We start from the raw sequence: 55,146 nt of genomic DNA on the forward strand, positions 1-55,146 counted from the left end.
GGATGTGCACCCCGGCTTCATGACCGACTGGCAGCAGCCGCTCGTCGTCGCACTGACCCAGGCGCACGGCCGCTCCGTCGTGCACGAGACGGTCTACGAGAACCGCATGGGCTTCACCGACGCGCTCGTGAAGATGGGTGCCGACATCGTCGTGCATCCCCGGGGTCTGCAGGACGGACCGCGCCGCGTGCCGCGTCGCGACCTCGAACAGGCCGCCGTCATCACCGGCCCCACACCGCTGCACGGTGCTGACATCGTGGTCCCCGACCTTCGCGGGGGATACAGCCACGTGATCGCAGCCCTGACGGCCACGGGCGAATCGAAGGTGTCGGGTGTCGACATCCTGAGCCGGGGGTATGAGAAGTTCCTCGCCAAGCTCGACGCGCTCGGCGCCGACTTCGACGTCATCCGGTGACCGCCGTGACGTCCCGTTCATCGGAGACGAAGCGTCCGAGCATCTTCTGGCCGCTCGCGGCGCTCGTCATCCCCCCGGTGTCGCTGATCGCGAAGATCCGGATCCGCGGGGCCGAGAAGCTGCCGCAGCAGGGTTCCTACATCCTGGCGCCCAACCACTACTCGGAGTTCGATCCGCTGATCGTCGCGGTCGCCGTGTGGCGTGCCGGTCGTGCGCCGCGGTTCATGGCCAAGGAGAGCTTGTTCAAGGTTCCCGTGCTCGGCTGGTTCCTGCACCGCACGGGCATGATCCCCGTCGCCCGGACGTCTTCTGCGGCGTCCGCGCGTCAGACGATGAAACAGTCGGAAGAGCTCGTGGAGCACGGCCGCGGCGTGATCGTCTATCCGGAAGGCACGCTGACGCGGGATCCCGACCTGTGGCCGATGCGCGGCAAGTCGGGCGCGGTGCGACTGGCACTCGCCGACGGCATCCCGCTGATCCCGATGGCACAGTGGGGCACGCAGGAGATCATGGGGCGCTACCAGAAGGGTCTGAGCCTCTGGCCGCTGCGCAAGCCCGTGACGGTGCTCATCGGCGACCCGGTCGACGTGTCCGATCTGCGAGGGCGCGCCGGGGAGCCGGCAGCCCTCAACGAAGCGACCACTCGGCTCATGAACGCGATCACGGCGCTCCTCGAGGAGATCCGCGACGAGAAGGCACCGGCCGAACGTTGGAATCCCGCAACCCACGGCCAGAAGGAGACGGGACGCCTTGACTCCTAAGAGAACCGCGCCGGTCGGTCCACGAGTCGCCGTGATCGGCGCGGGCAGCTGGGGCACGACCTTCGGGAAGATCCTCGCCGACGGCGGCGCGCAGGTGACGATGTGGGCGCGCCGAGCCGAGCTCGCGCAGGAGATCAACGAGGGCAAGCGGAACTCCCGCTACCTGCCAGGGATCAACCTTCCGCGCACCATGGCTGCGACGCATGAGCTCGCGACCGCGCTCGACGGCGTCGACCAGGTCTACCTTTCCGTGCCGAGCCAGTCGTTGCGGGAGAACCTGAAGGCGCTGCGGCCGCTGATCGCCGACAGCGACACGAAGATCATCAGCCTCATGAAGGGTGTCGAGCGCGGCACCGGGCTGCGGATGAGTCAGGTCATCCAGCAGGAGCTGCGCTGCGACCCCGATCGCGTGGCCGTGGCGTCCGGGCCGAACCTCGCGCTCGAGATCGCCCGTGAGCAGCCGACCGCAGCCGTCATCTCCTCGCGGAGCCAGGAGACGGCGGAGATCGTCGCACGCGCAGCACGGAACAGCTACTTCCGCACCTTCGTGAACACCGACGTGATCGGGACCGAGTTCGGCGGCGTCCTGAAGAACCTGATCGCGGTCGCGATCGGGATCGTCGACGGCGTGGGCTATGGCGAGAACACCAAGGCGTCGATCATCACCCGCGGACTGGTGGAGATGACCGACTTCGCCGTGGCGAACGGCGCGCATCCGGAGACTCTCCAGGGTCTCGCGGGTCTCGGCGATCTCATCGCCACATGCCAGTCCCCGTTGAGTCGCAACAACACCGCCGGGCGTCTGCTCGGACAGGGGTACAGCTTCCAGGACGTGGTGAAGCAGATGCAGCAGACCGCAGAGGGGCTCGCGTCCGTCGCGCCGATCCTCCAGCTGGCGCGCGAGGCGGAGATCGACATGCCCATCGTCGAGCAGGTGAAGATGGTGCTCGACGGCAAGATGGATCCGCGGGACATCGCACCCCACCTGACGACGGACGACGACACCCCGCAGGGTGAGAGGACCAACCATGGACAAGCAGACGGTGGTGGTGCTCTTCGGCGGGCGCTCCAGCGAGCATTCGATCAGTTCCGCAACGGCGGGGGGCGTTCTGGGGGCGATTGATCGCGACCGATACGACGTGATCCCCGTCGGGATCACTCGCGAGGGCGCTTTCGTGCTCGAGGACGACGACCCGGCGAAGTTCCCGCTGGACGCGGAGCACCTCCCGGAGGTCGTCGACAACGGCACGCGTGTCCTGTGGCCAGAGCCGGGAGGCGATCGCACACTCCGTGTGGTGCAGACCGACGGCTCCGTCGCGGGCCTCGGTGAGATCGATGTCGTGCTCCCGATCCTGCACGGACCGCACGGCGAGGACGGGACGATCCAGGGATACTTCGACACGCTCGAGGTTCCCTACGCCGGTGGTGGCGTGCTCGATTCCGCACTGTGCATGGACAAGCACTTCATGAAGATCGCCCTGGAGGCGGCCGGGATCCCGGTCGCGCCCTGGGTGACGGTGCGGCGAAAGGACTGGGACCGTGACGCCTCCGACGTGCGCACGCGGGCCGCGGGCCTCGGTCTTCCTGTGTTCGTGAAGCCCGCGCGGGCGGGCTCGAGTGTCGGCGTCTCCAAGGTCGAGAATGCCGACGAGCTCGATGCGGCGCTGGCCGTGGCGTTCGCCGAGGACGACAAGGTGCTGATCGAGACCGGCGTGAGCGGACGCGAGATCGAGGTCGCCGTGCTCGAGGGCGTCGACGGCGTCCGTGCATCGCTCCCCGGGGAGATCGTGCTGACGTCGCGGGGTTTCTACGACTTCGAGGGCAAGTACCTCGGTGGGGACGGTGTGGACGTCGTGTGTCCTGCGGACCTCACTGAGGAGGAGCGGACCGCCATCCAGGAGATCGGCGTCCAGGCCTTCGAGGCGGTGGACGGGCGCGGGCTCGCGCGTGTCGACATGTTCTTGACACCCTCCGGCGAACTCGTGGTGAACGAGCTCAACACGATGCCGGGGTTCACGCCCATCTCGATGTTCCCCAAGTGCTGGGTCGCGTCGGGTCTGAGCTACGGCGATCTCATCACCGAGCTCGTCGAAGCCGGCCTTCGCCGCTGAGCGTCCGGTTCCCCGGGGGATCAGCCCGCGGGGAACTCGACGCGATCAGTGCACTGCCCGGTGGCAGGCTGAAGCCCCGACTGGATGCTGGCCGAGATCTTGTCGACGATGGTCTGGAAGTCGATCTGCTCGCCGCGCTTGATCGTGACCTCCACCGCAGGGTCGCGCCCGAACGTGACGAGGCGCTGACGCTCCTCCTCCTGCTCGAGGACCAGCCAGTCGACTCCGCCGATGGTCGTGCACACCAGCGCGGACGGAGCAGGGGGTTCTACGCCGCAGCGCAGAACGACCGTGGGGTCTCCCCACGCACCCGTCGCCTGCGCGTCGGTGAAGACGCGATCAAGACCGCCGACGCTCTCCGGGAGCAGTACAGACACGTTCGCGCATGCGGGGTTGTTCGCATCCGCTGCGGGCTCGAGATGCACGGTGGTCGCACAGCCGGCGAGCACAGCGCTGAGTACCGCTGCTCCGGCGAGGGCAGCGAGGCGACGGGAACGGGGCATGCTTCCAGGCTACCTTTGACAGCATGCCCTCCCGACCCGACGCCGACGATCCACGCCTGGGAGATGTGCCCGAAGGGCGCATTCTCCGCGCGATACTGTCACGCACACCGGCAGCCTCGCACGCGCTCATCGGGCCGGGCGATGACGCCGCGGTGATAGCGACCCCGTCGGGCTCCGTGGTGGCGACGACCGACACGCTGGTGCACGGCCCCGACTTCCGCCTCGCCTGGTCCAGCGGATACGACCTCGGCTGGAAGTCCGCGGCGGTGAATCTCGCGGACGTCGCAGCCATGGGTGCGCGCCCGACGGCGCTCCTGGTCGCACTCGCGGTGCCGCGTGAAATGCGGCTCTCCTTCGTCGAGCGACTCGCCGACGGCTTCCGGGATGCCTGTGCCGCGCTCGCGCCGGGCTGCGCGGTCGTCGGCGGCGATCTCACGGTCTCTGACACGTTGACCGTCGCCGTCACGGCCCTGGGTGACCTGGAAGGACGCGCAGCGGTGTCGCGGAGCGGCGCACGTCCCGGTGACGTGGTCGCCGTCGCCGGGGAGCTCGGTCATGCGGCACGCGGTCTCGCCGTTCTGTTCGGGAGGTTCCGGGACGGGGAGGTGCCGGTTCCCGTCGATCCTGCCGCTCTCGCTGCGGGCGAGCGCGAAGCCGTGAACGCACAGTTGCGCCCGTCGCCGCCGATCGGTCTCGGCGCGGTGGCGGCGACGGCCGGCGCGACCGCCATGATGGACATCTCCGACGGGCTGGCACTCGATGCGCGACGGATGGCTGCCGCGTCCGGCGTGACGATCGCCCTCGACAGTGCGCTCCTCGGCGCCGATCCGGCGCGAGCTCTCGCCGGGGGAGAGGATCACGCGCTGCTCGCCACCTTTCCCGAGGCGCTCCTGCCGCCGGCGTTCCGAGCCATCGGCAGGGTGCGCGCCGCCGGCGATGAGGACCTGCTGTGCGATGAGCAGCCGGTCGACCTCAGCGGTTGGGATCCCTATCGGGACTGGGACTCGGCCGCGGGCTGACCCACGGGGCCAGGGTCCTCGTCCTCCGTCGCTGGCTCGGCCCACCACAGGGTGGTGTCGCCGTACGACTTCTCGCGGAACTGCTCCAGGTTCGCGGCGCCGAAGTCCGGAGGCGTGGACCGACGAGCTCGTTCCACCACCACCACCGCGTCCGAGGACAGCAGCGGTGCGAGCGCGACGAGGTCGGCCGTCATGGCCGCGTCGTCGAGGTCGTAGGGCGGATCGCTGAACACGAGGTCGTAGGGTCCGACGGCGCGATGCAGGAAGGCATGCGCCGTGCTCTCGTGAACGCGTCCGAGCGGGAGGCTCCCCGCCTTCGCGACGACTTCCGCGTTGCGTCGGACGATGGCTGCGGCCTGGCGACCGCGTTCCACGAATTCGACGCTCGCTGCTCCACGGCTGAGCGACTCGAGTCCGAGGGCACCCGAGCCGGCGTACAGGTCGAGGACCCGTGCACCGGCGATGGCGCTCAGGGACTCCAGTGCGCCGAACAGTGATTCGCGTACACGGTCGCTCGTGGGTCGGGTTCCCGAGCCCGGAACCTCGAGTCGGGCCCCTCTCGCGCTGCCTGCGATGATCCTCGTCACCCGTTCACGATACGACAGCTCGCGTGCCCGCCGTGTCCGTCGTGTTCCCTAGACTCGGAGCATGTCGCTCACGCTCGATTCCTCGTTGGAGGACGCCATCGGTGCGGCGTCGTCCAAGACGCTCGGTCGGGCCTTCGGCATGAAGAGCGTCGGCGACCTCCTGTCCCACTACCCTCGCCGCTACGCCGATCCGGGGGAGCTGACGCCCATCCGTGACCTCCCGCTCGGCGAGACAGTCACCATCGTGGCCGAGGTGCTCTCCTCGAGCTTCCGACGGATGCGGAACCGTCCCGGTGCGATGGTCGACGTCGTGATCGGCGACGGCATCGGACGCATGTCCCTCACGTTCTTCGCGAAGAACGTCGGCGCGGCGGAGTGGCGCTCGAAGGACCTCGCAGTCGGTCGTCGCGGCGTGTTCTCCGGCAAGGTGGGGGAGTTCAACGGCGTGACGCAGTTCGCCCACCCCGAGTACGAGCTGTTCGATGACGAGGACGCCGCCCGTCGCAGCGCCGACGCGCGCGCCACCGTGCCGATCCCCATCTACCCCGCCACGTCCGCGATCCAGACATGGCAGATCGCCCGACTCGTCGGTCGGGTTCTCGACGACCTGGCAGACGCGCCCGATCCCCTGACCGCGGAGATCAGGGAGCGCGAAGAACTGCTCACCGCGCGCGAGGCCCTGGAGCTCGTGCATCGACCGCGGACACGGAACGACATCGATCCCGCCGTGCGGACGCTGCGGATGCATGAGGCCCTCACCCTGCAGACGGCGCTCCTGCAGCAGCGCGACGCGATCCGGGCGCTGGCCGCCACGTCTCGCCCCTCGATGCCCGGCGGGTTGCTCGAACGTTTCGATGCAAGCCTCCCGTACACGCTCACCGCCGACCAGGAGACGGTGGGACGACAGATCGCCGCGGACCTCGTGGGCGCCTGGCCCATGAACCGTCTGGTCCAGGGAGAAGTCGGCTCCGGCAAGACCCTGGTCGCTCTGCGGGCGATGCTGCAGGTGGCGGAGAGCGGCGGCCAGGCCGCCTTGATCGCGCCGACGGAGGTGCTCGCGGGGCAGCACCTTCGCTCGATCACCAAGATGCTCGGTCCCGATCTCGCGCCGCTGTTGATGCCGACACTCCTGACCGGTCAGATGCCGGCGGCCGATCGCCGCAAGGCAGCCCTGCGGGTCGCCTCGGGTCAGGCACTGATCGTCGTGGGTACTCATGCGCTGCTGGGTGAGAAGACCACCTTCGCCGATCTCGGTCTGGTCGTCGTCGACGAACAGCATCGGTTCGGCGTCGAGCAGCGCGAGGCGCTGCGCGCGAAGGGATCGAGTCCGCACGCGCTGGTGCTGACCGCGACTCCGATCCCGAGGACGGTCGCGATGACCGTCTTCGGCGATCTCGACACCTCCGTGATCCGCACCATGCCGGCCGGGCGTGCCGGCATCGAGTCCTTCGTCGCCCCGCTCGCAGAGCACCCGGGGTGGTTCAACCGTGTGTGGGAGCGCGCCGCCGAGGAGATCGCCCAGGGACGGCAGGTCTTCGCGGTGTGCGCCGCGATCGACACGGCCAAGAAGACGACAGAGGCGGGGGAGCAGCAGGCACTCGCTCCGGAGGGAGCGTCAGGGCCGCGCTGGGGCGTGGTGCAGCTCGATGAGGCGTTGGCGACCCATCCGACGCTGGGCGGACTGCGGCGTGCCGTGCTCCACGGTCGTATGCCAGCGGATGAGAAGGATGCCGTGATGCAGTCGTTCGCACGCGGTGACATCGATCTGCTCCTGGCCACGACCGTGATCGAGGTGGGCGTCGACGTGCCGAACGCGTCGACGATGATCGTCCTCGACGCGGACCGGTTCGGGGTCTCTCAACTGCATCAGCTCCGCGGCCGGGTCGGTCGAGGCGGCGTGCCAGGGCTCTGCCTGCTCGTGACCGAGGCCGAGGCGGGCACGCTGGCCCGTGAGCGCGTCGATGCGGTGGCGGCGACTCTCGACGGGTTCGCCCTGGCGGAGGTCGATCTCGAGCTGCGCGGCGAAGGCGACGTGCTGGGCGCCGCCCAGGCGGGCGTTCGCTCCTCTCTGAAGCTGCTCAGGGTGGTGAAGGACGCAGGGCTGATCACCCGTGCACGCGAGGTCGCGGAAGGTATCCTCGCCGCCGACCCGCAGCTGGCTGATCACCCGGGTCTCCGCGAGGCCATCGGGCGTCGGGTGAGCGACGAGGATCGGGCGGCGCTGGCGAAGAACTGACGGGGAACCGGCGTGCCCTAGGCTGGAACCATGAGCAGCCGGATCGCCGTCGTCCCGGGTTCCTTCGATCCGCCTACGCTGGGTCACCTCGATGTGATCCGGCGCGCCGCGGCCCTCTACGACGAGCTGCACGTGCTGGTCGTGCACAATCCGGGCAAAGAGGCGATGCTCCCCATCGCGCAGCGGCTCTCGTTGCTGGAGAGGTCGATCGCCGACGACGGCATGCAGGGCGAGATCGTGATCGGTTCGTGGAGCATGGGGCTCTTGGTCGACTACGCCCGTGACGTCAACGCGGGAGTGCTCGTGAAGGGCATCCGCTCGCAGATCGATGTCGCGTATGAGTCACCGATGGCGATCGTCAACAGACACCTCGCCGGCATCGAGACGGTTTTCCTCCTTCCCGACCCCTCGCACGCCATGGTCTCGAGTTCCCTCGTCCGCCAGGTCGCGTCTCTCGGTGGCGATGTGAGTCCCTTCGTTCCGCCCGCGGTCGCTGCATTCCTGGACACGGGATCCCGAGGGATCTGAACCTCTCGCCTGGACGCGGATTCAGGACGACAGCGTGCAGCGGCCGGTAGCATGGGAGTGTGCGCTCTCGAATGAACGGCCCTTTCGTGCTCCCCGTCCGTGACATCGTCCGGCGTCCGGGGGAGATGCGGGAACACGAGTTCACCGTCGCCCTCGCCGAGTCATGGGGTGAGGGGATCGTGTCGTACGAGGCCGGCTCCGAGCTCGATCTCGATGTCCGCCTCGAGTCGGTGCACGAGGGCATCCTCGTGTCGGGAATCGCCGAGGCCGAGTACGCCGGCGTGTGCGGAAGATGCCTGATGGACATCACTCGGCCCGTCGAAGTCGAGTTCCAGGAGCTTTTCGCGTATCCTGGTGAGGAAGAAACTGACTTCGAGGTTCAAGACGACCACGTGGATCTTGAAACTCTCGTCAGGGATGCGGCCGTACTGGCACTTCCTTTTCAGCCGGTGTGTCAGCCGGATTGCCCGGGTCTCGACCCGAAAACGGGTGAACGACTGACCGTGAGCACCGGAACGGAGCAGGCCGCTCCCATCGATCCTCGGTGGAGTGCGCTCCAGAACATCACAGACCAAGACGGCACGGAAGAATCTCGTGCCGCCGAGAAAGAAGAGAGCTAGTCATGGCTGGTAACCCCCCGAAGCGCAAGGTATCCCGTTCGAACACCCGCTCGCGTCGCGCGCAGTGGAAGGCGGCGCCCGTCGCGCTCGTCAAGACCATCGAGAACGGCCAGGTCGTCTACAGCCGTCCTCACCAGGCCAAGGTCGTCACCGACTCGCAGGGCACCGAGCTCTTCCTGGAGTACAAGGGCCGCAAGGTCGCCGACGTCTGAGTCGCGTACCGTGACGGAGGTCCCCGGGGGGACGAGACCTCTCCCAGAAAAGCTCCGCGTCGATATCGACGCGGAGCTTCTGGAGTTGGCCCTCACCCACCGCTCCTACGCGTACGAGCACGGCGGCATCCCGCACAACGAGCGGCTCGAGTTCCTCGGTGACTCGGTGCTCGGGCAGGCGGTGACCGTCATGCTCTTCACCACGCATCCTGATCTCGACGAGGGCGAGCTGGCGAAGCGACGAGCCAGCGTCGTGTCGACCGTCGCCCTCGCCGAGGTGGCTCGGGGCATCGACCTCGGCAGCCATCTGCTGCTCGGCCGTGGCGAGGAGCAGACCGGCGGTCGGGACAAGGACTCCATCCTGGCCGACACCATGGAAGCCGTCATCGGCGCGACCTACCTCTCGGCAGGTCCTGACGCTGCCACGGAACTGGTGCTCCGACTGACGGAGCCCCTGCTGGCTGACCCGGAGCGCTACGGTGCGGCCATGGATCCGAAGACCAGCCTGCAGGAGCTCGCCGCCCGGCTCGGCGCCACCCCGCCTCGCTACTCGGTCGAGGCGAGCGGACCAGACCACGACCGTCGTTTCCTGGCCACGGTCAGCGTGGGCGACGTGAGCATGACGGGTGTCGGCAGCAGCAAGAAGACCGCCGAGATGGCAGCAGCCCTCAGCGTGTGGCGTACCCTCAGCGAGCGTGCCTGAACTTCCCGAAGTCGAGGTCGTCCGCGCAGGCCTCGCACCGGCCGTGATCGGATCGACCATCACCGCGGTGAGCGTGTTCGATGAGCGCGCCCTCACTCGTCACGTGGCCGGTGCCGCTGACTTCGTCGCTCGCCTCGAGGGACGCATGTTCACCGACGCATCGCGCCGCGGGAAGTTCCTGTGGCTGCCGCTCGATGACGAGGATTCTGCGCTGATCGGGCATCTCGGAATGAGCGGTCAGATGCTGTTGCGCGCGCCCGACGCGGGGGCCGAACGACATGAGCGGGTGCGGATCGGAATCGAGCATCCCCGGCACGGCGAGCTCGCGATCGTCTTCGCCGATCAGCGGACCTTCGGATCCCTCGCCGTCGACGCGCTGATCGACGACGGCGGATCGCGGATCCCGACTCAGGTGGCGCACATCGCTCGTGACCCCCTGGATCCGGCATTCGACGACCGTGGCTTTCGAGCAGCTCTGGGGCGACGGGGGAGTGCGATCAAGCGTGTTCTCCTCGATCAGGGTGTCGTGAGCGGGATCGGCAACATCTACGCAGACGAGTCGCTGTGGGCAGCGCGGATACACCCCGAAACGCCGGCCGATCGTCTGTCGACGCAGGCCGTCCGCAGGCTGCTCGCCGAGGTCCGGCTCGTGCTCGCGAAAGCCCTCGCCGAGGGCGGAACCAGCTTCGATGCGCAGTACGTCAACGTCAACGGCCAAGCCGGCTATTTCGCGCACTCGCTCAACGCCTACGGGCAGCAGGGCAAGCCCTGCCCGCGGTGCGGAACGCCCATCGTGCGCGAGAGCTTCATGAACCGCGGCTCTCACTTCTGCCCGCGCTGCCAGCGGCTGCCGAGATAGCGCGGATCGAGAGGCTCATCAGGAATAGCAGCTGAGTGGCGTGATCACAGAATCGTTATCAGCGCCCATGAGCGGGGCGCCTGCCCAAAGCGGCTCGCCCGCATGGGCGACCTGGACGTCGCGGAACTCCCAGAAGGTGTCCGGGACCCACACGAGAGTCGTCGGATCGTCCACGTTCACCGGTATGGGTGACTCGCGTTCTCCGTAGTTCGCCGAGGCCTGATCCACCATGCCCACCACTCCGTGATCCACGACGCCGCCCCGTGACGATGTCGAGTACAGCCCGCCTGAAGGGGCGATGATGTACGTGTAGGCGTCGACGAACTCGGGCCAGTCCCAGCTCTTCCGTGGTTCGACCCAGGTGAGCTCCCGGATCGGCTCGGGCCATCGCGTGACTTCGGCGACCGGTACGGAGACGCTGCTGCAGGCCGGAATCCCCTCCAGGTCGAAGCGAATCGCATCGAACCGATCCCAACCCTCGGTGCTTCCCACGAGCCAGGTCGTCGTGGACATGATCGCGCTGCGGGACCGGTTCTCCAGGACGAACATGCCTTCCTCGACCGACACCGTCACAGCACCGACCGTCGCCCAATCGGATGTGCGCTGAAGCGCTTGAGTCTGTGCTTGGGCTGACTCTGCCTGAGCGTAGAGGGGGGCGAGCTGAGCCATTGAGAAGAACAGCGTTCCTAGAGCAGCGAGGGCGCTGCCGATCGCGGTCACGCCGCCGACCCACACCCATGTACGCGACCTCTTGATGCTCGAGACTTCCGCGACCAGGCCAGCTACTTGTTGCTGCAGCGCGTGGTTCTTGCCTGCTTCGTGCTTCATGGCCGACGCAAGAGTCGCTACTTTCTGTTCGAATCTCGCTTGTGCTCGGCGTCGACCTCTGAACGTCATCCCCCACGGATATCACAGCCCGCGGCGACAGTTCTCGCCACACCCCGGCATGCTCACCGAAACCCCATAGAGGCGGCACGGTGTTCACGTAGCCACGAAGGAGCGCTGCAGGAGTGGACGGGTCGCCCACGTCGTCGCCCAGACGACACCGATCCCGACCGACACCACGAGCGCGATGGTCAGCAGCGACTCGGGCGCCGTGATCAGCGCGATTCCGACCAACGGGAACACGAGGATCGCGGCCACGAGCGCGGAGCCGATCGCGGTCACCAGCAGCGGTGACATGATCGCCCGCCGTCGCGCCCTGTCCACGGTCTCGAGAGGCATACCGAGGTGATGCAGACTGCGGTGCAGCTCGCGCTGGTCGAGGACGTCTGAGGCCTGGTTGACCCCGACCGATGCCGCGACCATCAGGAAGGAGCCGATGAGCGTGATGATGAGACCGGTCCGGATGTCATCGGCGAGCGCGATGTCGGCGGCAGCGGCATCGGAGGTGCTCATCATGCTCAAGAGCGCGACTCCTGTACCGGCGAAGACGGCCATGAAGCTCGCCATGGCGATACCACCGACCTGCCGCCAGGCCGCTTTCGGCGAGTCCAGCACGATGCGGGCTGCGAGCAGTCGCTCCGGTCGCTCGGCTCGACGGAGCTGCCCTGAGGCGACCACCTTGAGCACCCACGGCCCGACGAGGTTCAGCACTGCCAGCACGGCGCCGAAGAGGCCGGCGAGTACGACGATCGTGAGGACGAGTCCGCCCACGGAAGGGAAGACCTTGATCAGCACGAACGCGACGGCGATCGCACAGACGGCGAACACCGCCCGGATCCAGTGCACCTTGGGAACATCGGTGCGTGTGCGCACGCCGAGCGGTGAGATGACGACACGACGCAGACCGATGATCGCACTCGTCGACGCGAGGGCGAGCACGGCCGCCACCACGAGGGCCGTCTGCGCCGGCGGGAGGACGACGGCACCGAATCCGAGGGCTTCGCCGCGGAACGGGATGAGTCCGATGAGGGGGCTGAGGGCGACGTGCGCGACGACACCGACCAGGGCACCGGCCGCGGCGACGAGCACGGATTCCGCCACGGTGGCGACGGTCACGCCCGCCGGCGACACACCGAGCAGACGGAGCGTGGAGAGTCGTTCGTCGCGTCGACGCGCGGAGAGTCGTGCTGCCGCTCCGCCGACGGACATCAGCGGGACGACCAGCAGCACGAGGGCGATGGCCGCAAGGGCTTGATACAGAGGAGCGAACTCGTCGGTCCATCCCCAGAACGACTGCGCCCCGCCGATGACGGTGAGAACCAGCGTCGTGACCACGGCGAAGGCGACGACCGGCAGAGCGATAACGCTGCCCTGACCGGGAGCGGGGCGAAGCAGGAGGGCGAGCACATTGCGGTTCATGCGGTCACCGCCGACGAGATGATCCGTCCGTCGCGCACTGCGATCGTTCGCGTGCACCGAGCGGCGACCTCGGCGTCATGGGTGACGACGACGAGGGTGCGGCCCTGTCCGGTCGTGGACCACAGGAGCGCGTCCATGACCTCCGAGGACGTGGTGGAGTCCAGCGCTCCGGTGGGCTCGTCCGCGAAGACGACCTCCGCGCCGGTGGCTTGGGCGCGTGCGATGGCGACGCGCTGTGCCTGCCCACCCGACAGCTCGCCGATCCGGCGGTCCTCCATCCCGGCGAGTCCGAGAGCCGCCAGCCAGGATGCCGCGTGCTGCACGGCGTCCTGACGTCGGATGCCGTTGATCATCGAGGCGAGGGCCACGTTCTCCACCGCGGTCAGCTCGGGGATGAGAAGGCCCTGCTGAAAGACGAACCCGAACTTCTCGCGTCGCAGTCGTGAACGCGCTGACTCTCCGAGCGCGGTGACCTCGATAGCGGATCCCTCGGCGGGGCGGAAGACGACTCCGCCCGCGTCAGGTGCGGTGATCCCCGCCAAGACGTGGAGGAGAGTGGTCTTCCCGGAACCGGAGGCTCCCATGATGGCGACGGACTCACCGCGATGGATGGCGAGGTCGACGCCGGCGAGGGCGCGTGTCGACCCGAAGTTCTTGCTGAGGGCGTGGGCTTCGATCACGGGGATGTTCATGATTCCAGCCTCGCCGTCCCGCCCGGCTCGGTCGTCGCCCGGGCGGATGACGGTGCGGGCTCGACGTCATCCCGGAGAATGAGATCGGGCCCGCACCCTCGTCAGAGCTTCTTCTGCCATGCCCCGGCGTAGGAGACCGGCACGAAGCCGATGGCCTCGTTGATGTTCAGCATCGGCCGGTTCTCCTCGGCGTTGAAAGTGGAGACGACGGTCGACTCCGGCATCAGCTCCCGCCAGCGGAGCAGATTGGCGCATTTGACGATGGTTCCCAGACGATGGCCACGGTGGTCCTTGCTCACCAGCGTTCCGAACTGGTGCGTCACACCCGTGCGATCGGCGGCGATGAGGAGTTCGTTGTACGCGACGATGGTCCCGGACGGGACATGACGCACTGCCGCCACGGAGACAGCCTGCCCGGCGCCGAGCAGTCGCGCCTCACGCCGCACCACCCGCTCGGCGTCCCAGACCTCTTCGACGAAGTCCATGTCGCCGCTGGGTGCGTCCGTGGACAGCCGCGCGAGCACAGCGGCGAACCCTGCCCTCAGCTCCGGCGGCGTGGGCATGTCCCATTCGAGCAGCGCGTAGTCTTCGCCAGCCAGAGCGATCGCGTCGCTCAGGGCCGCGCGAAGCAGTTCCGGGTCGTCTCGGAGGTCGTACTCACTGTTGCGCTCCACCTGTTCGAGGACGAAACCGCGTGCCTCCACGAGGTCGGAGAGCGGCGTCGCCGGTACGCGCCCCCAGCCCGTGCGGGGAATCAGCATCCGTTCGCTCTCCTCGGGACGGTGCAGACTCCAGATCTGCAGGACACTCCGACCGTGCGCGCGCGCTTCCGCCTCCGCTGTGTCGAGGAGCGCCTCTTCGACGCCACGGCCCCAGTGGGCCGACGGAACCAGCAGGTCGATCTCCGCGGCGTGAGCATCGGCTTCCTGCGCGAAGGAGATCGTCACCATGCCGACGATGCCGCCATCGATCCGGGCGACGAAGCCCACGTCGAGTGCGTCCGTGTCATCCTGCCAGTTCGGCAGCATCTGAGCGGCGTCAGGCGCGAGGTCGGGGAGACCCACCTGCTCATCGCAGACGCGCCTGTTGAGCTCGCCGAAGGCGAGGAACTCGGCGGCATCCTCGCTCTGGAGGCTGGCCGGGACGACCAGCGGCGTGATCGTCATCTCCATGGTCTTCATGTCGGTTCTTTCGTGCGGGGTGTGTGGAGGGGATTGTGATGGGACGGCGCCCGCTCGCGGGTGAGGCGAGCGGGCGCCGTCGCGGAGATGCTCGTCATGGACTCGACGGCCTCAGCGCATGCCGCGCTGCATGTCGTACGTGAGCAGGGCGTACGACTCGGCGGCGGAGCGATGACGCTGCTCGCCGAGGAGGAACAGGTCGGCCGGATCGATGCGCAGGCCGCGACGGGCGTGCCGCGGACGCTGTGCCCTCTGGAAGAGCCAGAGGCCGATCCTGAGGGAGAGACGATCTGCCATCGAAAGGCGACGCAGTTCATCGGGGCGGGGAATCTGGAGGACCTCGTGGTCCTCGATATCGGGCGGGTGGATATCGCTGCGGTGCAACGTGGTGTTCACGGTGGTTCCTTCGGAAGTGATGGTGATGATGGGTGCGGAAGCACCGCACGTCGGCTGCGGATGCAGCTGCGAACGGTGCGGGAGAGCAGGCGTCGACGGAGGCCGAAGAGGTGGCCAGCGGATGCGGGATGTGCCGAGATCTGCGGGGCAGATCTGCGGAGGGGGCGCGAGAGAAACGGCCGGACTGGACCTACGGGAGGTCTGGAGAGTCGGGTTGCGGTTCTACGAGAGAGCGCTCATGCGGACGCCGGCGGTTACCGAGAACGCAGGGCGCGGCGCAAAGTGCGCGGGCGCGGCGAGGCCAGTGGCCTGTGCGTTGAGCTGAGTCGTAATCATCGGTAACCTCCTTTCGTGTGGCGATCCGGAGGCCACCGTAGCGAACCCGCGAGAGCCACGTCAAGCACATACTGTTCCGCTCGGCGTGTCGCCGGCCTCTCGAGTTCGCCGTCGACCCGCGCGGGATGAGGCTCCAGGCCCGGAATTCCGGTAGCGTAGCCGCGTGATTCTCCCCGGACGAGCGGTGCCCGTATGCATCTGAAGAGCCTGACGCTCAAAGGGTTCAAGTCGTTCGCGCAACCGACGAGCTTCGTCTTCGAGCCCGGGGTCACCTGCATCGTCGGGCCGAACGGTTCCGGAAAGTCGAACGTCGTCGACGCGCTCGCCTGGGTGATGGGCGAACAGGGTGCGAAGACTCTCCGCGGCGGGAAGATGGAAGACGTCATCTTCGCCGGCACGTCGACACGCGGTCCTCTCGGTCGGGCCGAGGTGCAGCTGACGATCGACAACTCCGATGGGGCGCTGCCGATCGAGTTCGCAGAGGTGACGATCAGTCGCACCCTGTTCCGCAACGGTTCGAGCGAGTACGCCATCAATGGCGAGGGCTGTCGTCTCCTCGACGTTCAAGAGCTTCTGAGCGACTCGGGACTCGGACGCGAGATGCACGTCATCGTCGGCCAGGGACGTCTCGACACCGTGCTGCAGGCGTCGCCCGAGGACCGCCGAGGATTCATCGAGGAAGCAGCGGGAATCCTCAAGCATCGACGTCGCAAGGAGAAGACGCTCCGCAAGCTCGATGCGATGGAGACGAATCTCACCCGATTGAGCGATCTCGCGGGCGAGATCCGGCGGCAGCTCAAGCCTCTGGGAAGACAGGCCGAGATCGCGCGCGAGGCGCAGACCATCGCCGCCGTGGTGCGTGATGCCAAGGCGCGCCTCTTCGCGGACGACGTGGTTTCTCTGCGTGCCGCTCTCGCTGACCACACTCGGACCGAGCACGAGCGCCACACCGAGCGTCTCGTTCTGTCCGACCAGGCGGAGACGGTTCGCGCGAGCATCGCGCGGCTCGAACAGGATCAGAACTCGGTCGCCGTGGACGAGGCGCGCAGCGTGGCGTTCGGTCTCGAGCAGGTACAGGAGCGGATGCGCGGGCTCTACACGCTCGCGAATCAGCGCCTCGCGCTGCTCGGCACGGACGACGACGATGCCGCGGTCACCGCGATCACGGTGACACAGGCCACGATCGACGAGGCGAGAGACGAGATCGACACGATCTCTGCGGGACTGGGTGACGCCCAGGACGCGGCAGCCGCCGCGAGCCGAGAGGTCGTGCACGCGCGCGCGGAACTCGACACCCTCGATGTCGACATCGCCGAGCAGAGCGCGCTCGTCTCCCAGTACGACATGCGACTGTCTGCCTTGCGGGGATCCGCCGAGGCTGCGGCGTCAGCTCTCGCCGCGGTCCGAGGGGCGGTTCTCCGCCAGGAGAACGCCCTCGAGGCCGCGAACGCTCGTCGGCGGGAAGCGGCTGAGGCACTGGAGTCCATCGACGACGCCGAGGCACCGGAGGGTACGGCCGTCGAGCATGCGGCGGCATACGAGAGCGCGCAGCGGGCCGCCACGGCGGCGGAGACCGAGCGCGAGTCGCTCCGGGAGCGTCTGCACTCGGCTGAGCGTGAAGTCGACTCCTTGACCGCCAAGACATCCGCGCTGAGCAGCGCTCTGGCGCTCTCCGGCGGTGCGGCGGAGATCGTCAGCGCCGGAGGACGTGGCGTCCGCGGCCTGGTCGGCGATGCCGTGCAGGTACGTGCCGGCTATGAGGCGGCGGTGTCCGCGGTCCTCGGGCCGCTTGCGGAGGGCGTGCTCATCGACACGGCGTCTGATGCCTTCGCGATGGCCGTCGAATCGGCGCAACAGCGCAGGGGAGTGGTGGACTTCGTCATCGCCGACTCGCCGCGACCGCACGCGGCGTTGCCGTCCCTGGCAGGCGTCGTGCCCGCCGTCGACGTCGTTACCGCCCCCGAGGGAGTGCTGGGCATCCTGTCGCATGTGCTGATAGCGGATGACCTCGACTCGGCCAGAGCGGCGCGGTCTGCACTCGATGCGAAGGGGGACACCGGGACCACCATCGTCACCCTCGGCGGAGACGTGATCACGGCTCAGACGCTTCGCACCGGCTCGGGCGGTGAGCGCTCGCGTCTCGAGCTCGCGGCTGAACGCGATGCCGCAGCCGAACGCTTGGCGGAGATCCGGATCGTGGCGGACTCGCTCCGTGAAGCTCGTCGGGATGCCGACGAGGCGGTCGAGACCACGAGACGGCAGGCCAAGGAGGCTCTTCGAGCGCTCCGCGAACACGACGCTGCCCTCGCCACGCACGCGGAGCAGGTCAACCGGATCACCGTGCGACACGAATCCGCCGTCGCGGAGTGCGAGAGGCTGGAGACCGGGCTCGCGCAGGCGCAGTCCGCCGTCTCCGAGGCGGAGGAGAAGGCGGAGGCGGCGAAAGCGGCATTGGACGAAGCGATCGCAGCGCCGCGGCCGGTTCTGGATGCATCCGCACGGGACGGACTCCTCGAAGCTCTCGAGCTGGCACGTGAGGGCGAGGTGCGGGCTCGACTCGAGATCGAGACCCTGCGCGAGCGCGTCCGCGCCGCGCAGTCCCGGGTCGCGAGCCTGGAACGGCAGCGCGAGCAGGAACGTGACGCTGCGGCTGAGGCGGCCCGACGCGCGGTCATCCGCCGCGCGCAGCGGGAGTCGGCCTCAGGCGTTGCGGACGAGTTGCCGCGCATCCTCGATTCGCTCGATCGTTCCGTAGCCGAGGCACGTCTCGCGCTCAAAGAGGCCGAGGCCGCTCGGTCGGCCCAGAACCAGGAACTCGTCGGCCTCAGGGCTCAGGAGGCATCGCTGCGCGAACGTCTGACAGGGCTCACCGAGAGCGTGCACGGGCTCGAGCTGCAGATACACGAGAAGAAGCTGCACCTGAACAGCCTGCTGGAGCGGGTCTCCTCCGAACTGGCCCTGGACGAAGATATTCTCATCGCGGAATATGGTCCTGACCAACTCGTCCCGCGCGATCCGACCACGACGACAGCGGCGGACCGAGACGCCGGAGACGGCGCCGCGGCGATTCCTTTCGATCGCCGCATCCAGCAGCGCCGTCTCGCAGAGGCGGAGCGCAAGCTGGCGCAGCTCGGACGCGTCAACCCGCTGGCCCTCGAGGAGTTCGCCGCGCTGGAGCAACGCCACGCCTTCCTCACCGAGCAGCTGGCCGACCTCACTCAGACGCGACAGGACCTGCTGACGATCATCGCCGACCTCGACGAGCGGATGCAGACCATCTTCGCGAGCGCCTTCGAGGACACGAAGGAGGCCTTCGGCCAGGTGTTCCCGCTGCTGTTCCCGGGGGGAACGGGCAGCATCTCGCTCACAGATCCCGACAACATGCTGACCACCGGCATCGAGGTGTCGGTCCGTCCTGTGGGAAAGAAGATCGAGCGCCTGTCGCTGCTGTCGGGCGGCGAGAGGTCGCTCGCGGCGGTGGCTCTGCTGGTCGCGATCTTCAAGGCTCGGCCGAGCCCGTTCTACATCCTTGACGAGGTGGAGGCAGCTCTGGACGACGCGAACCTCGGTCGTCTGCTGACCGTGTTCGAGCAGCTGCGGGAGAGTTCGCAACTCCTCGTCATCACGCATCAGAAGCGCACGATGGAGATCGCTGATGCGCTGTACGGCGTCTCGATGCGGCAGGACGGCGTCTCGGCGGTCGTAGGACAGCGGGTCGGCGACCGAGCTGCGGCCGCGGTCTGACCGAGTCCATCGGCGCGCACGCCTTCCATCCGCTGAGCACCCCGTAGGCTGGTGAGATGGCGGAGAAGTCCTGGTCTCTTGGTCGTGCACTGCGCGGCATGTTCGTCAAGCCCACCATCGATGAGACGACCTGGGAGGATCTGGAGACCGCGCTCATCACGGCTGATTTCGGCCCTGACATCAGCGAGCGCGTCGTCGACGAGCTGCGCCAGAAGGTCGACCGTTACCGGACGACCGACCCCAAAGACCTCCAGCGCATGTTGCGGGAGACGCTCGAGGAGCACTTCGCGAAGTTCGACACGACGCTGAAGCTCACCGAGCGCCCCGCAGTGGTCCTCGTCGTCGGCGTCAACGGCGTCGGCAAGACCACGACCATCGGGAAGTTCACCAAGTTCCTCCGGGGGTACCAGCGCAGTGTGGTGGTCGGTGCCGCCGACACGTTCCGCGCAGCAGCGGTCGATCAGCTCGCGACCTGGGCGCAGCGCGGTGGGGCGGCGATCGTCCGTCCGCAGCAGGAGGGTCAGGACCCCGCCTCAGTGGCATTCCAGACGGTCGAGTATGCGAAGCGCGAAGGCATCGAGATCGCGATCATCGACACGGCGGGCCGCCTGCACACGAAGGGCGGCCTCATGGACGAGCTCTCGAAGGTCCGGCGCGTGATCGAGAAGCAGGCGCCCATCAGCGAGGTGCTGCTCGTGCTCGACGCCACCACCGGCCAGAACGGCGTGATGCAGGCGGAGGCATTCCTCGAACACGCCGGCGTCACTGGACTCGTCCTCACCAAGCTGGACGGGTCGGCCAAGGGCGGCTTCGTGCTGGCCGTGCAGGAGCGCACGGGCATCCCGGTCAAGCTGCTCGGACAGGGCGAGGGGATCGATGACCTCACCGGTTTCACTCCTCATGTCTTCGTCCAGTCGCTGGTCGGTTGACGACGGGACTACCGCAGTGAGCACGAGGCTGGTTTCATAGCGTTATGGCGATCGAACACGACTACTTCGGACTCCTGTCCTCGGGCCCGGACGGATCGATCTTCTGGTCGGAGACCGTGGAGCTCGGTGATCAGAGTGTGACCGTGGACCTGACCGCTCCGGACCAGGACGACGTCTCGTCCGATGCGCTCGACATCGCCGCCTCGCTCATCGCGGGCCTGGAGAGCGTCGACGACACGGCGCGTCGAGGCATGCTCGCAGAGGTGGACGACCGCACCAGCGAGGTCACCGAGTACATCCTTCAGCAGCAGGAGGCGTACGGCGATGACTTGCCCGACGTGCTCGTCGACGTGTCGGGAGACGCCGCCGTCGACATCATCCGCTCGCTCCGGCTCATGAGCATGACGATCCTCGCCGACGAGCATGGGGGCTCGGAACCATTCGCGGTGCTCGAGTACGCGCTCGACGACAGCTCGTCAGATGACGTCCTGCTCGTCAATCTCGGCTCCGACGGCAGCGTGCAGTCGGTGATGAGCGCGGACTAGCCGCACGAGCGGCTACCCCGGGCAGCGACGAGGTCAGACGGCCTGGGCGAATCCGAGATCGGCGCTCTCTGCGATGTGGGAGAGGTGCGCGGGGATCTCGCGGCCCTTGGACGTCATCGACTGCGCCCACAGGCGCCCCGCCCGGTAGGAGGAGCGCACGAGCGGACCGGCGAGGACGCCGAGGAAACCGATGCGCTCGGCTTCCTCCTTGAACTCCACGAACTCCGCTGGCTTCACCCAACGAGAGACCGGGTGGTGCCGCGGTGTCGGGCGGAGATACTGCGTGATCGTGATGATGTCGCAGCCGGCATCGTGCAGATCGTTGAGCGCCTGCACGACCTCCTCCGGCTCCTCGCCCATGCCCAGGATGAGGTTGGACTTCGTGATGAGCCCGGCGTCGCGGGCTTGAGTGAGCACGTTCAGCGAGCGCTCGTAGCGGAAAGCGGGTCGGATGCGCTTGAAGATGCGGGGAACGGTCTCCACGTTGTGCGCGAACACCTCTGGTCGGGCGTCGAAGATCTGGTTGAGGAAAGCCGGATCGGCGTTGTGCTCGTTCGCGAGCAGCTCCACCCCGGTGTTCGGGTTGAGCTCGTGGATCTTCCTGACGGTCTCCGCGTTGAGCCAGGCACCCGTGTCGGGCAGGTCGTCACGGGCCACGCTGGTCACGGTCGCGTACCGGAGGTTCATCCGCTGCACACTCTCGGCGACGCGGCGGGGCTCGTCGGTGTCGTAGTCAGCCGGCTTGCCGGTGTCGATCTGGCAGAAGTCGCAGCGACGCGTGCATTGCGACCCGCCGATGAGGAACGTCGCTTCGCGATCCTCCCAGCACTCGTAGATGTTCGGACAGCCGGCCTCCTGGCACACGGTGTGCAGGTCTTCGCTCTTCACGAGCGAGTGCAACGCCGTGTACTCCGGACCCATCTTCGCCTTGGTCTTGATCCACTCGGGCTTGCGCTCGATCGGTGTCTCGGCGTTGCGGATCTCCAGACGGAGGAGCTTCCGGCCCTCGGGTGCGGCGGTCATGCGTGGGCTCCTGACAGTTCGGGGGTCGAGTATTCGGCGAGAAACGCACGGGTCACGGCATCGACGAGGTCACGGGGCGAAACGGAGGATCCCGTGACCTCGCTCACGGTCGTGACACCCGCGTCGGTGATGCCGCACGGGATGATGCCGCGGAAACCGGCCAGGGAGTTGTCGCAGTTGATGGCGAAGCCGTGCATCGTGACTCCTTGCTGCACCCGTACCCCGATCGCGGCTACCTTGTCCTCGGAGAGCGGGCGGCGCACCCAGACGCCGCTGCGGCCCTCCACCTGATAGCCGTCGACTCCGAGCGGGCGCAGCACCTCGATGAGCAGACGCTCCAGTCGGCGCACGTGGGCGACCACGTCGATGGGCTCGCCGAGGCGGACGATCGGATAGCCGACCAGCTGTCCTGGGCCGTGCCAGGTGATCTTGCCGCCGCGATCGACGTCGATCACCGGCGTGCCGTCGTGCGGACGCTCATGCGGTTCCGTGCGCTTGCCCGCCGTGTACACGGCTTCGTGCTCGAGCAGGATGAGGGTGTCCTGCCGAGTGCCTGCGACCACGTCGGCATGGACCCGGCGCTGAAGCTCCCACCCGTCGAGGTACGGCACCGGCGTAGGAACGAACCCGGGCGTGAGGATCTCGAGCATCACAAAACCGCCTTCGGTGTAAATGGACTGAGAGCAACAATACTCCTTCGGGTCGAGGACGGCGTTCTCGATCCGCGCCGCGCGGTAGCGTGAGTGCATGAGTTCGACGGGGAAAGCCGGGCGCCCGAAGGCATCGTCACGGGAGACGCTCGCCGAGGCTGCGTGCGAGCTCTTCTTGGAACGCGGTTACGCTGCCACTTCGGTGGCGGACATCACGCAGCGCGCCGGGGTGAGCCGTTCGAGTTTCTTCAACTACTTCGCTTCGAAGAGCGACGTGCTGTGGTCAGGAATCGACGAACGGGTCGGTGAGGCTGTCGAGTCTCTCCGGGGCCTGGGCCGGGTCGCGACGGGGGAGTCGGTGCGGGAGATCCTGCTGCGGGTCGTCCACGACTTCGCACCGGATCCGCTTGCTCTCGCCCTTCGCAACGCGGGGGCGATGGGGCTGGAGGACGAGCTCGTGCGCGACACCGGCCTGCGAATGGCACGCTTGTCCGCTGCCGTGTCGCTCGCGGCGTCCTCGGCGGGCGTGGACGTGATCCGGGCCGACATCCTCGGGGCGGCGCACGCGGCTGCGGTGCTCTCGTCGCTGCGCGTGTGGGCAGAGCAGGGCGCGGGGCGCGGAACGCCGGAGACCGTGTTGCGGGAAGCGCTGGCGATGATTCACGACCTGCCCTGGTCCTGAGCCCGCACGGCGCTGAGCGGCGCCGCTTCACTCGCGTAGAATCGTACGCACCATGGCTACCTTTGGCACGCTCTCCGATCGGCTCACCGAAACCTTCCGCAATCTGCGCACGAAGGGAAAGCTCACCGCCGCCGATGTCGACGGCACCGTGCGCGAGATCCGTCGCGCTCTGCTCGACGCCGACGTCGCGCTCGTGGTGGTCAAGGACTTCACGGCGAAGGTGCGCGAGCGTGCCCTCGGCGACGAGGTCAACAAGGTGCTGAACCCGGCGCAGCAGGTGGTGCAGATCGTCAACGAGGAGCTCGTGCAGATCCTCGGCGGCGAACAGCGCCGCCTGCAGTTCGCGAAGACGGCACCGACCGTGATCATGCTCGCGGGACTCCAGGGCTCGGGTAAGACGACCTTCGCCGGCAAGCTGGCCAAGCAGCTCGAGGGCGAGGGGCACACGCCTCTGCTCGTGGCCGCAGACCTCCAGCGTCCGAATGCCGTCAACCAGCTGCAGGTGGTCGCGGAGCAGGCGGGCGCGACCGTGTTCGCTCCGGAGCCCGGCAACGGCGTCGGCGACCCGGTGAAGGTGTCGCGCGACGGTGTCGAGTATGCCCGTCGTCAGCAGCACGACGTCGTCATCATCGACACCGCCGGACGCCTCGGCGTCGATGCCGAGCTGATGAAGCAGGCTGCGGACATCCGCAAGGCCGTGAGCCCCGACGAAGTGCTGTTCGTCATCGACGCGATGATCGGTCAGGATGCGGTGAACACCGCCAAGGCCTTCCAGGAGGGCGTCGATTTCACCGGCGTCGTCCTGTCGAAGCTCGATGGTGACGCCCGTGGTGGCGCTGCGCTCTCGGTGGCCTCCGTGACCGGACGCCCGATCATCTTCGCCTCGACCGGTGAGCGTCTCGAGGACCTCGAACCGTTCCACCCCGACCGCATGGCGAGCCGCATCCTCGACCTCGGCGACATCCTGACCCTCATCGAGCAGGCCCAGCAGGCCTTCGATGAGGAAGAGGCCATGAAGATGGCCGAGAAGCTCGCAACCGAGGCCTTCACCCTCGAGGACTTCCTCGAGCAGCTTCAGCAGATGAAGAAGATGGGCTCCATGAAGAAGATGCTCGGGATGCTCCCGGGCATGGGGCAGATGAAGCAGCAGCTCGCCGACTTCGACGAGCGCGAGATCGACCGCACCGAGGCGATCATCCGCTCGATGACTCCGGGCGAGCGACGCAACCCGAAGGTTCTCAACGGCTCGCGTCGGCTGCGTATCGCCCGCGGCTCCGGCATGACCGTCACGGATGTGAACCAGCTCGTGCAGCGCTTCGAGCAGGCCGCGAAGATGATGAAGACCGTCGCTCGTGGGGGTACCCCCAACATCCCCGGCATGGGACCCGTGCCTGGTATGGGACGACCCGGCGCGTCGTCCAAGCGAGGGAAGAAGAGCAAGTCCTCCTCCGGCAAGTCCCGCTCGGGAAACCCTGCGAAGCGTGCAGCGGAGAACGCGGGCATCGCATCCTCCACGACCACGCCCACCGGATCGGGGTTCGGGATCGGCGGCGGTGCTGCCCAGGCTCCGAGCGAGGCCGACCTCGCCGAGATCCAGAAGCTCTTCGGCAAGAACTGAGTGCACTCAGCGCGGCGCCGAGAGCGCTTCGCCGAGTGTCTCCTCGGCACGTCGGTCTGAGCTCGGCTTCGGACGCGTGACGAACTGCCCCAGGACGAGCGCGCCGAGCGTGAGCACGAATCCGATCGCCTGAGGCGCGGTGAAACGCTCACCGGCGACCACCAACCCCAGAAGTGTCGCGACGATGGGGGACAGGAGTGCAAGGAGCCCCGGCGCGACGACCGGTAGCTGCTGGACGCCTCGGAACCAGAGCGTGTACGCGATGATTCCCCCGGCGGTGGCGAGCCACAGGTAGCCGAGAGCGGCATTGCCGTCGATCTCCCGAGGCACGCCCTCGACCATCAGAGTGACCGGTAGCAGCAGCATGCCGCCCGCGCTGAGCTGCCAGCCCGCGTAGGACACGGGCCCCACCCCGACGGGGCGACCCCAGCGTTTGGTGAGGATCATGCCCACACCCGTCGCTGTGACACCGCCGAGCGCAGCGAGAACGCCCCAGAGATCGAGTTCGGCGGCCGGGCCGAGCACGACCAGAGCGACGCCTCCCGCGCCCACGAGAGCCGCTGCGGCCGTGATCGGCCGGATGCGCTCGTGTAGGACGAGCGCTCCGAGAGCCAGGACGATGAGTGGCTGCGCTCCGGCGACGGCGGCGGCGACGCCGCCGGGAAGCCGCTCCGCGGCCAGGAACAGCAGAGGGAAGAAAGCGCCGATGTTGAGCGCGCCGAGGGCGAAGGACTTCCACCACCACGACCCTGACGGAAACCGCCGACTGATGGCGACCGCGAGAAGACCCGCAGGGAGTGAGCGGAGCAGACCCGCGAACAGCGGGTGCCCGGCCGGAAGCAGTTCGGTGGTCACGAGGTAGGTGGTGCCCCAGGCGATGGGAGCAAGAGCAGTGGTCAGCACGAGCGTCATGCGGTTCATGCCTTCAGCCTGCGACCATGGAACCGATGAGTCCAACGCATAATTGCACCATGACGCATGAAGAGAGATCATGAATCGTGGAACTCCAACAATTGCGGTACGTCGTGGAAGTCGCCGACACCCTGAGCTTCACCCGCGCCGCCGAGCGATGCTTCGTGACGCAGTCCGCGCTGAGCCATCAGGTCGCCTCACTCGAACGCGAACTCGGCCGGCGCTTGTTCGTTCGCTCCAGTCGCCAGGTGCGCCTGAGCGAGGCGGGCGAGGCATTCCTCGGTCATGCGCGCGCTGCCCTCCGAGCTGCTGAAAGAGCCAGAGAGGATGCGGCCGCGGTAGACGGTGTCGTCGAGGGGACGCTTCGGGTCGGTGTCATCCCTACGGTGACCGCCGTCGACGTGCCGGCCGTGCTCGTCGCCTACCGTGCGGCGTACCCGGACGTGCGGGTGGAACTGCAGGTCGGGAACAGTGATGTCCTGATGCGCAGGCTCCGGCACGATGAGCTCGATGTCGCCCTGCTGGGCCTGCGCGAAGGCGTTGAACCTCTGGGAGTGGCGTCCCGTGTGCTCTCTCGTGAGCGGCTCGTCGCCGTCTTCCCTCGAGGGCACGAGCTCGCGCACAGGAGCGACATCGCACTGGAGGACCTCGCGGGGATGACGTTCGCGGACTTCCCCGTCGCGACTTCGGGACGAGCCCAGAGTGACGCGGCATTCCACGCGGCCGATCTCCCGCGCGATGTGGCTTTCGAAGCCGACTCCGCGACCCTCATCCTCGGCTTGGTGGAGGCGGGCTTGGCGGTGACCTTGTTGGCGCCGGGAACCGTCCAGCGCTCCGCGTTCGACGTGTCCATCTCGACAGTGCGCGGTGGCCCGGTGCGGGTCGAGTATCTCGCCTGGGATACGGCGGCACCGAGGAACGTCGCTCGCGCGTTCGTCGGTGTCGTGGAAGCCGTCACGTCGAGCTGGGAGAGCTCGGTCAGCGCATGGAGAAGCGGGTCCGGAGCATGAGCTCCGAACCCGCTTCGCCTTCGTGTCAGATCACTTCACGTCGTCGTCGACCCAGTCCATCGACTTCGTGACGGCCTTGCGCCACAGCCGCAGCTGACGGTCGCGCTCTGCTTCGTCCATCGACGGCTCCCAGCGCTTGTCCTCCTGCCAGTTGGCGGAGAGGTCGTCGAGCCCGTTCCAGAACCCGACTGCGAGGCCTGCCGCATAAGCGGCACCGAGGGCCGTGGTCTCCGCGACGACCGGACGCACCACCGGCACGCCGAGGACATCCGCCTGGAACTGCATGAGCGCGTCATTCGCGACCATGCCGCCGTCGACCTTGAGCTCGGTGAGGTCCACACCGGCGTCCGCATTCACGGCGTCGAGCACGTCGCGCGTCTGGAAGGCGACGGCCTCGAGCGCTGCGCGAGCGATGTGGTTCTTGTTCGCGTAACGGGTGAGCCCGACGATCGCGCCTCGGGCGTCAGGACGCCAGTACGGTGCGAACAGACCGGAGAAGGCGGGCACGATGTACACGCCGCCGTTGTCCTCGACCTTGTCGGCCAGCTCTTCCACCTCAGGGGCAGAGGAGATGATGCCGAGCTGGTCGCGCAGCCACTGGATCAGGGATCCGGTGACGGCGATGGAGCCCTCCAGCGCATAGTGCGTCGGCTGGTCGCCGAGCTTGTAGCCGACGGTCGTGAGCAGCCCGTTCTTGGAGTGGACGATCTCCTCGCCCGTGTTGAAGATGAGGAAGCAGCCCGTGCCGTAGGTGTTCTTGCTCTCGCCCTTCTGGAAGGCGGCCTGCCCGAACGTCGCGGCCTGCTGGTCGCCCAGGATGCCGGCGATCGGGGTCTCGCGAAGCAGCGAAGAGTCCTCCGCCGCACCGTAGACCTCGGAAGAGGAGCGGATCTCGGGCATCATCGAGCGCGGCACGCCGAACGCCTCGAGGATGTCGTCGCGCCACTCGAGCGTCTCGAGATCCATGAACATCGTGCGCGACGCGTTCGTCACGTCCGTGACGTGCACACCGCCGTCGACGCCGCCGGTCAGGTTCCAGAGGACCCAGCTGTCGGTCGTTCCGAAGATCAGGTCGCCGGCCTCCGCCTTCTCGCGAGCGCCTTCGACGTTCTCGAGGATCCAGGCGATCTTGGTTCCCGAGAAGTAGGTCGCCAGGGGGAGCCCGACGACCGGCTTGAACCGCTCCACGCCGCCGTCTGCCGCGAGACGATCGACGATCGCCTGCGTGCGGGTGTCCTGCCACACGATCGCGTTGTAGGCGGGCTTGCCGGTGGTCTTGTCCCAGACCACCGCGGTCTCGCGCTGGTTGGTGATGCCGACGGCCGCGATATCGTGGCGCGTCAGGTCGGCGCGGCTCAGGGCGAGTCCGATGACCTCCTGGACGTTGCGCCAGATCTCCGAGGCGTCGTGCTCGACCCAGCCGGCCTTCGGCAGGATCTGCTCGTGCTCCTTCTGGCCCGTCGCGATGATGCTGCCCTTCTTGTCGAAGATGATCGCGCGGCTCGAAGTCGTTCCCTGGTCGATGGCGAGGATGTAGTCAGCCATGTTGTTCTCCTTTGAATTCAGGTCGTTCAGGCGAGGTGCAGCAGGACGGGCGCTGCGGCAGCGGCGATCGCGCCACCGATCAGCGGACCGACCACCGGGACCCAGGAGTAGGACCAGTCGCTGGAACCCTTGCCCTTGATCGGGAGGATCGCGTGCGCGATACGCGGACCGAGGTCGCGGGCAGGGTTGATCGCGTAACCGGTCGGGCCACCGAGCGAGGCACCGATAGCGACGACGAGCAGAGCGACGGGGAGGGCCGTGAGCGGTCCGAGGCCTCCGGGGGTTCCCACCTCGATGTCGCCGTAGTCCGCGAACGCGAGGATCACGAAGACCAGCACGAAGGTGCCGATGATCTCGGTGACCAGGTTCCATCCGTAGGAGCGGATCGCGGGGCCGGTCGAGAAGACGCCCAGCTTGTTGGCGGCCTCCGGCTCCTCGTCGAAGTGCTGCTTGTAGGCGAGCCACACGACGATCGCACCGATGATCGCACCGACGAGCTCCGCCGCGGTGGCGACGAGGAACATCGGGAAGTCGATCGTGCCGGAGATCAGCAGTCCGATGCCGACGGCCGGGTTGAGGATGGCACCGGAGTACGCGGAGACGAGCACACCGGCGAAGACCGCCAGACCCCATCCCCAGTTGACCATCAGGAAGCCGCCGCCGAAGCCTTTGTTCTTCGCGAGCGCGACGTTGGCGACGACACCACATCCGAGCAGGACCAGCATCGCTGTTCCTACCAGTTCGGAGAGGAAGTAGAGACCGAGATTCACATCAGCCATGTCTTCTTTGACCTTTCTTGTGTGTCGGGGCCCCTCTGCCCCGACACTTTATGGGAGTTGCACCGTGAGGAGGGCGGCAGTCCGAGACCCCGTCAGCCGCGGGCGCGGGACGGGATATCGAGTCCGTGACGTTCGTTCAACAGTTCGCGGGTCTGCTCGACCTCGGCATCGTGGCGCGCTCGGTCCCAGCCGAGCATCGGCGCGAGGGCATCGGCGATCTCGTCAAGAACCTCGGCGGTCGCCCCGCCGGTGAACGCGATGCTGGTGCGACGCAGGATGACATCCTCCAGGCGGGTCACCAGCTCGTTCTGCACCATCCACTCGAGTTCACGCGTGGAGAGGTCACCGCCGGCGAGTGGCGCGTCCGCACCCTGCTCGACGAACTCCCAGACCTGTGCCGCGCGGGTACCGTATCGGGCCAGCAGCTGATCGGCACGTGCGCCGGCGCCGGGAAGGTTCTCCTGGAACCAGATGCGCTTGGCCTTCTCGGTGCGGGGGAACTCGCGCCCACCGCCGATCGCGCGCCCTGCCGTCGAGACCGTCCTGGTGCGATCGATCAGGCCGAGCACCGTGTCGGAGAGGGACTCGCCGAGTGCGCGGAACGTGGTCCACTTGCCGCCGACGAGGCTCACAAGCGGCACGGCGCCCTTCTGGTCGACCTCGACGCGGTAGTCGCGGGAGACGAACCCGGGGGCCGTGTCCTCGTGACGAGGCAGGGGACGGATTCCCGAGAACTTGTAGACGATCTGCTCGCGCGACACCGGAATGGTGGGGAACACGTGGTGGATGAGATCGAAGAAGTAGTCGACCTCCTCCTCGGTGCACACGGCCACTTCGCGTGGATCGGCATCGATGTCGGTGGTGCCGACGAGAACGCGTCCCTTGAGGGGGTAGATGAGGACGATGCGACCGTCGGAGTGCTCGAAGAAGATCTCGCGTCCGCGGGTCGCCTCGAGCAGTTCGGGGTGGTCGAGCACGATGTGCGAGCCCTTGGTTCCTCCCATGAACCTCGTCTCGGTGCCGAGGGCATCGTTCGTGAGGTCGGTCCAGGGACCCGATGCGTTCACGACGACATCGGCCTGCACAGAGAACTCCGTGCCGCTCTCACGGTCGCGGAGCACGACCTTGTCGCCGTCACGAGAGACGGCTTCGACGTAGTTCAGCGCGTGCGCGCTCGGGTGGGCGGATCGTCCGTCCTGGATCACGTCCAGAGCCAGGCGCTCGGGGTCGTGCATCGAGGCGTCGTAGTAGGTCGCGGTGTACTTGATCTTGGGGTCGAGAGAAGGCAGCTCGGCGAGCGACTTCTTGCGGCCGAGGAAACGGTGCCGAGGAACGGTGCCACCATCGCGCGAGAAGGTGTCGTAGATCGTCAGCCCGATCTTGATGAGGAAGGCTCCGCGCTCCTGCGGCTTGCCGCTCTTGTGCGTGAGGAAGCGCAACGGCGCGGAGAGGATGCCCGAGAAGGTCGAGTAGATCGGGATGGTCGTCTCGAGCGGCTTCACGTAGTGAGGGGCGATCTTCAGAAGACCGTTGCGCTCCTCCACGGATTCGCGGACGAGTCGGAACTCGCCGTTCTCGAGGTAGCGGATGCCGCCGTGGATCATGTGGCTCGACGCGGAGGAGGCGCCGGAGGCGAAGTCCCCTCGTTCGACGAGCACGACGTCGACTCCCTGCAGCGCCAGGTCGCGGAACGTGGAGATTCCGTTGATCCCGCCGCCGATGACGAGGACGCTCGTGCGCCCGGATTCGCGGACAGCGCGAATCTCCGCGCGCTCCGCCGACGAGTGTGCCGAATCGATCATCGTCGACCCTCTCTTCCTTGCTTGCCACCAGCATCGACCTGTGTGACATCCCGCGCAAGCCCACTGCACATATGTGCAAGGATCGAAGCTGAGGAGGACGTCATGGCCGGTGCAAGCGCGGAATCTCGCGACAGCAAGCTGATCGCGGCGCTCACAGCGGCGCAGCTCTACTACATGCAGGACAAGACCATGGAGGTCATCGCGAAGGAACTCGGCACGTCGAGATCATCGGTCTCACGTCTGCTGAGCTTCGCGCGGGAGAGCGGACTGGTCGACATCAGGATCAACTCGCCGCTCGAGCGTCTCGGGATGCTCGAACACCGGATCCGGGATCGGCATCGAGTGGCCGCGCACGTCGTGCCGATGCCGGAGATCCTCAGCGAGGTCGAGCGCCTCGAGCGCGTGGCTCTGACGGCAGGGCGTCTGCTGTCGCAATTCGTCGACTCGAACATGGTCATCGGCGTCGCGTGGGGGTCGACGATCAGCGCTGTGAGTCGTGGACTCACCCAGAAGGAGACCCACAACACGACCTTCGTGCAGCTCAACGGCGCAGGCAACACCCAGACCACGGGCGTCGAGTACTCCAGCGACATCCTGCAGCGATTCGGCAGCGCGTTCGGCGCGCAGGTCCAGCAGTTCCCGGTGCCCGCGTTCTTCGACGATCCTGCGACGCGCGAGGCGATGTGGCGTGAACGCAGCACGCGACGTGTGCTCGATCTGCAGGCGAAGATGGATGTCGCCGTGTTCAGCCTCGGTTCGCCCGCTGCCGAGGTGCCGAGCCGTGTCTATGTGGGCGGGTACCTCGGACGTGACGACTATCGCAGCCTCCGCGAGGACCATGCGATCGGCGATGTCGCCACGGTCTTCTTCCGCTCCGACGGGTCGTGGCGGGACATCCGGGTGAACGCGCGCGCCACGGGCCCCGGCCTGGATCGACTCCGTCGGGTTCCACGCCGCGTGTGCGTCGTATCCGGCATCCCGAAGCTGGTGAGCCTCCGCGCCGCCCTGGCGGCCGGACTCATCACCGATGTGGTCCTGGACGAGGGACTCGCGAGGCGCCTCGTCGAGGACTGAACAGCGGCGTCCGCCGTCAGGCGTGCCGGGAGCTACGGCTCTTCGGTCGACGACTCGGGTCCGGAACGGAACTCCCTGATCAGATGATGCACGACCGCTGCGAGGTCGCCGTCCGCGGCGTCGGCGACGGCGAGCTGACGCGCGTAGCTGGCACCGCCGTCCAGGATCGTGGCGATGCCGCCGAACTCCCGGCCGCATCCGAGTTCGACAGCGGTCGGTGCCAGTGATTCGAGAGCTTCGGACAGATGCTCGCGAACGGGGCGCTGTGTGCCTGTCGCATCCACGATCACACGGGCGTCGAGCCCGTAGCGTGCCGCCCTCCACTTGTTCTCGCGGTGGAACCAGGCGGGAAGCTCGGGGAGGGTCCGCCCTTCGTCGAGCTGACGTGAGAAGTCCTCGACCAGGACCTGCACGAGCGCGGCGACCGAGGCGAGCTCGGGCAACGTCGACAGCCCGTCGCAGACGCGCACCTCGATGGTCCCCCAGCGCGGAGCGGGACGGATGTCCCAACGCACCTCCGTGGCATCGGCCATCACCCCGGTGCGCACCATGTCGTCGAGATACGATTCGTATTGCGCCCAGTCGTGCAGGGGCCAGGGGAGCCCGGCGGTGGGAAGCTGCTGGAACACGAGCGCGCGGTTCGATGCGTAGCCGGTCCGCTCTCCCGCCCAGTAGGGACTCGACGCGGCGAGCGACTGTAGATGAGGGAGGTACCCCGCGAGGGCGTTGATGATGGGGAAGACCTTGCGCTGATCCTCGACGCCGATGTGCACGTGGATGCCCCAGATCATCATGTTGCGCCCCCACCACTGCGTGCGCTCGATCAGCGTGTGGTAGCGCGACTTGTCGGTCACCTGCTGGTCGTACCACTGTGCGAACGGGTGACTTCCCGCCGACAGCAGCTCGATGCCAGCGGGATCCGTCGCCGCGCGGACCGCCGCGATGGCGTTCCCGATGTCGTCGACCGCGTGCGCAACGGAGTCGCCGATGCCGCTCGTCACCTCGATCGTGTTGGTGAGCAGCTCGCCCGTGACGGTGTGTCGCTCGTCCGCACTCTCGGCTTCGAGCGCGGCGAGCAGTTCGGGGGCGCGCCCGACGAGGTCACCGCTCACCGGATCGGCGAGCATGATCTCCCATTCGAGACCGACGGTGGACCGGGCCGAAGAGGCGAACTCGAGTTTCACCCGCACAGTCTGGCACGCAGCAGGCGCGACACGGCAACGGGGGTTTCGCCACGTTTCGCGCCCGGCCCTCGGATCTGGCAGAATAGAGGGTCGGACGACCTGCTCGACCCTCTATCCAGCAGGAGTCCACACTCATTAGAGCTTCCGCCGGGTGTGCACCCCACTCTCCAGGCGACCGGTTCGTTTCCTTCCACACAATTCAGGAGAATCGTGGCTGTCAAGATTCGTCTCAAGCGCCTGGGCAAGATCCGCGCGCCGTACTACCGCATCGTCGTCGCCGACTCGAAGACCAAGCGCGATGGTCGCGTGATCGAGGAGATCGGCAAGTACCACCCCACCGAGGAGCCCTCGTTCATCGAGGTCGACTCCGAGCGTGCGCAGTACTGGCTCTCCGTCGGCGCACAGCCGACCGAGCAGGTCGCTGCCATCCTCAAGATCACGGGTGACTGGGGCAAGTTCAAGGGCGACAAGGACGCGAAGTCCACGCTCAAGGTCGCCGAGCCGAAGGCCCCCTTCGAGATCGACGCGTCCAAGAAGTCCGTCGTCAAGCCCAAGGCCGAGAAGAAGGCGGAGGCTCCTGCTGAGGAGGCTCCCGCCGCGGCCGACGCGGAGGCCGCTGAGGCTCCCGCAGCAGACGCAGAGTAATCCGCCGTGCTCGCCGCCGCGCTCGAACACATCGTCAAGGGGATCGTCGATCACCCGGAAGATGTCCGCATCAACGAATCCACATCGCCGCGAGGCGACCTCCTCGAGGTGCGTGTGCACCCCGACGACCGTGGACGCGTGATCGGGCGCGGCGGCCGCACCGCGAAGGCCCTTCGCACCCTCGTCAGCGCACTCGCTGACGGGCGGCGGGTCCGCGTCGATGTCGCGGATGACTGACGTGGTGGCGAAGGACCGCAACCAGGGCAAGAACCAGCTGCGAGTCGGGCGTCTCGTCAAGGCGCATGGGCTCAAGGGCGGACTCAAGCTCGAGCTGTACACAGACAACCCCGAGGGGCGCTTCGTCCCCGGAGCCGGTTTCACGTTGCAGGTGCCCGAGGCATCTCCGTGGCACGGCAAGGAGATCACGGTGCGCGAGTACCGGGTGATGAACGGCAACCCCGTCGTGTTCTTCCAGGATGTCGAGGACCGCGACGCGGCTGACAGCCTCGTCCGTGCCATCCTCTGGATCGATCAGGATGTCGACGAGGCCGAAGACGATGCGTGGTTCGATCACCAGCTCGTCGGCCTCGAGGTGGTCCGCGATGACACCGTGATCGGTCGGGTCGTTCGGGTGGAGCATTTCCCCGCACAGGACCTCCTCATCGTCAAGGCAGGCGAGGACGAGGTGATGGTGCCCTTCGTCTCCGCCATCGTCCCCACCGTCGATGTGCAGGCCGGTCGCGTGATCGTCACCCCGCCGCCCGGCCTCTTCGAGGAGGTCCCGGAGTCCACTGACGCCGAGCCGCAGGCAGGCGCGGACGCCGACGCGTCCGAGTGATCGCTGATACGGGTCCCCGTGCGCATCGACGTCCTCTCGATCTTTCCGTCCTACTTCGACGGTCTGACGCTCTCGCTGCTCGGAAAGGCTCAGGCGACCGGGATCATCGATCTCCGCATCCGAGACCTTCGCGACTGGACCTCGGACCGTCATCGCACCGTTGACGACACCCCCTACGGCGGCGGAGCGGGCATGGTGATGAAGCCGGAGCCCTGGGGACTCGCCCTCGATGACATCAGCGAAGCAGCTGCCGCAACGGTCGCTGAACGTCCCACCATCATCTTCCCGTCGCCCGCCGGAGAGGTGTTCACCCAGAAGACCGCGCGTGATCTGGCGACTCGCGAACATCTCATCTTCGGCTGCGGCCGCTACGAGGGCATCGACGAGCGCGTGTTCGAGTACGCCGCCGAGCGGGGCGATGTCCGGCTGATCAGTCTCGGCGACTACGTCCTCAACGGGGGAGAGGTCGCCACGATGGCGATGATCGAGGCCATCGGCCGGCTGATCCCTGGTGTCGTCGGCAATCCCGAGAGCCTCGTCGAGGAATCCCACGAGGACGGTCTGCTCGAGTATCCGTCGTACACCAAGCCCGCATCGTGGCGGGGACGATCGGTGCCCGACGTGTTGCTGAGCGGAAACCATGCGGCGATCGCCGCGTGGCGCCACGAGCAGCAGATCGAGCGAACACGGTCGCGCCGTCCCGATCTCCTCGACGACACGTCGCCGTCTTCCTGACTGAGGCCTCGAACCGGGAACGTGTCTCTCAGAGCATGCGCTCGGAGGCACCGTCGATCTCGAACACGACCCCGTGTGGGTGCCTCAGCCCGAGTGCGGTGGAGGCATCCAACCCTCGCAGTTCCGCCCGCAGCATGCGCCCGATCATCTCGTGACTGATGAGAAGGGGGATGCCTTGTGACACCCATCCGCAGCTGCTGAGCGCCTTGCGTGCGCGCGCTCTGGCCTGCGCGTAGCTCTCCCCGCCGGGAAAGGCCCACCCGTAGCGGTTGGCCGCCCGCTCTTCCCTTGCGGTCGGATACTCCGCGTCGATCTCCTCCCACGTCAGGCCGCTGAGCTCGCCATGGTCGAGCTCAGCGAGCTCGGGCACCTCGACCACGTCGGCACCGAGGCGCTCTGCGACGATCGTCGACGTGTGTACCGCCCTGCCGAGCGGACTGGAGCACACCGTGCGCACGTCGACGTCCGTCAACCGATCCGCGATCGCATGCGCTTGTTCGACTCCCTCGGGAGTGAGGGGCGAATCAAGCCGCCCCTGCAGGCGATGCTCTCTGTTCCACTGGGTCTGCCCGTGACGCGCGAGGAGCACTCGCTCCGGCACATGACGATCCTGCGGAATCATGGACTCAGGATGGCACACCGGAGCGCCGACCGCGCCTGCGTGCTACGTCTGCACGACCCGATACGACGATCAGTACCGTGGCAGGTCAGTCGACGCCGAGGAACGACCGGTCGGTCAGGATGATCGGGCCCTGCTCGGTGATCGCGATCGTGTGCTCGGAGTGCGCGCCGCGGGACCCGTCTGCGCTGCGCAGCGTCCACCCGTCGGGGTCTGTGACGAGTTCGTCGGTCGTGGCGAGAAGCCAGGGCTCCAAGGCGAGGACGAGGCCGGCGCGCAGGGGGAAGCCACGACCGGGGCGGCCGTCGTTGGGGACGTGGGGATCGCCGTGCATCGTCCGGCCGACGCCGTGGCCGCCGAAGTCGGTGTTGATCGAGTAACCCTCACCGTGTGCGATCGTGGCGACCGCTGCGGAGATGTCGCCGATGCGGTTCCCGACGGATGCGGCGTCGATCGCCGCGGTCAGGGCGCGCTCGGTCGTGTCGATGAGTCGGAGATCTTCGTCGCTGGCTGTTCCGACGACGAACGAGACGGCGGAATCGGCGACCCAGCCGTCGACTGCGACAGCGAAGTCGAGGGTGACGAGGTCGCCATCGCGGAGCACGTAGTCATGGGGGAGGCCGTGCAGCACGGCGTCGTTGACGGAGGTGCAGATGACCTTCCCGAACGGACTCGCTCCGAACGAGGGGTGATAGTCGATGTAGCACGACTCGGCGCCGGCGCGACGGATCATGTCGTGTGCGCGACGATCGATCGAGAGCAGGTTGGTTCCGACCTTGGTCTCGTCACGCAACGTCGCCAGGGTTTCGGCGACGAACCGCCCTGCGGCGCGCATCTCTTCGATCTCGGCGGGGGTGCGCAGTTCGATCATCGGTTGTCCTCTCGTCCCTCCCATTCTCCCTGATCGTGAGGCCGAGGAAGGCCGAGCGCTCTCAGCGAACACAGGAGCGCGCGTCGGATCGTCGTCGTACGATCTCAGCATGTGGTTGCGACAGGCCTACTTCCGATGGCTTCTCCCGGCGGCCTTCCTGCTGCCCCTGTGGCTGCTGATCGGGTGGGGTGTCTTCCAGGGCGGCTGGTCGATCCTGTGGGTGCTGCTCGTCGCCATGCCCTCCGTGTTCCTCGGGCAGCTTCTCCTCACCCTTCTGACGCGGTCCCGTCCGTCCGTCCGCATCGAGCGAGCGGTCTCGTGGTGGGACGTCGCCGGGTTCACGATCTGGAACGGCCTCACGATCGCGGTCGGGTTCTTCATCGACGGCGCATTCCCGTGGTTGCTCACGGGGGCTATCGTCGCGGGGATCGCGCTGATCTGGCTGCAGTTGTGGCAGCTGTGGAACGAAGCGAGGGGAAGTGGGGCGCGGTTGCGCGAGACCATCTCCTGGTCCACGATCCCCACCGTCGATGAGCCGACCGTGCCGACGCGTGCGCACGAGGTCATCGTGGTGCGGGAGACGGACACCCGGGACTGACATCGCGTTTTGGTCCGTCACCGCATTCGTGGCAGAATGAATGTTTGTGCTGTGACCGGCTCTGCCACAGGGGAGCCCGCGGACGCGTCAGCTCCGTACAGTTCAACCCTTTTCTTGTTCCTTTGAATACATGCATGCGACCTGTGGCGGGTGCAGAGAGAGACGATCATGCAGATCCTCGACGCCGTCGACGCGGCTTCCCTCCGTTCGGACATCCCGGACTTCTTCCCCGGTGACACCGTCAAGGTGCACGTCAACATCACCGAGGGCAACCGCTCTCGTATCCAGGTCTTCCAGGGCGTCGTCATCGGTCGCCAGGGTGACAGCGTGCGCGAGACGTTCACCGTGCGCAAGATCAGCTTCCAGGTCGGCGTCGAGCGTACCTTCCCGGTGCACTCCCCGGTGATCGACCACATCGAGGTCGTCACCCGCGGTGACGTGCGTCGCGCGAAGCTCTACTACCTCCGCCAGCTGCGTGGCAAGAAGGCGAAGATCAAGGAGAAGCGCGACCGCTGAGTCGACGCATCTCCGAAGCACCCCGGGACACGATGTCCCGGGGTGCTTCGTTCTCCCTCCGGTGTGCGACCCTAGATATCGTCGCCGCGCGCCGGCGCATGATCGTGAAGGAACCAGATGACTGAATCCCCATCCGCGCCCACGTCCAGACGACGCCGCGGGTTCCTGGTCTTCCTTCGAGACGTGCTGGTGATCGTGGTGATCGCCGCGTTGGTCTCCTTCGTCGTGAAGACCTTCGTGGTCCGTTCGTTCTACATCCCCTCCGCGTCGATGGAGCGCACCCTTCTGGTCAACGACCGCATCCTCGTCGACGAGCTCACTCCGCGCTGGACCGACTACGAGCGCGGAGACGTCGTCGTCTTCAAGGACCCGGGAGGCTGGCTGGACGGACAGCCGCAGACGCCCGCGCAGCCGCCTCTGGTCGAGGCCGTCGACTGGGTACTGAACTTCGTGGGCATCTCCGCCACCGACTCTCAGGATCATCTCGTCAAACGGGTGATCGGGCTTCCTGGCGACCACGTGGTCTGCTGCAATGCGCTCGGACAGATCACGATCAACGGTGCGCCCATCGACGAGCTCAGCTACCTGAATCTCCCTCAGGGCGACACTGCCGCGTCGAACGAGCCGTTCGATGTCGTGGTCCCGGAGGATTCCGTGTGGCTGCTGGGTGACAACAGAGACCGCTCGCGCGACGCCCGCGCGCACCAGGACCTGCCCAGCGGAGGCTTCGTCCCGATGGAGAACATCGTGGGCAAGGCGTTCCTCACGACCTGGCCGTTGAACCGGCTGGGACCGATCGACGGCCACCACGAGATCTTCAACGGCGTTCCGGATCCGGAATGACCGTCATCGCGCCGAAGCTCACCCTGGAACGTCGGCTCCTCGGTGAATGCGAACTGATCATCTCCCTGGACGAGGTCGGTCGTGGTGCGCTCGCGGGGCCGGTCGCGGTGGGTGCTGCTGTGATGGATGCGACCGGTGCCCGCCGTCGTGTGCCCGAAGGACTGCGTGATTCGAAGCTCGTGACGGAGAAGCGCAGGCCGGAGGTGGCCGCCCGTGCCGCCGCGTGGGTGCAGGCCTCAGCGGTCGGTTGGGCGAGTGCGGCGGAGGTCGACGAGGTCGGCATCATGAGGGCGCTCGGACTCGCCGCGTCCCGCGCGGTCTCGGCCGTCGCTGCGCAGGGTGCCGTGCTCGACGGAGCCCTTATCCTGCTCGACGGGAACCACGACTACGTGTCGAAGGTGCACCCGACTCCGCTGAATGTGCGTCCCGTGGTCAAGGCGGACCGTGATTGTGCTTCGGTATCGGCGGCCTCCGTCATCGCGAAGGTCGCGCGGGACGGCTACATGGCGGAGCTTCATGAGACGCATCCCGCGTATCAGTGGAACCGCAACAAGGGCTATGCCAGCATTGAGCACCGCGATGCGATCCGGACGATCGGGCTGTCGCCGCACCACAGGGCGTCGTGGGCCATAGCTGACGCTCCCACGCTGTTCTGACAGAGGCACCGAGGACGCGCCCCGGCAGCCGATGACGCTCCCCGGTGCCCGCGACTCTAGGATGGACACATCATGGATGAGGAAGCCTTCGACGACTACGACCGCGAACTCGAGCTGGCACTGTTCCGGGAGTATCGGGATGTGGTGTCGCAGTTCCAGTACGTCGTGGAGACCGAGCGCCGGTTCTACCTGGCCAATGACGTGAACGTCGTCCGCCGGGACACCGAGCACGACTTCTATTTCGAGATCTCGATGACGGACGTCTGGGTGTGGGACATCTACCGTGCCGATCGCTTCGTGAAGGCTGTGCGCGTGCTCACGTTCAAGGACGTCAACGTCGAGGAGCTGCAGCGCAGGGAGTTCGAGCTCCCGCAGGAGCTCTCGCTCGACGGCGAGTGACGAAGACTCTTGCGCCGATGCGCCCGGACTCACTCCACACTGCGCTGAAGAGCTGACTTCTCCCCAGACGCCGTGAATCTGCAGCCGTGCCCCGACCCCGGGAAGCGTGTCCACGTGATGCTGGGCAGATGGCAGCGAAGGATGAACTCGGAAGAGCGGGAGAAGACCGCGCCGCGCAACATCTGAGGAGCAGCGGGTACACCGTGCTCGCGAGGAACTGGCGGTGCGCACAGGGTGAGATCGACATCGTCGCCGTATGCGGCGATCATCTCGCCGTGGTGGAGGTCAAGACACGGCGGACGGACGCATTCGGGCACCCGTTCGAGGCGATCGACGCGCGCAAGCGCCGGCGGCTCTGGCAGCTGGCGCAGGCGTGGATCGCAGAGCATCCGGGAGTCGCGCGAGGGCGAGACGTGCGCCTCGAGGCGATCGGCATCATCGGAGCCGATCCGACCACCGGTGTGCTCGAGCATCTCGTGGACATCGCGTGAGCACCGCGCGCACCTGGGCCGTCGCACTGACCGGCGTGGACGGACACCTTGTCGAGGTCGAGGCCGACATGTCGAGCCAGACGCCCGAGTTCCGGATCATCGGTCTTCCTGACAAGTCATTGGGCGAAGCCGTCCAGCGCGTGCACAACGCCTGCAAGAACGCCGGTTTGGATCTGCCACGTCGACGGCTCACCGTCAATCTCTCGCCCGCAAGCCTTCCGAAGCATGGCGCCGGGTTCGACCTGGGCGTGGCCGTGGCGTGTCTGGCGGCGGGCGGAGCCGTCGAGTCGCGTTCCATCGCCCGGACGGTCCATATCGGTGAACTCGGTCTCGACGGCAGGATCCGACCGGTGCCCGGTGTCCTCCCCGCGGTCTTCGCGGCGGCACGAGCGGGATTCGAGACGGCGATCGTGCCATACGGGAACGAGGCAGAGGCGAGGCTGGTGCCCGGTATCGACGTACGCGCAGCCGGGTCTCTGGCGGAGGTCGCCGTCTGGCACGGCGCCGACGTGGAGGTGCCCGATGTCGAATTCGTGGAGGTCGCATCCGACACGCGGAGCTCGCGCGAGGCCCTCGATCTCGCCGACGTGATCGGGCAGGAGGAGGCCGTCGAAGCTCTCGTCGTCGCCGCTGCCGGTGGGCACCACTTGCTCTTGAGCGGTCCTCCCGGCGCCGGAAAGACGATGCTCGCCCGGCGTCTCCCCGGCATCATGCCCGCACTCGATGAAGAGGAGGCACTCGAGGTCGCATCCGTTCGCTCGCTCAGCGGAGAAGCGGTGTCCGCGCTGGATTCTCTCCCTCCGCTGGAGGCCCCGCACCACAGCGCGTCGGTCGCGGCACTGGTCGGTGGCGGGTCCCGTGCCGCGAGACCGGGAGCGATAGCGCGTGCGCACCGCGGCGTGTTGTTCCTCGATGAAGCGGCCGAGTTCTCACGCGTCGCGCTGGATGCCCTGCGTCAGCCGTTGGAGTCGGGGGTGATCGCTGTGCATCGTGCCGGATTCACCGCGACCTTCCCCGCGAAATTCCAGCTCGTGCTCGCGATGAATCCCTGTCCCTGCGGAAATCATGGGGTGCGCGGTGCGGAATGCGTGTGCCCGCCGATGGCGATCAGACGCTACGCCACCCGTCTGTCCGGACCGCTCCGCGATCGCATCGACATCGATCTCCAGGTGACGAGGGTCGCCGCATCGCGGGCGATGGGTGACGCGAGTGCGGAGCTGACAACTGAGCGGGCGCGGGACCGTGTCGCGGACGCGCGGGCGAGAGCAGCGTCGCGTTGGAGGAGCACCCGATGGCGTCGTAATGCGGATGTGCCGGGCACCTGGCTGCGGCAGGGAGCGCTCCGGCTGCCCGCTTCGACGCGATCGCCGCTCGATCGGGCCCTGGAGCGTGGAGCGCTGACACTTCGCGGCTACGACCGCGTTCTCCGGGTCGCATGGACGATGGCGGACCTGGCTGCGCTGGACAGGCCGGGAACCGATGAGATCGGCCGCGCGCTGCACCTTCGACGGGGGTTGCCGCGATGATCGACGAGCTCCTGGCCGACGCCGAAGCTGTGGCCCTCACAGAACAGATCCACCCGGGTGGGAGTACGGACGAGTGCGTGGTACGCGCCGCATGGACCGTGATCGCGGAGCCGGGCGATGCCGTCGCCGGCGCTCTGATCGCGGAGCTCGGTGCTGCGGAAGCACTCGCCGTGGCCGTGGGGCACTCGTCATCGCTGCTGTCTCCCGGGAGCGCGAACGCGGCGGCATCCCGCATGCTCGCCGACGGGCGTGCACGTTGGACCCCGCGGGCAGCACCACGAGCCGTGCTGGCAGCGCTCCACGGAGCCGCTGCCGCTGGTGTCCGGCTGCTGATTCCCGGCGACGCGGCGTGGCCCGCCGCCCTCGACGATCTCGGACCGCATGTCCCCGCCGCACTGTGGGTGCGGGGTCGTGTGGAGCTGCTCGACCATCAGCCTCGCGTGTCCATCGTCGGTGCGCGCGCCTCCTCGGGGTACGGCGAGCACGTGGCCTCAGAGATCGCGGGAGATCTGGCAGCCACAGGCGTGGTGATCGTTTCGGGCGGTGCGTACGGGATCGACGGAGCTGCCCATAGAGCTGCTCTCGGAGTGGAGGGCGCGACGGTGGCCTTCCTCGCCGGCGGGGTCGACCGTGCTTATCCGGCGGGGCACCAGGCGCTCCTGAGGCGGATCGCCGAAGAGGGGGCACTGGTGAGCGAGCCACCCTGCGGCACGGCGCCCACGAAGTGGAGGTTCCTGGCGAGGAATCGTCTGATCGCCGCACTGGGACACGCGACGGTCGTCGTGGAAGCGGGCTGGAGGAGTGGATCGCTGAACACCGCCGGTCACGCTGCGACGCTCGGGCGTCCACTCGGTGCCGTCCCCGGAGCGGTGACCTCCGCGTCCTCAGCGGGATGCCATCGGTTGCTGCGCGAGTACGACGCGCAGTGTGTCACATCGGCGCAGGAGGTGCGCGAGCTGTTCGGCGCGATAGGTCATCGACCCGACACGAGCCCGGGGGAGCGGGATCCTCACCACGCTCGCATCCTGGAGGTCATGACCGTTCGGGCACGCCTCTCCATCGACGAGGTCGCCCGCCGGTCGGGGCTCTCCCCTGATCGCGTCCGATCAGTGCTCGGACTGCTGCACCTGGAAGGAGATGTCGCACTCGACAGCGCGGGGTGGCACCGGGCTGCGCCGCCCAGACGATAGCCGATCCGACGGCGAGGCTGCCGGTCAGGAAGCTCGATCGCGGCAAGCTGGGGTCATGGAGATCGCGGCGGCCGCAGACGCATTCGCCGACCACCTGCTGCGGGTGCGTCGGCTGTCGTCGGCGACGGTGAAGGCCTATCGCTCCGACCTTCGCGACCTCGCCGCTTCTGCAGGGGAAGTCGCCGTCGAGGACGTCGACCTGGAAGTCCTCCGGGACTGGCTCTGGAACGCCACGCAGCGTGGAGACGCGCGGTCCACTCTCGCGCGCCGCGCCGCGACCGCACGGTCCTTCTTCGGCTGGGTAACTGAACAGGGGATCGCCGCGCATGACCCGAGCCTGAGATTGGTCGCGCCGAAGAAGGGGAGGACGTTGCCGACGGTCGCCTCGCGCGATGCGATGTCCGAGCTCCTCGACGCGCATCGCGCCACAGCGTCGGAGGGTGACCCGCTCGCGCTGCGAGACCATGCCATCCTCGAGCTGCTCTACGGGTCCGGTATCCGCGTCTCCGAGCTCTGCGGTCTGGACGTCGACGATCTCGACCTCGAGCGCGGCACAGCCCGAGTGGTCGGCAAGGGAGACAAGGAACGCGTCGTCCCCTACGGGGCGCCGGCACGAGATGCGCTCTCCGCGTACCTGCGACGAGGAAGGCCGGTCCTCATCGCCAGGTCACGGACCTTCACCCCCGCCGTGATGCTCGGAAGCAGAGGAGGGCGAGTGGGCCCGCGAACGGTGTACGAACTCGTCGCGCGTGTCCTGGCACCGATCGTCGGCGCGGAGACGATCGGTCCGCACGCGCTCCGTCATACCGCCGCCACCCACCTCCTCGACGGCGGAGCGGACCTGCGGGCGGTGCAGGAGATACTCGGGCATGCCAGCCTCGGCACCACGCAGATCTACACGCACGTCTCGACCGAGCGCCTGACGGCCACCTACCGGCTCGCCCATCCCCGCGCCTGACTCCGACGACTCGGAAGCTCGATCACGGGGCTTCGCAGCAGGGGAGGAGCACTGCGCGCGGAACATCGCCGAAGAGCAGCATCGGGTTGATGTAGTCCCCGTCGAGACGTACGCCGAGATGGATCGCGCCGGGCGGTGTGTGCCCGCCAGCATCGACCACTCCGATCTTCTGACCCTCTGCGACGAGATCGCCGACCAGGAGATCGGATCGCAACGGTTCGAATGTCGACACCAGCCCGCCGGCGTGCTCGATGGTGATGAGCTGCCGATCCACGACCGTCCCGCGGAAAGCGACGACTCCGTCAGCAGGAGCCGAGACCGTCGTCCCCATCGCGGCGCTGAGATCGACGCCACGATGCCCGGCGCCGTATCGATGAGCCGGAGCGCGGTAGGGCGCGACGACCGAGCGTGGTCCGGTGACCGGCCAGCTCCAGGCGGGTACGTCAGGCTCGTCGGACCACGCTGCCGCGCCGGGGGAGAGCATCACTGCGAAGGCGACCATCGATACGACGAGAAGAGTCGCGGTGAGCAGGGCTCGTGTTCTGGATCTCAAGCGCATGAAGGCATCCTGATGGCTCGACGCTGCCGCGGTGCACCATGCGCAGTGCGGCGTACACATCCGGGGAGTAAGACGTGACACCACGCCACTGTGCAGGGGAAGCCACGGTGCAGGGGAGCCGGCCGTCTGATCCTGTATGCTGGAGGAGCACCTCGAGATCGAGGTGACTACGCGTGCCCAGAGCGACTCGTTTCGCGGCATCCACTCCCACAGGTCCTGTCCTCCGACAGGCGGGTGTGAGCCGGGCACCAGGGAGTCCGATCATCCGGTCGGCTTGCAACCTCAACGGCGCAGAATCGCGCCAGAACCAGGAGACGACCATGGCTGTGGTCACCATCCGCCAGCTGCTCGACAGCGGCGTGCACTTCGGACACCAGACCCGTCGGTGGAACCCGAAGGTCAAGCGCTTCATCCTCACCGAGCGCAGCGGCATCCACATCATCGACCTCCAGCAGTCGCTCGGCTACATCGACAAGGCGTACGACTTCGTCAAGGAGACGGTCGCCCACGGCGGCACCATCCTCTTCGTCGGCACCAAGAAGCAGGCGCAGGAGATCCTGGCGGAGCAGGCGACGCGTGTCGGCCAGCCGTTCGTGAACCAGCGCTGGCTCGGCGGTCTCCTCACCAACTTCCAGACGATCTCGAAGCGTCTGGCTCGTATGAAGGAGCTCGAGGAGCTCGACTACGAGACCCCGGCGAACAGCGGCTTCACGAAGAAGGAGCTGCTTCTCAAGAAGCGCGAGCTCGACAAGCTGCACAAGTCGCTCGGTGGTATCCGCAACCTCACGAAGACGCCGTCTGCCATCTGGGTCGTCGACGCCAAGCGTGAGCACCTCGCCATCGACGAGGCCAAGAAGCTCGGCATCCCCGTGATCGGCATCCTCGACACGAACGCCGACCCGGACGACTTCCAGTACCCGATCCCCGGCAACGACGACGCCATCCGTTCGGTGTCGCTGCTCACCCGCATCATCGCGGACGCTGCGGCCGAGGGTCTGCAGCAGAAGCACAACCCGGAGACCGGTGACGCCGAGCCTCTCGCCGACTGGGAGAAGGAGCTCCTCGAGGCCCCCGCACAGGAGGTCCAGGAGTCCGCTGACGCCGCCGAGGTCACCACCGCGGATGACGCTGCCGCGGTCGTCGAGACCCCCGCTGCCGACGAGACCGCCGCCGACGAGGCCGGTGCAGAGGCACACGACGAGGCGATCGCCGCCGCTTCCGGTGAGGAGACCGCTGAGGTCGCCGCCGCCGAAGCCGCTGACGCCAAGTAATCCCTCGTACACACACCTAACGAAGCAAGGAGCCACCACACATGGCCAACTTCACCATCGCTGACCTGAAGGCGCTGCGCGAGCAGCTCGGCACCGGAATGGTCGACACCAAGAAGGCGCTCGAGGAGGCCGACGGAGACGTCGCGAAGGCCACCGAGATCCTGCGTCTCAAGGGTGCGAAGGGCAACGCGAAGCGCGCTGACCGTTCGACCAGCGAGGGACTCATCGTCGCTCGCGAGCAGGATGGCGCCGTGACGCTCATCGAGCTCGCGTGCGAGACGGACTTCGTCGCGAAGAACGAGCGCTTCATCGCGCTGGCCGACAAGGTCGCCGACGCCGCTGCCGCGGTGAAGGCCGACTCGGTCGACGCCGCCCTGGCTGCATCCGCAGGCGACAAGAGCGTCGAGCAGGTCATCTCCGAAGAGGCTGCGATCATCGGCGAGAAGGTCGAGCTGCGTCGAGTGCGCACGATCTCCGGCGATAAGGTCGAGGTCTACCTGCACCGCACGAGCAAGGACCTGCCGCCGCAGATCGGCGTCGTCGTCGCCTACACGGGTGACGACGCCGAGACCGCGCGCAGCATCGCTCAGCACATCTCCTTCGCCAACCCGTCGTACCTGTCCCGCGAGGACGTCCCGGCGGACGCTGTCGAGAAGGAGCGCGAGATCGTCACCGAGATCTCCCGCAACGAGGGCAAGCCGGAAGCGGCTCTCCCGAAGATCGTCGAAGGCCGCGTCTCCGCGTTCATCAAGCAGGTCGCCCTGCTCGAGCAGGACTACGCCAAGGACAACAAGCTCTCTGTCGCCCAGGTGGCGAAGGACGCCGGTATCACCGTCACGGACTTCGCGCGCTTCAAGGTCGGCGCGTAGCAACGTCGAAGGGGTTCGGATCGTCATGATCCGAACCCCTTCTTCGTGCCCACGAGGCACTATCTTGAATCGGGACGAGAGGACACCCACCCATGACTGAACGCACCGGACGCCGCCGCGTCCTTCTCAAGCTCTCCGGAGAGGCCTTCGGCGCTGGACAGCTGGGCGTCAACCCGGATGTCGTCAGCCAGATCGCGCGCGACATCGCCGCTGCCGTCGACCGCGTCGAGGTGGCGATCGTCGTCGGGGGAGGGAACTTCTTCCGCGGAGCCGAGCTGAGCCAGCGCGGCATGGACCGTGGACGCGCCGATTACATGGGAATGCTCGGCACGGTCATGAACGCACTTGCGTTGCAGGACTTCCTCGAGCAGGCCGGTGCCGCCACGCGGGTGCAGTCGGCGATCTCGATGACTCAGGTCGCGGAGCCCTACATCCCGCGTCGGGCTGAGCGTCACCTCGAGAAGGGGCGCGTCGTGATCTTCGGAGCCGGCGCGGGTCTTCCGTACTTCTCGACCGACACGGTCGCGGCTCAGCGTGCGCTGGAGATCGGTGCGGAGGAGGTCCTCGTCGCCAAGAATGGCGTCGATGCCATCTACACCGCGGATCCGAACAAGCACGCCGACGCCGAGCGCATCGAGCGGGTCACCTACAGCGACGCACTGCAGCGGGGCCTGAAGGTGGTCGATTCGACAGCGTTCAGTCTCTGCATGGACAACAACATGAACATGCGGGTCTTCGGCATGGAGCCGGCGGGCAACGTCACCCGCGCTCTGCTCGGAGACCCGATCGGCACGCTGGTCACCACCTGAGTGTGCGACGGGCGGAGACGACTTCGCCCGATAGAATTTGCAGAACACCCCGACGATAGGAGTCACCGTGATCGCGGACGTCCTCGCTGAAACCACCACTCGCATGAACCGGGCGGTCGAAGCTGCCAAGGAGGACTTCTCCACGGTGCGCACCGGTCGTGCGAACCCGCAGATGTTCCAGAAGGTCCTCGTGGACTACTACGGCACTCCCACGCCGATCGCGCAGCTCGCGTCCCTGGCGAACCAGGAGGCGCGGACGCTCATCATCACGCCGTACGACAAGTCCGCTCTGAAGGCGATCGAGCAGGCCATCCGCGACATGCCGAACCTCGGTGCGAATCCCACGAACGACGGCAACCTGGTGCGTGTGACAATGCCGGAGCTCACCGCCGAGCGGCGCAAGGAGTACGTCAAGCTCGTCAAGACCAAGGCAGAGGACGCGAAGGTCCACGTCCGTGGCATCCGCCGCAAGGCCAAGGATGAGCTGGACGCGCTCAAGAGCGAGCTCGGCGAGGATGAGATCGCTCGCGGTGAGAAGGAGCTCGATGTTCTGACGCGCCAGCATGTCGATCTCATCGATGACGCGCTGAAGCGCAAAGAGGCAGAACTTCTCGAGGTGTAGTCGGGATGTCTGACGAAACGCGAGATGCCGACGACGACAAGCCGTTCGCGCGTCGAGACGCGCATCACGGTACCCCGTCCGAAGGCGTCCCGCTCGTCGAAGCGGCGTTCCCCACGTTCGACAGTGCCGAGGTACCCCCTCGGCCGCCACTTCCAGCCCCCGCGGACCGCGTCGCAGTCGGGGACATCAGCTCCCTGGACACGGCAGATCACAACGCCATCCGCGAGCAGTGGCGGGCGGCGAGGGATGAGCTCGGCAGCCACGTCTCCCACGCACGTGACCAGCTCGACCAGGCGAACGAGCGCATCAAGGAGCGCACCGGCCGGGATCTCATCCTCGCCACGGTGATCGGCCTCGCGTTCGGAGCTGCGCTGCTCGGCTCCCTGCTCTTCCTCAAGGTGCTCTTCGTCCCGTTCGCCCTCGCGGCCGCGTTGCTGGGCGTGTACGAGCTCTCGAGAGCCCTGCGGGGTTCCGGGCGGCGAGTCGACGTGGTGCCCCAACTGATCGCAGCCACTTTCCTGGTGCTTTCGGCATACTTCGCGGAGCCGTGGCTCTGCTGGGTGATGCTCTTCGTGTCCGTTGCCTTCGTGATCGTCTGGCGACTCATCGCGCAGATGGTGGAGAAGGACGGACGGACTTACGGCGACGTGCTCGCAGACGCCGTGATCAGCGGCTTCGTCCAGGTGTACGTCCCCTTCCTCGCGGGTATCGCGCTCATCCTGCTCAAGCAGGAGGGCGGTGAGTGGTGGGTGCTCAGCTTCATCGCGATCGCCGTCGCCGCCGACACGGGTGCCTACGCCGCCGGTCTGGCCTTCGGCCGACACCCCATGGCGCCGAAGATCAGTCCGAAGAAGACCTGGGAAGGGTTCGGAGGTGCGGTCGCCGCGTCCATCGCCGCTGGCGTGCTGCTGGCGATCTTCCTCCTGGAGCTGCCGTGGTGGTGCGGCCTCGTGTTCGGTGTCTCGATCCTGCTCTCAGCGACGCTCGGCGACCTGGGCGAATCCATGCTGAAGCGCGACCTCGGCATCAAGGACATGAGTTCCTGGTTGCCGGGTCACGGCGGGCTGCTCGATCGACTCGACAGCATCCTTCCCTCCACCATCCCCGCTCTGTGTCTCTACTTCCTCTTCTCTCCTTGGGTGGCTCTGTGATGACCGAAGATCAGTTGGACGAACAGCCCACGCAGGCGCCCGCGGCGTTCGCCCTCACCTCCGGACGCGTGCGCGGATACCACCGTGCAGCCGTCGACACGTTCCTCGCCTCGGCCCGCCGCGCCTTCGAAGAGGGCGGCGCTGACCTCAGCGCGGAGGATGTGCGGACGGCCTCGTTCCCTCTGGTCAAGAACGGCTACGTGGTCGCCGATGTCGATGCTGCACTCGGACGCGTCGAAGATGCCTTCGCCGCGCGGGAACGCGAGCGAGTGGTGCGCGCACAGGGGGCCGGAGCCTGGGTCGAGCGGGCACGGGAGGACGCGCAGGTCATCTTGGATCACCTGGCTCGCCCCCGTCGGCATCGTTTCGCCCGCACCGGGGTGCTCACTTTCGGCTATCGTCTCGACGAGGTCGACCACGTGTCGACCCGCATCGTTCGTTACCTGCGTGACGGGGACGCCCTGACCGCCGAGCAGCTGCGGTCCGCAGCCTTCCGGATGCAGCGCGGCGGGTACCGCGAGGAGCAGGTGGATGCCCTTCTCGACGCCACGATCGACGTCATCCTCGCGGTTCGTTGAGGTTCCTGATGGTCGATTCAGGCGACCTTGCGTAGACTGTCCCTCATCGTGAACTCCCGAAACGACATGACTCTAGACAGAAACGACCGTTCGCCTGTGCCCGCAGCGAAGGCCGGTTCGGCGCGCACGGGCACCCGTCGCTGGTCTCGGAGCCGCGGCGTCGTCGGCGTCTTCAGCGCTCTCGCGGTCGTCGGCTTCGCCGGCGCGCTCGTCGCTCCGACCGGGGTGGCACTGGCCGCGCCGGCACCGGAGGAGTCGCCGGACTCGGCGTATTCGCTCGCGCTCGCTGACACGCAGAACCTCACCGTCACCGTCGAAGGTGCCGAGATCGCGCCGGTCGTGCGCGGAGGCTTCGAAGTGTACGTGAAGCCGAAACCGGCCCCCGTCCCCACGGTTGCTGCAGCGCCCAAGACCGGGTCGTCCGGCGGTTCATCCCGCGGCGCGCTTCCTCCGTACACGGGTGGTGGGGCTCCTGCGGAGTGGATGGCCGCCGCCGGTATCGCGCAGAGCGACTGGCAGTACGTCGACTACGTCGTATCGCGTGAGAGCGGCTGGAACCCCAACGCCACGAACAAGTCGTCAGGGGCATGTGGACTGGTGCAGGCTCTGCCCTGCAGCAAGGTTCCCGGCAACGGCTACAACCCGGTCGACAACCTCCGCTGGGCGACGGGCTACGCGACCGGCCGCTACGGCAGCTGGGCCGGCGCCTACAACTTCTGGGTCAACAACCACTGGTGGTGAGCAGGCACGATGCCCCGCTCCCGCAGACGCCCTTCGGCGCGCCCTGAATCCGAGGACTCATTCGATCGTCTCCTCGCCGGCTGGAAGCGCACCGAGACTCGACGTGGCAGCGAGTGGACCGTTCAACCGGTGTCGGCCGCGCAGGCACAGAAGGAGTACGTGTGCCCCGGCTGCGGCCGGGGCATCGTCGCCGGGACAGCTCATCTCGTCGCCTGGCGTGCGGACGGGGGCCGCTGACCTGGCGGCCCGTCGGCACTGGCACACGCACTGTTGGAGGCTTGCATGACCATCGAGATCCGTGGACCGCTGGAGTTGCCCGCACGACGCGAGGACATCGAACTGATCACGGCGGACGGCCTCACCCTCGTCGGGGAGCTCTCTCAGCCCGAGGATGCACCACCGGTCGCGACGCTCGTGACGTTGCATCCCCTGCCGACCGCCGGCGGCTTCATGGACTCGCACATCATCCGGAAGGCGGCCGCACGGCTGCCCGCCCTCGCAGACCTGGCCGTCCTGAGGTTCAACACGCGAGGCACCACATCCCCACGAGGGACCAGCGACGGGAGTTTCGACGGGGGAGCCGCTGAACAGTTCGACGTGGCCGCCGCGATGGACTTCGTCCGCGAGCGCGCTCTACCGCGCCCCTGGCTGCTCGGATGGTCCTTCGGCACGGAGCTCGCTCTGAAGTACGGCCGGGAGCACGACATCGAAGGCATCATCCTTCTCTCGCCGCCGCTGCACCGCGCCACGCCGGAAGAGGTCGCCGCCTGGGCGTCGACCGACCGCACCGTCGTGGTCCTGGTGCCGGAACTCGACGACTATCTGCGTCCGGCCGAGGCAAAGGACCGCTTCGCCTCGATTCCGCACGCCACGCTCATCGCGGTGGAGGGCGGCAAGCATCTCTGGGTGGGCGAGACGCAGACGCGGCGCGTGCTCACCGAGATCGTCGCGGCGGTCAACCCCTCCGCATTGCCTCTCGCCACCCACTGGCCCGCCGACGACTGAGAGGCCGACGGCCTCGACGTCAGAGCTCGTTCATCCGAGGAATGAGCACCTGGCGGTAGATGATCAGGATGCTCGCGGCCACGGGGATCGCGATCAGAGCGCCGAGGAGGCCGAGCAGGCTTCCACCGGCGAGGGCCGCCACCACGACCACGGCACCGGGCACCGATACGGCGCGGCTCATGATGCGAGGCGAGATGATGTACGCCTCGATCTGCATGTAGATCAGGTAGTAGATCGCGGCGGCGATGGCGGTCGCCGGGGAGCCGAGTCCGGGGATGAGACACACCAGCACGATGATCGTCGAGCCGGTGAGCGTGCCGACGAGCGGGATCAGCGAGAAGAAGAAGGCGATCACGGCCAGGACGGCGGGGAAGGGCGCATCGATGATCGAGAGGTAGATCGCGCTGAGCACACCGTTGAGCACACCCTGCGATACCTGGCCCATGACGTAATAGCCGACCGAGTCGGTGATCTGCTCCGACAGGTCGATGAATCGATCGCGCTTCGACGCGGGCGCGAGCTGGTAGACAGCGCGCTTGAGCGACGGCGTCGATGCCGTCAGGTAGATCGTCAGGATCAGGACGATGAACGCTCCGAACAGACCGCCCAGCACAGCGCCGCTGGCAACGAGCACGCCCTGACCGATGGATCCGCCGATCTCGGCGAGGTTGCTCGTCAACCAGTTGGTGACGTACGTGAACACATCGTCGACGAGAAGGTTCGGGAAGGCGTCCTGTATCCACTCTTTGAGGTCGGGGATCAGATTCCCGCGCTGGACGATCGCCGAGATCTGGGCGACCAGCTGGGAGATCTGGTCCACCAGGACCGGGAGGACGATGAGCACGATGCTCACGAAGACGCCGAGCACCGCGAGGATGGTCACCAACACGGCCGCCCAGCGGGGGAGCCGTCGGCGTTCGAGGAACGAGACGAGCGGGTCGAGTCCGAGACTCAGGAACAGGGCGGTGCCGAGATAGAGCAGCACGGTGGAGAGATTCTGCACGCTGTTGATCAGCAGGATCCCCAACCCCACGCCGAGCGTCGCCACCAGGGCGGTGCGGAAGGGATTGTGGATCTTCATCGGAGACTCCTCGGGACGGCTCCCGCAAGATTATCCAGACGCGCTTCGTCGGCGCGGACGACGTGCCGGTCCAGCCGTCACTGCGTCTGCTCGTGGGCAACACACAGCTGATTTCGCTAGTCTGAAATGTCGAGTGTTGCGTCGCGGACAGAGGTCCGTGATGCGTGAGGAGACTATTCGTGCGTTTCGTATGGGCCGTGGTGGCCTTCGTGCTGGCTGCCGTACTGATCGGTGCAGGGATTGCTCAGCGCACCATCTTCATGGGCCCCTCCACTCAGAAGACCCAGGTCGAGATCAGTGAACCGGCACCGTTCGTTCTAATCGACGGCGATGTTCTTCGAGCGAATCCCGGTGCCCAGACACTGATCGTCCGTGGGCAGGGCGAGATCTTCGGCAGCTACGGTCGCACGGCCGACATGGAGGCCTGGCTCGCGGACTCCGACTACAACCAGGTCACGATGAAGAAGGACGGCGATCTGGCCGTCAAGCACATCGCCGCCTCCGACTCCGAGACCGACACGTCCACCGATGCTCCGAGCGACGGACAGGCCGATCCGTCAGAAGGCGCTCCGACGGGCCGTGACCCGCGCGGCTCCGACCTCTGGCTCGACTCCTTCGTCAAGGAGGATCGCCTCACCGCGGAGAACATGCAGCTTCCCGAAGGCACGAGTCTGCTCGTCGCCTATGACGGGACCGCCGACGCTCCCGATGACATCGTGGTGTCCTGGCCGCTCGACAACTCGACCCCGTGGGCCGGACCGCTCATGGTCGCGGGTGGGGTCATGCTGCTGCTCGGCCTCATCCTCTACGTTCTGGCCATCCGGCATCAGCGTCGGGGCCGTGGTCCGCGTCGCAAGGGACCCGGTCCGCTACCGATAACCGAGCCCATCGACCTCGCCACGCTTCCGCCCGCGGAGCGCGCGGCGATCGAAGACAGCGAGTCCGCCACGGCGACGGCCCCCGCGGAGTCGAGTCCACGGCAGGACGACGATGCGGAGGAGGCCGAGATCGTGGAGGGTAAAGACCCCGGCTCCAAGACATCGATGCGAGCCGCGACAGTTCGTCGTCGGCGCCGTCTTCTCGTGATCCCCGCGCTCGGGCTCACAGCCATACTCGCAGCCGGTTGCTCGTCCGACTCCTGGCCGCAGCTGGGCGACGCCTCGCCGACCCCCTCGCCGAGCCCCACGGTGGTCGCACCGGAGAACCAGAAGCCGCCGGCGGTCACCGAAGCTCAGGCCAAGCGCATCCTCAAATCTCTCGCCGGCACCGTGAGTGAGGCCGACGCAGCCCTCGATCTCGATCTGCTCGCGACGCGCTTCGAAGGACCCGCACTCGCGACCAGGACGACGGAGTACGCGTTGCGGACGAAGATCCCGGAGACGGTGCCGCCCGCCGCCATCCCGACCGACGACGTGGAGGTCGTGCTTCCCGAGGCGACCGACCAGTGGCCTCGCACCGTCCTGATGCTGTCGAAGACGGGAGACGACACCGTGCCGCCCGTCGTGCTCACGATGACGCAGGCCGACCCGTGGTCGAACTACAAGGTCTCGCACATGGCGGAGATGTCTGCGGACGCCGCCTTCCCGGAAGTCGCTGCATCCTGGCTCGGCACGTCTCTCGTGCCGTCCGACTCGGCCTTCCTCACTATCCCTCCTGCCGATCTGGCCACGACGTTCGCCGACGTCGTCGATCAGGGGGAACAGAGCGCGTCGTACGGGAAGTTCGACGATCTCGCCCTCACCTACGCGAAGTCGATCACCGACAGCCGTCAGGCCGTGGTCCAGGCGCTCGCGGACAAGGGCGCCGCCGAAACCTCGAAGGCGGCCTTCGATATGGCCGCGACGCAGGATGCCCCCATCTCGATGACGACTCTCGACAGCGGAGCCATCGTCGCCGTCACCCTCACCGATACGGAAACAGTGACGCCGACCGGCGAGGACGTCTCCATCCGCTTCGGTGACAACGCGCAGGCGAAGGCGCTCACCGACGCGACCGAGTCGGCGAAGGGCGTCGAGACGACCTACGAGTTCCAGCTGTTCTTCTCGGTCCCTGCCAAGGGATCGACGGAGCAGATCCGGCTCCTGGCAGCCCACCAGGACCTCCTGTCCGTGAAGGTGATCAAATGAGTGAGATCTCTCCCGCCGCCCTGCGTGGTGCCGTGGACCTGTCGAGCCTCCGCAACCGGCCGGCAACTCCGACCGAGGCGGCCTCCGCACCGCCTGTCGCCGATGTCGTCGTCGATGCGACCGACGAGACGTTCGGACAGATCCTCGAGCTCTCGCGGACCGTCCCCGTGGTCGTCGACCTCTGGGCGGAGTGGTGTGGTCCGTGCAAGCAGCTGAGCCCGATCATCGAGAAGGTGACGCGCGAACTCGGGGGACGAGTGCTGCTCGCCAAGGTCGACGTCGATGCGAATCCCCAGCTCGCCCAGAGCTTCCGCGCGCAGTCGATCCCGATGGTGGTCGCGCTGATCGCCGGGCAGCCCGTGCCCATGTTCACGGGTGCCGTGCCCGAGCAGCAGGTGCGCGATGTGTTCGCCCAGCTGCTCCAGGTGGCGGCCCAGAACGGTGTCACCGGGTCGCTCTCGGTGTCCGAGGAGGGTGCAGAGCCGGCGC

Annotated in this window: 59 protein-coding genes and 1 pseudogene (2 of these 60 running past the window's edge); 42 read left to right on the plus strand and 18 right to left on the minus strand. The window is 67.3% G+C overall.

Annotated features, from left to right (window positions below):
- The 4 genes in view from murA to ILP86_RS08565 are tightly spaced (each overlapping or abutting the next) and all read left to right on the plus strand, a layout consistent with a single transcriptional unit that may run on beyond the window.
- Window positions 1-415: the 3' end of a UDP-N-acetylglucosamine 1-carboxyvinyltransferase gene (gene murA, locus ILP86_RS08550; RefSeq protein WP_046748442.1), read on the plus strand. Its footprint begins 953 nt before the window's first position; 415 of the gene's 1,368 nt are visible here — the last part of the coding sequence; its start codon lies beyond the left edge, outside the window; it ends in the stop codon at window positions 413-415.
- Window positions 412-1,176 (plus strand): 1-acyl-sn-glycerol-3-phosphate acyltransferase, encoded by a 765-nt coding sequence (locus ILP86_RS08555; protein ID WP_046748443.1) that lies wholly within the window; start codon window positions 412-414, stop codon window positions 1,174-1,176. Before murA ends, ILP86_RS08555 begins: the two co-directional genes overlap by 4 nt.
- Window positions 1,166-2,299 (plus strand): NAD(P)H-dependent glycerol-3-phosphate dehydrogenase, encoded by a 1,134-nt coding sequence (locus ILP86_RS08560; protein ID WP_046748444.1) that lies wholly within the window; start codon window positions 1,166-1,168, stop codon window positions 2,297-2,299. Before ILP86_RS08555 ends, ILP86_RS08560 begins: the two co-directional genes overlap by 11 nt.
- Window positions 2,205-3,287: a D-alanine--D-alanine ligase family protein gene (locus ILP86_RS08565; protein WP_193761779.1), complete on the plus strand. Its 1,083-nt coding sequence runs from the start codon at window positions 2,205-2,207 to the stop codon at window positions 3,285-3,287. The genes ILP86_RS08560 and ILP86_RS08565 overlap by 95 nt, the downstream gene beginning before the upstream one ends.
- A 20-nt stretch (window positions 3,288-3,307) precedes the next feature.
- Here the strand turns inward: ILP86_RS08565 and ILP86_RS08570 are convergent, their stop codons facing one another.
- Window positions 3,308-3,790, minus strand: coding sequence for a DUF3515 domain-containing protein (locus ILP86_RS08570; RefSeq protein WP_193761780.1), 483 nt, complete (start codon window positions 3,788-3,790; stop codon window positions 3,308-3,310).
- A 23-nt stretch (window positions 3,791-3,813) separates the two neighbouring features.
- Here ILP86_RS08570 and thiL point away from each other — a divergent pair, with 23 nt between their 5' ends.
- On the plus strand, window positions 3,814-4,809 hold the full coding sequence (thiL, locus tag ILP86_RS08575; protein ID WP_193761781.1) for a thiamine-phosphate kinase: 996 nt from the start codon (window positions 3,814-3,816) through the stop codon (window positions 4,807-4,809).
- On the opposite strand, the gene rsmD is transcribed toward thiL, so the two are convergent.
- Entirely contained in the window at window positions 4,779-5,396 is a 618-nt protein-coding gene (rsmD, locus tag ILP86_RS08580; RefSeq protein WP_058630593.1) for a 16S rRNA (guanine(966)-N(2))-methyltransferase RsmD, read from the minus strand. The genes thiL and rsmD overlap by 31 nt on opposite strands.
- Window positions 5,397-5,457: 61 nt before the next feature.
- On the opposite strand from rsmD, the gene ILP86_RS08585 reads away from it, so the two are divergent.
- From ILP86_RS08585 to mutM, 6 genes are all read left to right on the plus strand, one after another.
- Window positions 5,458-7,632, plus strand: coding sequence for an ATP-dependent DNA helicase RecG (locus ILP86_RS08585; protein WP_141369840.1), 2,175 nt, complete (start codon window positions 5,458-5,460; stop codon window positions 7,630-7,632).
- 30 nt (window positions 7,633-7,662) lie between these two features.
- Complete coding sequence (coaD, locus tag ILP86_RS08590; RefSeq protein WP_046748450.1) at window positions 7,663-8,160, plus strand: pantetheine-phosphate adenylyltransferase; 498 nt, start codon at window positions 7,663-7,665, stop codon at window positions 8,158-8,160.
- A gap of 71 nt (window positions 8,161-8,231) precedes the next feature.
- Window positions 8,232-8,780, plus strand: a complete 549-nt coding sequence (locus ILP86_RS08595; protein WP_046748451.1) for a DUF177 domain-containing protein — start codon at window positions 8,232-8,234, stop codon at window positions 8,778-8,780.
- Between the two features lie 2 nt (window positions 8,781-8,782).
- Entirely contained in the window at window positions 8,783-8,992 is a 210-nt protein-coding gene (rpmF, locus tag ILP86_RS08600) for a 50S ribosomal protein L32 (RefSeq protein ID WP_017830754.1), read from the plus strand.
- 10 nt (window positions 8,993-9,002) lie between these two features.
- Window positions 9,003-9,695, plus strand: a complete 693-nt coding sequence (gene rnc, locus ILP86_RS08605; protein WP_058630595.1) for a ribonuclease III — start codon at window positions 9,003-9,005, stop codon at window positions 9,693-9,695.
- Window positions 9,688-10,554: a bifunctional DNA-formamidopyrimidine glycosylase/DNA-(apurinic or apyrimidinic site) lyase gene (mutM, locus tag ILP86_RS08610; protein ID WP_061017640.1), complete on the plus strand. Its 867-nt coding sequence runs from the start codon at window positions 9,688-9,690 to the stop codon at window positions 10,552-10,554. Before rnc ends, mutM begins: the two co-directional genes overlap by 8 nt.
- Window positions 10,555-10,572: 18 nt before the next feature.
- Here the strand turns inward: mutM and ILP86_RS08615 are convergent, their stop codons facing one another.
- The 5 genes from ILP86_RS08615 to ILP86_RS08635 form a co-directional block, all read right to left on the minus strand.
- On the minus strand, window positions 10,573-11,382 hold the full coding sequence (locus tag ILP86_RS08615) for a hypothetical protein (protein WP_113681912.1): 810 nt from the start codon (window positions 11,380-11,382) through the stop codon (window positions 10,573-10,575).
- A 153-nt stretch (window positions 11,383-11,535) separates the two neighbouring features.
- Entirely contained in the window at window positions 11,536-12,858 is a 1,323-nt protein-coding gene (locus ILP86_RS08620) for a permease (RefSeq protein WP_193761782.1), read from the minus strand.
- Entirely contained in the window at window positions 12,855-13,550 is a 696-nt protein-coding gene (locus tag ILP86_RS08625; RefSeq protein WP_046748454.1) for an ABC transporter ATP-binding protein, read from the minus strand. Before ILP86_RS08625 ends, ILP86_RS08620 begins: the two co-directional genes overlap by 4 nt.
- 101 nt (window positions 13,551-13,651) lie before the next feature.
- Window positions 13,652-14,731, minus strand: a complete 1,080-nt coding sequence (locus tag ILP86_RS08630; RefSeq protein WP_193761783.1) for a GNAT family N-acetyltransferase — start codon at window positions 14,729-14,731, stop codon at window positions 13,652-13,654.
- 111 nt (window positions 14,732-14,842) lie between these two features.
- Window positions 14,843-15,127: a hypothetical protein gene (locus ILP86_RS08635; RefSeq protein WP_046748455.1), complete on the minus strand. Its 285-nt coding sequence runs from the start codon at window positions 15,125-15,127 to the stop codon at window positions 14,843-14,845.
- 528 nt (window positions 15,128-15,655) lie between these two features.
- On the opposite strand from ILP86_RS08635, the gene smc reads away from it, so the two are divergent.
- The 3 genes from smc to ILP86_RS08650 are packed head-to-tail and all read left to right on the plus strand — an operon-like array spanning window position 15,656 to window position 20,681.
- A complete protein-coding gene (gene smc, locus ILP86_RS08640; protein WP_179516013.1) occupies window positions 15,656-19,207 on the plus strand; it encodes a chromosome segregation protein SMC in 3,552 nt (1,183 codons plus the stop codon).
- A 56-nt stretch (window positions 19,208-19,263) separates the two neighbouring features.
- On the plus strand, window positions 19,264-20,136 hold the full coding sequence (gene ftsY / locus ILP86_RS08645; protein WP_045265192.1) for a signal recognition particle-docking protein FtsY: 873 nt from the start codon (window positions 19,264-19,266) through the stop codon (window positions 20,134-20,136).
- A gap of 44 nt (window positions 20,137-20,180) precedes the next feature.
- Entirely contained in the window at window positions 20,181-20,681 is a 501-nt protein-coding gene (locus ILP86_RS08650) for a DUF2004 domain-containing protein (RefSeq protein ID WP_046748457.1), read from the plus strand.
- A gap of 33 nt (window positions 20,682-20,714) precedes the next feature.
- Here the strand turns inward: ILP86_RS08650 and lipA are convergent, their stop codons facing one another.
- Together lipA and lipB are read right to left on the minus strand one after the other, a co-directional pair.
- The gene (gene lipA / locus ILP86_RS08655) at window positions 20,715-21,704 is read right to left on the minus strand and encodes a lipoyl synthase (RefSeq protein WP_113681915.1); all 990 of its coding nucleotides are present in this window, start codon (window positions 21,702-21,704) and stop codon (window positions 20,715-20,717) included.
- Entirely contained in the window at window positions 21,701-22,354 is a 654-nt protein-coding gene (lipB, locus tag ILP86_RS08660) for a lipoyl(octanoyl) transferase LipB (protein WP_061017677.1), read from the minus strand. The genes lipA and lipB overlap by 4 nt, the downstream gene beginning before the upstream one ends.
- Before the next feature lie 97 nt (window positions 22,355-22,451).
- Here lipB and ILP86_RS08665 point away from each other — a divergent pair, with 97 nt between their 5' ends.
- Window positions 22,452-23,036, plus strand: coding sequence for a TetR/AcrR family transcriptional regulator (locus ILP86_RS08665; RefSeq protein WP_046747082.1), 585 nt, complete (start codon window positions 22,452-22,454; stop codon window positions 23,034-23,036).
- A 52-nt stretch (window positions 23,037-23,088) separates the two neighbouring features.
- The gene (ffh, locus tag ILP86_RS08670) at window positions 23,089-24,654 is read left to right on the plus strand and encodes a signal recognition particle protein (RefSeq protein ID WP_193761784.1); all 1,566 of its coding nucleotides are present in this window, start codon (window positions 23,089-23,091) and stop codon (window positions 24,652-24,654) included.
- 6 nt (window positions 24,655-24,660) lie between these two features.
- On the opposite strand, the gene ILP86_RS08675 is transcribed toward ffh, so the two are convergent.
- Complete coding sequence (locus ILP86_RS08675; protein WP_058630602.1) at window positions 24,661-25,575, minus strand: EamA family transporter; 915 nt, start codon at window positions 25,573-25,575, stop codon at window positions 24,661-24,663.
- Window positions 25,576-25,652: 77 nt separating this feature from the next.
- On the opposite strand from ILP86_RS08675, the gene ILP86_RS08680 reads away from it, so the two are divergent.
- Window positions 25,653-26,576, plus strand: a complete 924-nt coding sequence (locus ILP86_RS08680) for a LysR family transcriptional regulator (protein WP_193761785.1) — start codon at window positions 25,653-25,655, stop codon at window positions 26,574-26,576.
- A gap of 30 nt (window positions 26,577-26,606) precedes the next feature.
- Here the strand turns inward: ILP86_RS08680 and glpK are convergent, their stop codons facing one another.
- The 3 genes from glpK to ILP86_RS08695 form a co-directional block, all read right to left on the minus strand.
- A complete protein-coding gene (gene glpK / locus ILP86_RS08685; RefSeq protein WP_113681918.1) occupies window positions 26,607-28,121 on the minus strand; it encodes a glycerol kinase GlpK in 1,515 nt (504 codons plus the stop codon).
- Between the two features lie 26 nt (window positions 28,122-28,147).
- Window positions 28,148-28,900 carry an MIP/aquaporin family protein gene (locus tag ILP86_RS08690; protein ID WP_028501983.1) on the minus strand — a complete coding sequence of 251 codons (753 nt, stop codon included), beginning with the start codon at window positions 28,898-28,900 and terminating at the stop codon, window positions 28,148-28,150.
- Window positions 28,901-28,992: 92 nt separating this feature from the next.
- Window positions 28,993-30,702 carry a glycerol-3-phosphate dehydrogenase/oxidase gene (locus tag ILP86_RS08695; protein ID WP_193761786.1) on the minus strand — a complete coding sequence of 570 codons (1,710 nt, stop codon included), beginning with the start codon at window positions 30,700-30,702 and terminating at the stop codon, window positions 28,993-28,995.
- A 102-nt stretch (window positions 30,703-30,804) separates the two neighbouring features.
- On the opposite strand from ILP86_RS08695, the gene ILP86_RS08700 reads away from it, so the two are divergent.
- The gene (locus tag ILP86_RS08700) at window positions 30,805-31,776 is read left to right on the plus strand and encodes a sugar-binding transcriptional regulator (protein WP_021200458.1); all 972 of its coding nucleotides are present in this window, start codon (window positions 30,805-30,807) and stop codon (window positions 31,774-31,776) included.
- A gap of 32 nt (window positions 31,777-31,808) precedes the next feature.
- Here ILP86_RS08700 and ILP86_RS08705 read toward each other — a convergent pair whose 3' ends face one another.
- A complete protein-coding gene (locus tag ILP86_RS08705) occupies window positions 31,809-32,960 on the minus strand; it encodes a glutamate--cysteine ligase (protein WP_193761787.1) in 1,152 nt (383 codons plus the stop codon).
- 210 nt (window positions 32,961-33,170) lie between these two features.
- Between ILP86_RS08705 and rpsP the strand changes: the two genes are divergently transcribed.
- The 4 genes from rpsP to trmD are packed head-to-tail and all read left to right on the plus strand — an operon-like array spanning window position 33,171 to window position 35,178.
- The gene (gene rpsP, locus ILP86_RS08710) at window positions 33,171-33,605 is read left to right on the plus strand and encodes a 30S ribosomal protein S16 (RefSeq protein WP_046747075.1); all 435 of its coding nucleotides are present in this window, start codon (window positions 33,171-33,173) and stop codon (window positions 33,603-33,605) included.
- A gap of 6 nt (window positions 33,606-33,611) precedes the next feature.
- Window positions 33,612-33,842 (plus strand): RNA-binding protein, encoded by a 231-nt coding sequence (locus ILP86_RS08715; protein WP_017830729.1) that lies wholly within the window; start codon window positions 33,612-33,614, stop codon window positions 33,840-33,842.
- Window positions 33,835-34,443, plus strand: a complete 609-nt coding sequence (gene rimM, locus ILP86_RS08720; protein WP_113681920.1) for a ribosome maturation factor RimM — start codon at window positions 33,835-33,837, stop codon at window positions 34,441-34,443. The genes ILP86_RS08715 and rimM overlap by 8 nt, the downstream gene beginning before the upstream one ends.
- An 18-nt stretch (window positions 34,444-34,461) precedes the next feature.
- A complete protein-coding gene (gene trmD / locus ILP86_RS08725) occupies window positions 34,462-35,178 on the plus strand; it encodes a tRNA (guanosine(37)-N1)-methyltransferase TrmD (protein WP_058630607.1) in 717 nt (238 codons plus the stop codon).
- A 28-nt stretch (window positions 35,179-35,206) separates the two neighbouring features.
- Here trmD and ILP86_RS08730 read toward each other — a convergent pair whose 3' ends face one another.
- Both ILP86_RS08730 and map read right to left on the minus strand, forming a co-directional pair.
- On the minus strand, window positions 35,207-35,800 hold the full coding sequence (locus tag ILP86_RS08730) for a histidine phosphatase family protein (protein WP_227750938.1): 594 nt from the start codon (window positions 35,798-35,800) through the stop codon (window positions 35,207-35,209).
- 85 nt (window positions 35,801-35,885) lie between these two features.
- On the minus strand, window positions 35,886-36,668 hold the full coding sequence (gene map, locus ILP86_RS08735; protein WP_046747071.1) for a type I methionyl aminopeptidase: 783 nt from the start codon (window positions 36,666-36,668) through the stop codon (window positions 35,886-35,888).
- A gap of 109 nt (window positions 36,669-36,777) precedes the next feature.
- Here map and ILP86_RS08740 point away from each other — a divergent pair, with 109 nt between their 5' ends.
- The 9 genes from ILP86_RS08740 (at window position 36,778) to ILP86_RS08780 (ending at window position 43,845) form a co-directional block, all read left to right on the plus strand.
- The gene (locus ILP86_RS08740) at window positions 36,778-37,266 is read left to right on the plus strand and encodes an MFS transporter permease (protein WP_113681922.1); all 489 of its coding nucleotides are present in this window, start codon (window positions 36,778-36,780) and stop codon (window positions 37,264-37,266) included.
- A 168-nt stretch (window positions 37,267-37,434) separates the two neighbouring features.
- Window positions 37,435-37,782, plus strand: a complete 348-nt coding sequence (gene rplS, locus ILP86_RS08745; protein ID WP_045265383.1) for a 50S ribosomal protein L19 — start codon at window positions 37,435-37,437, stop codon at window positions 37,780-37,782.
- 117 nt (window positions 37,783-37,899) lie between these two features.
- Window positions 37,900-38,625: a signal peptidase I gene (lepB, locus tag ILP86_RS08750; protein ID WP_058630610.1), complete on the plus strand. Its 726-nt coding sequence runs from the start codon at window positions 37,900-37,902 to the stop codon at window positions 38,623-38,625.
- Window positions 38,622-39,281 (plus strand): ribonuclease HII, encoded by a 660-nt coding sequence (locus tag ILP86_RS08755; RefSeq protein ID WP_046747069.1) that lies wholly within the window; start codon window positions 38,622-38,624, stop codon window positions 39,279-39,281. Before lepB ends, ILP86_RS08755 begins: the two co-directional genes overlap by 4 nt.
- Before the next feature lie 72 nt (window positions 39,282-39,353).
- Window positions 39,354-39,680, plus strand: coding sequence for a DUF2469 family protein (locus tag ILP86_RS08760; protein WP_045265213.1), 327 nt, complete (start codon window positions 39,354-39,356; stop codon window positions 39,678-39,680).
- A gap of 128 nt (window positions 39,681-39,808) precedes the next feature.
- Window positions 39,809-40,171, plus strand: coding sequence for a YraN family protein (locus tag ILP86_RS08765; protein WP_046747068.1), 363 nt, complete (start codon window positions 39,809-39,811; stop codon window positions 40,169-40,171).
- Entirely contained in the window at window positions 40,168-41,697 is a 1,530-nt protein-coding gene (locus ILP86_RS08770; protein ID WP_193761788.1) for a YifB family Mg chelatase-like AAA ATPase, read from the plus strand. The genes ILP86_RS08765 and ILP86_RS08770 overlap by 4 nt, the downstream gene beginning before the upstream one ends.
- The gene (gene dprA / locus ILP86_RS08775) at window positions 41,694-42,887 is read left to right on the plus strand and encodes a DNA-processing protein DprA (protein WP_193761789.1); all 1,194 of its coding nucleotides are present in this window, start codon (window positions 41,694-41,696) and stop codon (window positions 42,885-42,887) included. The genes ILP86_RS08770 and dprA overlap by 4 nt, the downstream gene beginning before the upstream one ends.
- A gap of 55 nt (window positions 42,888-42,942) precedes the next feature.
- Window positions 42,943-43,845: a tyrosine recombinase XerC gene (locus tag ILP86_RS08780; protein WP_061017668.1), complete on the plus strand. Its 903-nt coding sequence runs from the start codon at window positions 42,943-42,945 to the stop codon at window positions 43,843-43,845.
- A 22-nt stretch (window positions 43,846-43,867) separates the two neighbouring features.
- Here the strand turns inward: ILP86_RS08780 and ILP86_RS08785 are convergent, their stop codons facing one another.
- Window positions 43,868-44,404: a murein hydrolase activator EnvC gene (locus tag ILP86_RS08785; protein WP_058630614.1), complete on the minus strand. Its 537-nt coding sequence runs from the start codon at window positions 44,402-44,404 to the stop codon at window positions 43,868-43,870.
- Window positions 44,405-44,724: 320 nt separating this feature from the next.
- Here ILP86_RS08785 and rpsB point away from each other — a divergent pair, with 320 nt between their 5' ends.
- From rpsB to ILP86_RS08825, 9 genes and pseudogenes are all read left to right on the plus strand, one after another.
- Complete coding sequence (rpsB, locus tag ILP86_RS08790) at window positions 44,725-45,675, plus strand: 30S ribosomal protein S2 (RefSeq protein WP_046747065.1); 951 nt, start codon at window positions 44,725-44,727, stop codon at window positions 45,673-45,675.
- A gap of 41 nt (window positions 45,676-45,716) precedes the next feature.
- The gene (gene tsf / locus ILP86_RS08795; RefSeq protein WP_045265219.1) at window positions 45,717-46,544 is read left to right on the plus strand and encodes a translation elongation factor Ts; all 828 of its coding nucleotides are present in this window, start codon (window positions 45,717-45,719) and stop codon (window positions 46,542-46,544) included.
- Window positions 46,545-46,636: 92 nt separating this feature from the next.
- Window positions 46,637-47,353: a UMP kinase gene (gene pyrH, locus ILP86_RS08800; protein ID WP_046747064.1), complete on the plus strand. Its 717-nt coding sequence runs from the start codon at window positions 46,637-46,639 to the stop codon at window positions 47,351-47,353.
- A 67-nt stretch (window positions 47,354-47,420) separates the two neighbouring features.
- Window positions 47,421-47,975, plus strand: a complete 555-nt coding sequence (frr, locus tag ILP86_RS08805; RefSeq protein WP_017830710.1) for a ribosome recycling factor — start codon at window positions 47,421-47,423, stop codon at window positions 47,973-47,975.
- A 5-nt stretch (window positions 47,976-47,980) separates the two neighbouring features.
- Window positions 47,981-49,126, plus strand: a complete 1,146-nt coding sequence (locus ILP86_RS08810) for a phosphatidate cytidylyltransferase (protein WP_193761790.1) — start codon at window positions 47,981-47,983, stop codon at window positions 49,124-49,126.
- Window positions 49,126-49,704 carry a DivIVA domain-containing protein gene (locus ILP86_RS08815; protein WP_058630616.1) on the plus strand — a complete coding sequence of 193 codons (579 nt, stop codon included), beginning with the start codon at window positions 49,126-49,128 and terminating at the stop codon, window positions 49,702-49,704. Before ILP86_RS08810 ends, ILP86_RS08815 begins: the two co-directional genes overlap by 1 nt.
- Window positions 49,705-49,800: 96 nt before the next feature.
- Window positions 49,801-50,445: a transglycosylase SLT domain-containing protein gene (locus ILP86_RS08820; protein ID WP_046747097.1), complete on the plus strand. Its 645-nt coding sequence runs from the start codon at window positions 49,801-49,803 to the stop codon at window positions 50,443-50,445.
- 9 nt (window positions 50,446-50,454) lie between these two features.
- Window positions 50,455-50,731: pseudogene (locus ILP86_RS19600) on the plus strand (hypothetical protein).
- The gene (locus ILP86_RS08825; protein WP_058630617.1) at window positions 50,728-51,450 is read left to right on the plus strand and encodes an alpha/beta hydrolase; all 723 of its coding nucleotides are present in this window, start codon (window positions 50,728-50,730) and stop codon (window positions 51,448-51,450) included. The pseudogene ILP86_RS19600 and the gene ILP86_RS08825 overlap by 4 nt, the downstream one beginning before the upstream one ends.
- A 19-nt stretch (window positions 51,451-51,469) precedes the next feature.
- Here ILP86_RS08825 and ILP86_RS08830 read toward each other — a convergent pair whose 3' ends face one another.
- A complete protein-coding gene (locus ILP86_RS08830) occupies window positions 51,470-52,531 on the minus strand; it encodes an AI-2E family transporter (protein ID WP_046747060.1) in 1,062 nt (353 codons plus the stop codon).
- A gap of 179 nt (window positions 52,532-52,710) precedes the next feature.
- On the opposite strand from ILP86_RS08830, the gene ILP86_RS08835 reads away from it, so the two are divergent.
- Together ILP86_RS08835 and ILP86_RS08840 are read left to right on the plus strand one after the other, a co-directional pair.
- Window positions 52,711-54,657 carry a glycosyl transferase gene (locus ILP86_RS08835; RefSeq protein WP_193761791.1) on the plus strand — a complete coding sequence of 649 codons (1,947 nt, stop codon included), beginning with the start codon at window positions 52,711-52,713 and terminating at the stop codon, window positions 54,655-54,657.
- A protein-coding gene (locus ILP86_RS08840; protein ID WP_113681929.1) for a tetratricopeptide repeat protein crosses the window boundary here: on the plus strand, window positions 54,654-55,146 show its 5' portion. It continues 431 nt past the right edge of the window; 493 of the gene's 924 nt are visible here — the first part of the coding sequence; its start codon is at window positions 54,654-54,656; the stop codon falls past the right edge of the window. The genes ILP86_RS08835 and ILP86_RS08840 overlap by 4 nt, the downstream gene beginning before the upstream one ends.

The sequence above is a fragment of the Microbacterium sp. R1 genome, from assembly GCF_015159725.1.
Taxonomy (GTDB): Bacteria; Actinomycetota; Actinomycetes; order Actinomycetales; family Microbacteriaceae; genus Microbacterium; species Microbacterium oxydans.

What these genes read in the sequence shown, in the direction of transcription:
- ILP86_RS08565 (WP_193761779.1), top strand. Translation starts at nt 2,205, where the DNA reads ATGGACAAGCAGACGGTGGTGGTGCTCTTCGGCGGGCGCTCCAGCGAG.
- ILP86_RS08570 (WP_193761780.1), bottom strand. Translation starts at nt 3,790, where the DNA reads ATGCCCCGTTCCCGTCGCCTCGCTGCCCTCGCCGGAGCAGCGGTACTC.
- thiL (WP_193761781.1), top strand. Translation starts at nt 3,814, where the DNA reads ATGCCCTCCCGACCCGACGCCGACGATCCACGCCTGGGAGATGTGCCC.
- ILP86_RS08585 (WP_141369840.1), top strand. Translation starts at nt 5,458, where the DNA reads ATGTCGCTCACGCTCGATTCCTCGTTGGAGGACGCCATCGGTGCGGCG.
- coaD (WP_046748450.1), top strand. Translation starts at nt 7,663, where the DNA reads ATGAGCAGCCGGATCGCCGTCGTCCCGGGTTCCTTCGATCCGCCTACG.
- ILP86_RS08595 (WP_046748451.1), top strand. Translation starts at nt 8,232, where the DNA reads ATGAACGGCCCTTTCGTGCTCCCCGTCCGTGACATCGTCCGGCGTCCG.
- rpmF (WP_017830754.1), top strand. Translation starts at nt 8,783, where the DNA reads ATGGCTGGTAACCCCCCGAAGCGCAAGGTATCCCGTTCGAACACCCGC.
- ILP86_RS08615 (WP_113681912.1), bottom strand. Translation starts at nt 11,382, where the DNA reads ATGAAGCACGAAGCAGGCAAGAACCACGCGCTGCAGCAACAAGTAGCT.
- ILP86_RS08620 (WP_193761782.1), bottom strand. Translation starts at nt 12,858, where the DNA reads ATGAACCGCAATGTGCTCGCCCTCCTGCTTCGCCCCGCTCCCGGTCAG.
- ILP86_RS08625 (WP_046748454.1), bottom strand. Translation starts at nt 13,550, where the DNA reads ATGAACATCCCCGTGATCGAAGCCCACGCCCTCAGCAAGAACTTCGGG.
- ILP86_RS08630 (WP_193761783.1), bottom strand. Translation starts at nt 14,731, where the DNA reads ATGAAGACCATGGAGATGACGATCACGCCGCTGGTCGTCCCGGCCAGC.
- smc (WP_179516013.1), top strand. Translation starts at nt 15,656, where the DNA reads ATGCATCTGAAGAGCCTGACGCTCAAAGGGTTCAAGTCGTTCGCGCAA.
- ftsY (WP_045265192.1), top strand. Translation starts at nt 19,264, where the DNA reads ATGGCGGAGAAGTCCTGGTCTCTTGGTCGTGCACTGCGCGGCATGTTC.
- ILP86_RS08650 (WP_046748457.1), top strand. Translation starts at nt 20,181, where the DNA reads ATGGCGATCGAACACGACTACTTCGGACTCCTGTCCTCGGGCCCGGAC.
- lipA (WP_113681915.1), bottom strand. Translation starts at nt 21,704, where the DNA reads ATGACCGCCGCACCCGAGGGCCGGAAGCTCCTCCGTCTGGAGATCCGC.
- lipB (WP_061017677.1), bottom strand. Translation starts at nt 22,354, where the DNA reads ATGCTCGAGATCCTCACGCCCGGGTTCGTTCCTACGCCGGTGCCGTAC.
- ILP86_RS08665 (WP_046747082.1), top strand. Translation starts at nt 22,452, where the DNA reads ATGAGTTCGACGGGGAAAGCCGGGCGCCCGAAGGCATCGTCACGGGAG.
- ffh (WP_193761784.1), top strand. Translation starts at nt 23,089, where the DNA reads ATGGCTACCTTTGGCACGCTCTCCGATCGGCTCACCGAAACCTTCCGC.
- ILP86_RS08675 (WP_058630602.1), bottom strand. Translation starts at nt 25,575, where the DNA reads ATGAACCGCATGACGCTCGTGCTGACCACTGCTCTTGCTCCCATCGCC.
- glpK (WP_113681918.1), bottom strand. Translation starts at nt 28,121, where the DNA reads ATGGCTGACTACATCCTCGCCATCGACCAGGGAACGACTTCGAGCCGC.
- ILP86_RS08690 (WP_028501983.1), bottom strand. Translation starts at nt 28,900, where the DNA reads ATGGCTGATGTGAATCTCGGTCTCTACTTCCTCTCCGAACTGGTAGGA.
- ILP86_RS08695 (WP_193761786.1), bottom strand. Translation starts at nt 30,702, where the DNA reads ATGATCGATTCGGCACACTCGTCGGCGGAGCGCGCGGAGATTCGCGCT.
- ILP86_RS08700 (WP_021200458.1), top strand. Translation starts at nt 30,805, where the DNA reads ATGGCCGGTGCAAGCGCGGAATCTCGCGACAGCAAGCTGATCGCGGCG.
- rimM (WP_113681920.1), top strand. Translation starts at nt 33,835, where the DNA reads ATGACTGACGTGGTGGCGAAGGACCGCAACCAGGGCAAGAACCAGCTG.
- ILP86_RS08730 (WP_227750938.1), bottom strand. Translation starts at nt 35,800, where the DNA reads ATGATTCCGCAGGATCGTCATGTGCCGGAGCGAGTGCTCCTCGCGCGT.
- map (WP_046747071.1), bottom strand. Translation starts at nt 36,668, where the DNA reads ATGATCGAACTGCGCACCCCCGCCGAGATCGAAGAGATGCGCGCCGCA.
- ILP86_RS08740 (WP_113681922.1), top strand. Translation starts at nt 36,778, where the DNA reads ATGTGGTTGCGACAGGCCTACTTCCGATGGCTTCTCCCGGCGGCCTTC.
- rplS (WP_045265383.1), top strand. Translation starts at nt 37,435, where the DNA reads ATGCAGATCCTCGACGCCGTCGACGCGGCTTCCCTCCGTTCGGACATC.
- lepB (WP_058630610.1), top strand. Translation starts at nt 37,900, where the DNA reads ATGACTGAATCCCCATCCGCGCCCACGTCCAGACGACGCCGCGGGTTC.
- ILP86_RS08755 (WP_046747069.1), top strand. Translation starts at nt 38,622, where the DNA reads ATGACCGTCATCGCGCCGAAGCTCACCCTGGAACGTCGGCTCCTCGGT.
- ILP86_RS08760 (WP_045265213.1), top strand. Translation starts at nt 39,354, where the DNA reads ATGGATGAGGAAGCCTTCGACGACTACGACCGCGAACTCGAGCTGGCA.
- ILP86_RS08765 (WP_046747068.1), top strand. Translation starts at nt 39,809, where the DNA reads ATGGCAGCGAAGGATGAACTCGGAAGAGCGGGAGAAGACCGCGCCGCG.
- dprA (WP_193761789.1), top strand. Translation starts at nt 41,694, where the DNA reads ATGATCGACGAGCTCCTGGCCGACGCCGAAGCTGTGGCCCTCACAGAA.
- ILP86_RS08780 (WP_061017668.1), top strand. Translation starts at nt 42,943, where the DNA reads ATGGAGATCGCGGCGGCCGCAGACGCATTCGCCGACCACCTGCTGCGG.
- ILP86_RS08785 (WP_058630614.1), bottom strand. Translation starts at nt 44,404, where the DNA reads ATGCGCTTGAGATCCAGAACACGAGCCCTGCTCACCGCGACTCTTCTC.
- rpsB (WP_046747065.1), top strand. Translation starts at nt 44,725, where the DNA reads ATGGCTGTGGTCACCATCCGCCAGCTGCTCGACAGCGGCGTGCACTTC.
- tsf (WP_045265219.1), top strand. Translation starts at nt 45,717, where the DNA reads ATGGCCAACTTCACCATCGCTGACCTGAAGGCGCTGCGCGAGCAGCTC.
- pyrH (WP_046747064.1), top strand. Translation starts at nt 46,637, where the DNA reads ATGACTGAACGCACCGGACGCCGCCGCGTCCTTCTCAAGCTCTCCGGA.
- ILP86_RS08810 (WP_193761790.1), top strand. Translation starts at nt 47,981, where the DNA reads ATGTCTGACGAAACGCGAGATGCCGACGACGACAAGCCGTTCGCGCGT.
- ILP86_RS08815 (WP_058630616.1), top strand. Translation starts at nt 49,126, where the DNA reads ATGACCGAAGATCAGTTGGACGAACAGCCCACGCAGGCGCCCGCGGCG.
- ILP86_RS08825 (WP_058630617.1), top strand. Translation starts at nt 50,728, where the DNA reads ATGACCATCGAGATCCGTGGACCGCTGGAGTTGCCCGCACGACGCGAG.
- ILP86_RS08830 (WP_046747060.1), bottom strand. Translation starts at nt 52,531, where the DNA reads ATGAAGATCCACAATCCCTTCCGCACCGCCCTGGTGGCGACGCTCGGC.